The organism is Actinomycetospora aeridis (assembly GCF_037400275.1).
In the GTDB taxonomy this organism is placed as follows: domain Bacteria; phylum Actinomycetota; class Actinomycetes; order Mycobacteriales; family Pseudonocardiaceae; genus Actinomycetospora; species Actinomycetospora aeridis.
Map to the genome: position 1 here is coordinate 1 of NZ_JBBEGL010000016.1, position 56,989 is coordinate 56,989.

General features: G+C 75.1%; 56 protein-coding genes and 1 pseudogene (1 of these 57 cut by a window edge). 24 read left to right on the forward strand and 33 right to left on the reverse strand.

All coding sequences use genetic code 11. The features are described 5' to 3' along the window. Window positions 1-28: 28 nt before the first annotated feature. From msrB to WCD41_RS29620, 3 genes are all read left to right on the forward strand, one after another. Complete coding sequence (gene msrB / locus WCD41_RS29610; protein ID WP_337718848.1) at window positions 29-454, forward strand: peptide-methionine (R)-S-oxide reductase MsrB; 426 nt, start codon at window positions 29-31, stop codon at window positions 452-454. A gap of 63 nt (window positions 455-517) precedes the next feature. Then, window positions 518-1,258, forward strand: a complete 741-nt coding sequence (locus WCD41_RS29615) for a class I SAM-dependent methyltransferase (protein ID WP_337718849.1) — start codon at window positions 518-520, stop codon at window positions 1,256-1,258. Between the two features lie 183 nt (window positions 1,259-1,441). Next, window positions 1,442-1,864: a PH domain-containing protein gene (locus tag WCD41_RS29620; protein ID WP_337718850.1), complete on the forward strand. Its 423-nt coding sequence runs from the start codon at window positions 1,442-1,444 to the stop codon at window positions 1,862-1,864. A gap of 3 nt (window positions 1,865-1,867) precedes the next feature. Here WCD41_RS29620 and WCD41_RS29625 read toward each other — a convergent pair whose 3' ends face one another. The 5 genes from WCD41_RS29625 to hemE all read right to left on the reverse strand — a co-directional run bounded on the left by WCD41_RS29625 (window position 1,868) and on the right by hemE (window position 6,880). Continuing rightward, window positions 1,868-2,182, reverse strand: a complete 315-nt coding sequence (locus tag WCD41_RS29625; RefSeq protein WP_337718851.1) for a hypothetical protein — start codon at window positions 2,180-2,182, stop codon at window positions 1,868-1,870. A gap of 96 nt (window positions 2,183-2,278) precedes the next feature. Beyond that, on the reverse strand, window positions 2,279-2,971 hold the full coding sequence (gene hemQ, locus WCD41_RS29630) for a hydrogen peroxide-dependent heme synthase (RefSeq protein ID WP_337718852.1): 693 nt from the start codon (window positions 2,969-2,971) through the stop codon (window positions 2,279-2,281). A gap of 30 nt (window positions 2,972-3,001) precedes the next feature. Then, on the reverse strand, window positions 3,002-4,354 hold the full coding sequence (locus tag WCD41_RS29635; protein WP_337718853.1) for a DUF2252 domain-containing protein: 1,353 nt from the start codon (window positions 4,352-4,354) through the stop codon (window positions 3,002-3,004). Window positions 4,355-4,373: 19 nt separating this feature from the next. Beyond that, entirely contained in the window at window positions 4,374-5,810 is a 1,437-nt protein-coding gene (hemG, locus tag WCD41_RS29640) for a protoporphyrinogen oxidase (RefSeq protein ID WP_337718854.1), read from the reverse strand. Further along, complete coding sequence (gene hemE / locus WCD41_RS29645; protein ID WP_337718855.1) at window positions 5,807-6,880, reverse strand: uroporphyrinogen decarboxylase; 1,074 nt, start codon at window positions 6,878-6,880, stop codon at window positions 5,807-5,809. Before hemE ends, hemG begins: the two co-directional genes overlap by 4 nt. 97 nt (window positions 6,881-6,977) lie before the next feature. Between hemE and WCD41_RS29650 the strand changes: the two genes are divergently transcribed. The 3 genes from WCD41_RS29650 to WCD41_RS29660 all read left to right on the forward strand — a co-directional run bounded on the left by WCD41_RS29650 (window position 6,978) and on the right by WCD41_RS29660 (window position 10,211). Then, window positions 6,978-7,583 carry a DUF3000 domain-containing protein gene (locus tag WCD41_RS29650; protein ID WP_337718856.1) on the forward strand — a complete coding sequence of 202 codons (606 nt, stop codon included), beginning with the start codon at window positions 6,978-6,980 and terminating at the stop codon, window positions 7,581-7,583. A 457-nt stretch (window positions 7,584-8,040) separates the two neighbouring features. Further along, window positions 8,041-8,736, forward strand: a complete 696-nt coding sequence (locus WCD41_RS29655) for a response regulator (RefSeq protein WP_116706142.1) — start codon at window positions 8,041-8,043, stop codon at window positions 8,734-8,736. 182 nt (window positions 8,737-8,918) lie between these two features. Beyond that, a complete protein-coding gene (locus tag WCD41_RS29660; protein ID WP_337718857.1) occupies window positions 8,919-10,211 on the forward strand; it encodes an HRDC domain-containing protein in 1,293 nt (430 codons plus the stop codon). On the opposite strand, the gene WCD41_RS29665 is transcribed toward WCD41_RS29660, so the two are convergent. The 8 genes from WCD41_RS29665 to WCD41_RS29700 form a co-directional block, all read right to left on the reverse strand. Continuing rightward, window positions 10,199-11,290, reverse strand: coding sequence for a sensor histidine kinase (locus WCD41_RS29665; protein WP_337718916.1), 1,092 nt, complete (start codon window positions 11,288-11,290; stop codon window positions 10,199-10,201). The two genes, WCD41_RS29660 and WCD41_RS29665, sit on opposite strands and share 13 nt — an antisense overlap. A gap of 119 nt (window positions 11,291-11,409) precedes the next feature. Then, entirely contained in the window at window positions 11,410-12,081 is a 672-nt protein-coding gene (locus tag WCD41_RS29670) for a response regulator transcription factor (RefSeq protein WP_337718858.1), read from the reverse strand. Window positions 12,082-12,133: 52 nt separating this feature from the next. Then, window positions 12,134-14,137, reverse strand: a complete 2,004-nt coding sequence (gene dxs / locus WCD41_RS29675; protein ID WP_337718859.1) for a 1-deoxy-D-xylulose-5-phosphate synthase — start codon at window positions 14,135-14,137, stop codon at window positions 12,134-12,136. Window positions 14,138-14,236: 99 nt separating this feature from the next. Further along, entirely contained in the window at window positions 14,237-14,821 is a 585-nt protein-coding gene (locus WCD41_RS29680; protein WP_337718860.1) for a class I SAM-dependent methyltransferase, read from the reverse strand. 38 nt (window positions 14,822-14,859) lie between these two features. Continuing rightward, entirely contained in the window at window positions 14,860-16,158 is a 1,299-nt protein-coding gene (locus tag WCD41_RS29685; RefSeq protein WP_337718861.1) for a M20 metallopeptidase family protein, read from the reverse strand. After that, window positions 16,155-17,336 carry an amidohydrolase family protein gene (locus WCD41_RS29690; protein ID WP_337718862.1) on the reverse strand — a complete coding sequence of 394 codons (1,182 nt, stop codon included), beginning with the start codon at window positions 17,334-17,336 and terminating at the stop codon, window positions 16,155-16,157. Before WCD41_RS29690 ends, WCD41_RS29685 begins: the two co-directional genes overlap by 4 nt. A 44-nt stretch (window positions 17,337-17,380) precedes the next feature. Continuing rightward, window positions 17,381-18,631 (reverse strand): class I SAM-dependent RNA methyltransferase, encoded by a 1,251-nt coding sequence (locus tag WCD41_RS29695; RefSeq protein ID WP_337718863.1) that lies wholly within the window; start codon window positions 18,629-18,631, stop codon window positions 17,381-17,383. Then, on the reverse strand, window positions 18,628-20,721 hold the full coding sequence (locus WCD41_RS29700) for an APC family permease (RefSeq protein ID WP_337718864.1): 2,094 nt from the start codon (window positions 20,719-20,721) through the stop codon (window positions 18,628-18,630). Before WCD41_RS29700 ends, WCD41_RS29695 begins: the two co-directional genes overlap by 4 nt. Window positions 20,722-20,830: 109 nt before the next feature. On the opposite strand from WCD41_RS29700, the gene WCD41_RS29705 reads away from it, so the two are divergent. Further along, a complete protein-coding gene (locus WCD41_RS29705; RefSeq protein WP_337718865.1) occupies window positions 20,831-21,496 on the forward strand; it encodes a potassium channel family protein in 666 nt (221 codons plus the stop codon). 2 nt (window positions 21,497-21,498) lie between these two features. Further along, window positions 21,499-22,167 (forward strand): potassium channel family protein, encoded by a 669-nt coding sequence (locus WCD41_RS29710; protein ID WP_337718866.1) that lies wholly within the window; start codon window positions 21,499-21,501, stop codon window positions 22,165-22,167. A 43-nt stretch (window positions 22,168-22,210) separates the two neighbouring features. Here WCD41_RS29710 and WCD41_RS29715 read toward each other — a convergent pair whose 3' ends face one another. The 4 genes from WCD41_RS29715 to dut all read right to left on the reverse strand — a co-directional run bounded on the left by WCD41_RS29715 (window position 22,211) and on the right by dut (window position 24,853). After that, window positions 22,211-22,924 (reverse strand): DUF3159 domain-containing protein, encoded by a 714-nt coding sequence (locus tag WCD41_RS29715; protein WP_337718867.1) that lies wholly within the window; start codon window positions 22,922-22,924, stop codon window positions 22,211-22,213. Between the two features lie 187 nt (window positions 22,925-23,111). Continuing rightward, entirely contained in the window at window positions 23,112-23,486 is a 375-nt protein-coding gene (locus WCD41_RS29720; RefSeq protein ID WP_337718868.1) for an OB-fold nucleic acid binding domain-containing protein, read from the reverse strand. 108 nt (window positions 23,487-23,594) lie between these two features. Beyond that, window positions 23,595-24,329 (reverse strand): DUF3710 domain-containing protein, encoded by a 735-nt coding sequence (locus tag WCD41_RS29725; RefSeq protein WP_337718869.1) that lies wholly within the window; start codon window positions 24,327-24,329, stop codon window positions 23,595-23,597. After that, complete coding sequence (gene dut, locus WCD41_RS29730; protein WP_337718870.1) at window positions 24,326-24,853, reverse strand: dUTP diphosphatase; 528 nt, start codon at window positions 24,851-24,853, stop codon at window positions 24,326-24,328. The genes WCD41_RS29725 and dut overlap by 4 nt, the downstream gene beginning before the upstream one ends. Window positions 24,854-24,878: 25 nt before the next feature. Between dut and WCD41_RS29735 the strand changes: the two genes are divergently transcribed. Continuing rightward, window positions 24,879-25,376, forward strand: coding sequence for a DUF3093 domain-containing protein (locus WCD41_RS29735; RefSeq protein WP_337718871.1), 498 nt, complete (start codon window positions 24,879-24,881; stop codon window positions 25,374-25,376). 10 nt (window positions 25,377-25,386) lie between these two features. Here WCD41_RS29735 and WCD41_RS29740 read toward each other — a convergent pair whose 3' ends face one another. Further along, window positions 25,387-25,689: a DUF4193 domain-containing protein gene (locus WCD41_RS29740; protein WP_133825164.1), complete on the reverse strand. Its 303-nt coding sequence runs from the start codon at window positions 25,687-25,689 to the stop codon at window positions 25,387-25,389. Window positions 25,690-26,032: 343 nt separating this feature from the next. Between WCD41_RS29740 and cei the strand changes: the two genes are divergently transcribed. After that, window positions 26,033-26,689 carry an envelope integrity protein Cei gene (gene cei, locus WCD41_RS29745; protein ID WP_337718872.1) on the forward strand — a complete coding sequence of 219 codons (657 nt, stop codon included), beginning with the start codon at window positions 26,033-26,035 and terminating at the stop codon, window positions 26,687-26,689. Window positions 26,690-26,699: 10 nt separating this feature from the next. Here the strand turns inward: cei and WCD41_RS29750 are convergent, their stop codons facing one another. Further along, on the reverse strand, window positions 26,700-27,557 hold the full coding sequence (locus WCD41_RS29750) for an inositol monophosphatase family protein (protein WP_337718873.1): 858 nt from the start codon (window positions 27,555-27,557) through the stop codon (window positions 26,700-26,702). A gap of 277 nt (window positions 27,558-27,834) precedes the next feature. Between WCD41_RS29750 and WCD41_RS29755 the strand changes: the two are divergent. After that, window positions 27,835-29,241, forward strand: a pseudogene (locus WCD41_RS29755) (RNA polymerase sigma factor); the annotation flags it as partial. Window positions 29,242-29,360: 119 nt separating this feature from the next. Here WCD41_RS29755 and WCD41_RS29760 read toward each other — a convergent pair. After that, window positions 29,361-30,851 carry an ArnT family glycosyltransferase gene (locus tag WCD41_RS29760; protein WP_337718874.1) on the reverse strand — a complete coding sequence of 497 codons (1,491 nt, stop codon included), beginning with the start codon at window positions 30,849-30,851 and terminating at the stop codon, window positions 29,361-29,363. A gap of 103 nt (window positions 30,852-30,954) precedes the next feature. On the opposite strand from WCD41_RS29760, the gene gvpJ reads away from it, so the two are divergent. From gvpJ to WCD41_RS29785, 5 genes are all read left to right on the forward strand, one after another. Next, window positions 30,955-31,329, forward strand: a complete 375-nt coding sequence (gvpJ, locus tag WCD41_RS29765) for a gas vesicle protein GvpJ (RefSeq protein ID WP_337718875.1) — start codon at window positions 30,955-30,957, stop codon at window positions 31,327-31,329. Between the two features lie 35 nt (window positions 31,330-31,364). Beyond that, window positions 31,365-31,652: a hypothetical protein gene (locus WCD41_RS29770; protein ID WP_337718876.1), complete on the forward strand. Its 288-nt coding sequence runs from the start codon at window positions 31,365-31,367 to the stop codon at window positions 31,650-31,652. A gap of 92 nt (window positions 31,653-31,744) precedes the next feature. Then, window positions 31,745-32,539, forward strand: coding sequence for an inositol monophosphatase family protein (locus WCD41_RS29775; protein ID WP_337718877.1), 795 nt, complete (start codon window positions 31,745-31,747; stop codon window positions 32,537-32,539). A gap of 42 nt (window positions 32,540-32,581) precedes the next feature. Continuing rightward, the gene (locus WCD41_RS29780; RefSeq protein ID WP_337718878.1) at window positions 32,582-35,356 is read left to right on the forward strand and encodes a helix-turn-helix transcriptional regulator; all 2,775 of its coding nucleotides are present in this window, start codon (window positions 32,582-32,584) and stop codon (window positions 35,354-35,356) included. An 11-nt stretch (window positions 35,357-35,367) separates the two neighbouring features. Further along, window positions 35,368-35,940, forward strand: a complete 573-nt coding sequence (locus WCD41_RS29785; protein ID WP_337718879.1) for a hypothetical protein — start codon at window positions 35,368-35,370, stop codon at window positions 35,938-35,940. Here WCD41_RS29785 and WCD41_RS29790 read toward each other — a convergent pair. Continuing rightward, complete coding sequence (locus tag WCD41_RS29790; protein ID WP_337718880.1) at window positions 35,937-37,301, reverse strand: type I glutamate--ammonia ligase; 1,365 nt, start codon at window positions 37,299-37,301, stop codon at window positions 35,937-35,939. The genes WCD41_RS29785 and WCD41_RS29790 overlap by 4 nt on opposite strands. A 332-nt stretch (window positions 37,302-37,633) precedes the next feature. On the opposite strand from WCD41_RS29790, the gene WCD41_RS29795 reads away from it, so the two are divergent. Next, on the forward strand, window positions 37,634-37,828 hold the full coding sequence (locus WCD41_RS29795) for a DUF7455 domain-containing protein (protein ID WP_133825150.1): 195 nt from the start codon (window positions 37,634-37,636) through the stop codon (window positions 37,826-37,828). Window positions 37,829-38,241: 413 nt separating this feature from the next. Here the strand turns inward: WCD41_RS29795 and WCD41_RS29800 are convergent, their stop codons facing one another. Together WCD41_RS29800 and WCD41_RS29805 are read right to left on the reverse strand one after the other, a co-directional pair. Further along, the gene (locus WCD41_RS29800; protein WP_337718881.1) at window positions 38,242-40,014 is read right to left on the reverse strand and encodes a DEAD/DEAH box helicase; all 1,773 of its coding nucleotides are present in this window, start codon (window positions 40,012-40,014) and stop codon (window positions 38,242-38,244) included. Between the two features lie 83 nt (window positions 40,015-40,097). Continuing rightward, the gene (locus tag WCD41_RS29805; RefSeq protein ID WP_337718882.1) at window positions 40,098-40,352 is read right to left on the reverse strand and encodes a DUF3039 domain-containing protein; all 255 of its coding nucleotides are present in this window, start codon (window positions 40,350-40,352) and stop codon (window positions 40,098-40,100) included. Window positions 40,353-40,513: 161 nt separating this feature from the next. Between WCD41_RS29805 and WCD41_RS29810 the strand changes: the two genes are divergently transcribed. Beyond that, window positions 40,514-42,043 (forward strand): hypothetical protein, encoded by a 1,530-nt coding sequence (locus tag WCD41_RS29810; RefSeq protein WP_337718883.1) that lies wholly within the window; start codon window positions 40,514-40,516, stop codon window positions 42,041-42,043. A 39-nt stretch (window positions 42,044-42,082) separates the two neighbouring features. Then, entirely contained in the window at window positions 42,083-43,786 is a 1,704-nt protein-coding gene (locus WCD41_RS29815) for a DUF1996 domain-containing protein (RefSeq protein ID WP_337718884.1), read from the forward strand. 7 nt (window positions 43,787-43,793) lie between these two features. Here the strand turns inward: WCD41_RS29815 and WCD41_RS29820 are convergent, their stop codons facing one another. The 7 genes from WCD41_RS29820 to WCD41_RS29850 form a co-directional block, all read right to left on the reverse strand. After that, window positions 43,794-44,249 (reverse strand): hypothetical protein, encoded by a 456-nt coding sequence (locus WCD41_RS29820; protein WP_337718885.1) that lies wholly within the window; start codon window positions 44,247-44,249, stop codon window positions 43,794-43,796. 78 nt (window positions 44,250-44,327) lie between these two features. Further along, a complete protein-coding gene (locus tag WCD41_RS29825; RefSeq protein ID WP_337718886.1) occupies window positions 44,328-44,807 on the reverse strand; it encodes a DUF3099 domain-containing protein in 480 nt (159 codons plus the stop codon). Between the two features lie 93 nt (window positions 44,808-44,900). Continuing rightward, window positions 44,901-45,500, reverse strand: coding sequence for an HhH-GPD-type base excision DNA repair protein (locus tag WCD41_RS29830; RefSeq protein WP_337718887.1), 600 nt, complete (start codon window positions 45,498-45,500; stop codon window positions 44,901-44,903). Between the two features lie 4 nt (window positions 45,501-45,504). Next, window positions 45,505-46,032, reverse strand: a complete 528-nt coding sequence (locus WCD41_RS29835; RefSeq protein ID WP_337718888.1) for a GNAT family N-acetyltransferase — start codon at window positions 46,030-46,032, stop codon at window positions 45,505-45,507. Further along, entirely contained in the window at window positions 46,029-46,781 is a 753-nt protein-coding gene (locus WCD41_RS29840; RefSeq protein WP_373695218.1) for a DUF1365 domain-containing protein, read from the reverse strand. Before WCD41_RS29840 ends, WCD41_RS29835 begins: the two co-directional genes overlap by 4 nt. A 68-nt stretch (window positions 46,782-46,849) precedes the next feature. Next, window positions 46,850-48,091: an NAD(P)/FAD-dependent oxidoreductase gene (locus WCD41_RS29845; RefSeq protein WP_337718890.1), complete on the reverse strand. Its 1,242-nt coding sequence runs from the start codon at window positions 48,089-48,091 to the stop codon at window positions 46,850-46,852. 46 nt (window positions 48,092-48,137) lie between these two features. After that, window positions 48,138-48,842, reverse strand: a complete 705-nt coding sequence (locus WCD41_RS29850) for an alpha/beta fold hydrolase (protein ID WP_337718891.1) — start codon at window positions 48,840-48,842, stop codon at window positions 48,138-48,140. A gap of 101 nt (window positions 48,843-48,943) precedes the next feature. Here WCD41_RS29850 and WCD41_RS29855 point away from each other — a divergent pair, with 101 nt between their 5' ends. Continuing rightward, window positions 48,944-49,405 carry a peroxiredoxin gene (locus tag WCD41_RS29855; RefSeq protein WP_337718892.1) on the forward strand — a complete coding sequence of 154 codons (462 nt, stop codon included), beginning with the start codon at window positions 48,944-48,946 and terminating at the stop codon, window positions 49,403-49,405. A 23-nt stretch (window positions 49,406-49,428) separates the two neighbouring features. On the opposite strand, the gene WCD41_RS29860 is transcribed toward WCD41_RS29855, so the two are convergent. Both WCD41_RS29860 and WCD41_RS29865 read right to left on the reverse strand, forming a co-directional pair. After that, window positions 49,429-50,253: a DUF1295 domain-containing protein gene (locus WCD41_RS29860; RefSeq protein ID WP_337718893.1), complete on the reverse strand. Its 825-nt coding sequence runs from the start codon at window positions 50,251-50,253 to the stop codon at window positions 49,429-49,431. Then, window positions 50,250-51,581, reverse strand: coding sequence for a class I SAM-dependent methyltransferase (locus WCD41_RS29865; RefSeq protein WP_337718894.1), 1,332 nt, complete (start codon window positions 51,579-51,581; stop codon window positions 50,250-50,252). Before WCD41_RS29865 ends, WCD41_RS29860 begins: the two co-directional genes overlap by 4 nt. 128 nt (window positions 51,582-51,709) lie before the next feature. On the opposite strand from WCD41_RS29865, the gene WCD41_RS29870 reads away from it, so the two are divergent. Then, entirely contained in the window at window positions 51,710-52,540 is an 831-nt protein-coding gene (locus WCD41_RS29870) for a lysophospholipid acyltransferase family protein (protein ID WP_337718895.1), read from the forward strand. Window positions 52,541-52,641: 101 nt separating this feature from the next. Here WCD41_RS29870 and acs read toward each other — a convergent pair whose 3' ends face one another. After that, complete coding sequence (gene acs / locus WCD41_RS29875) at window positions 52,642-54,579, reverse strand: acetate--CoA ligase (protein ID WP_337718896.1); 1,938 nt, start codon at window positions 54,577-54,579, stop codon at window positions 52,642-52,644. A 242-nt stretch (window positions 54,580-54,821) separates the two neighbouring features. Here acs and WCD41_RS29880 point away from each other — a divergent pair, with 242 nt between their 5' ends. From WCD41_RS29880 to WCD41_RS29890, 3 genes are all read left to right on the forward strand, one after another. After that, window positions 54,822-56,318, forward strand: a complete 1,497-nt coding sequence (locus tag WCD41_RS29880) for a DUF7782 domain-containing protein (protein ID WP_444876310.1) — start codon at window positions 54,822-54,824, stop codon at window positions 56,316-56,318. After that, window positions 56,315-56,740, forward strand: coding sequence for a D-aminoacyl-tRNA deacylase (gene dtd, locus WCD41_RS29885; protein ID WP_337718898.1), 426 nt, complete (start codon window positions 56,315-56,317; stop codon window positions 56,738-56,740). Before WCD41_RS29880 ends, dtd begins: the two co-directional genes overlap by 4 nt. 179 nt (window positions 56,741-56,919) lie before the next feature. Further along, on the forward strand, window positions 56,920-56,989 hold the 5' portion of the coding sequence (locus WCD41_RS29890) for a sigma-70 family RNA polymerase sigma factor (protein WP_337718899.1). It continues 938 nt past the right edge of the window; 70 of the gene's 1,008 nt are visible here — the first part of the coding sequence; the start codon lies at window positions 56,920-56,922; its stop codon lies off the right edge, out of view.

Consider the following 56,989-nt stretch of genomic DNA (forward strand, 5'->3'; position numbering starts at 1 on the left):
CGGTGGCGCGCCGTATTAGCCTGGACGCATGAGCAGTGACGCCTCGATCGGCACCCCGAAGGTCAGCAGGTCCGACGCGGAGTGGCGCGAGCAGCTGACGCCCGAGGAGTACCAGGTGCTGCGCCAGGCGGGCACCGAGCGCCCCTTCACCGGTGAGTACGACGAGGTCTTCACCGAGGGCGTCTACTCCTGCCGCGCCTGCGGCGCCGAGCTCTTCCGGTCCGAGACCAAGTTCGCCTCCCACTGCGGGTGGCCGTCGTTCTACGCCCCCTCCGCCGACGACAACGTGATCCTGCGCGAGGACCGCGCGATGGGCATGACGCGCGTCGAGGTGCTGTGCGCGACCTGCCACTCCCACCTGGGGCACGTCTTCAGCGGCGAGGGCTACGGCACGCCCACCGACCAGCGCTACTGCATGAACTCGGTGAGCCTGCGCCTCGAACCGACCGGCTGACGGCGGGCCCGGACCCCACCCCCGGTGTTCGCTGGGCGTGAGGATCGCTACGGTTTTCGGCCGATGACAGCCACGCTGACCTCCCGCGACCGCCCCCGACGGGTGATGCGCGCCCTGGCTCGCCACCTCGCCCCGGTCCAGCCGCGGCGCCTGCTGGTCGCCGCGGGACGCCGTCTCTCGCCCCGCCAGCTCACCGGCCTGCGCACCGCCCTCGGCGCGCTGGAGCAGGGCAGCTGGATCGGGCGCCTGGAGGCGCACGTGCCCAACCGCGGCGACCGGTTCGCCGTGTTCGGCGAGATCGTGGAGCGCCTCCGCTCGCCGCGGCCCCTGTACCTGGAGTTCGGCGTCCACGAGGGCCGCACCCTGCGCTGGTGGAGCGAGCACCTGACCGCGCCCGGCGCTCGGATGATCGGCTTCGACAGCTTCGACGGCCTGCCCGGCGACTGGCACGCCGACGCGCCGGGGGGCAGCTTCGCCACCGGCCGCATCCCGGAGATCGACGACCCTCGGGTCGAGATCGTGCCCGGCTGGTTCTCCGACACCCTGCCGGGCCGCGACCTCCCGCCGCACGACGAGCTCGTCGTCAACGTCGACTGCGACCTCTACTCGAGCACCCGCGAGGTGCTCGACTGGCTCGAGGGCCACCTGCGGCCCGGCACGCTCGTCTACTTCGACGACCTGTTCGACCACGACGCGGAGCTGCGTGCCGTGTGGGAGTGGGTGGACACCCACCAGGAGGCGGTGCGCCCGCTGTCGATGGCCCGCTGGGGCCAGCACCTCCTCCTGGAGTACCGCCGCCCCTGACCCTCCCGCCTACACACTGGACCGAACGGAGCAGCGCAGGCCCCCGCAGCGAGGTTTTCGGCCGCGACACCCGGTGTCCGACGCCACCGGTGGGGGGCGTGGCCGGGCAGGATCGCTAGCGTCGGGAGACGGCCACCGCGCCTCGCGCCGGAACCGCCAGCGTCAGAGAGGACGATGCCGTCGATGGGTCACCCGCTGCGCCCGGGCTCCGCCCAGGACCACCACCCGCGCCGCCCGCACCCGCTCTCGGCCCGACTGCCGCGCTTCGACGAGACGGTGCAGTACGACGTCATCCGCGACACCCTCATGCCCGAGGAGCAGATCGACGGCGTCTACGCCAGCGACAGCGCCGGCATCGCGCTGTGCGGGATCACCAACCGCCGCGTGATCCTGCTCGACACCGCATTCCCCGGCGGCCGGGCGGCGCTCATCACCGCGCCGTACAGCCGCATCACCACGGTCTCGTACGTGTCCGCGGAAGACGAGCCGATCTTCTCGAACACCGTCGCCATCCAGGTGGGGCGGACGTTCTACGAGGTGACCTGCCGCGGGCCGGAACAGGCCGCGGAGATCCACGACCTCATCACCTGGCACCTCATCGACTGACCCTCACCGGCTGAGGGCGAGCACCCCGTCCCGCGGGGCGATGAGCTCCTCGACCCCGACCGCGGTGATCCCGCGCTCACGGGCCACCCGGACGACGAGGTCGGTCAGGTACGGCCAGGTGCACACCACGGCGTCGACGTCGCGGCCGACCAGCTCGCCGACGCGGGCGGCGACGCGCGTCGCGATGTCGCGGCCCGGCTCGAGCAGGGTGCGGTCCACGAGGTGGACGTCGACGACGCCCGGGGCGTGCTCGGCGAGCAGCCGGCGGGCCTCCCGGACGTGATCGGCCGCCACGTGCAGGAAGCCGACGGTCGCCACACACGGAATATGTCATGTCGCGGTGCGTGAAGCGACTACTTGATCGATGTACGGCTCGTCCGGTACGTCGGACGGTGCCCCCTGTTACGGCAGCGTCTACGGCAGCGAGGTGACGAGCTGCTCCGGCGACACGCGCGGCCCCGTGTGGAACGGGAGCTCCTCGCGGACGTGGCGCCGCGCCTCGGTGGCCCGCAGGTCGCGCATGAGGTCGACGATGCGGTCGAGCTGGTCGGACTCGAAGGCGAGGATCCACTCGTAGTCGCCCAGCGCGAAGGCCGGCACCGTGTTGGCGCGGACGTCGGCGTAGCCGCGCGCGGCCTTGCCGTGGTCGGCCAGCATCGTGCGCCGCTCCTCGTCGGGCAGCAGGTACCAGTCGAGCGAGCGGACGAACGGGTAGAGGCACAGGTAGCCCTTGGGCTCCTCCCCCGCGATGAACGCCGGGACGTGGCTCTTGTTGAACTCGGCGGGCCGGTGCAGCGCCGTCCCCGACCAGGTCGGCGTCGACGCCCGGCCGAGACCCGTGCGGCGCAGCGCCGTGTAGGTGGCCTGCAGCGACTCGATGTCGGGAGCGTGCGTCCAGACCATCCAGTCGGCGTCGGCGCGCATGCCGGCGAGGTCGTAGAGCCCGCGCGTCACGACGCCCTTGCCCTCGGCCTGGTCGATGACGCCGGCGAGCTCCTCACCGAGGGCCGCGCGGTCCTCGGGCAGGCGCGCCGGGTCGGTGCGGAACACCGACCACATGGCGTAGCGGATCGTCGAGTTCAGCTCGTCGTAGTTCAGCCGGGCCACGCGGTCCATCGTGCCACTACGGCCACCGGATCACAGGGACTCCTCGGTCGCCGAGACGCCGGGCACCCGGTCGGCGCGGAACGCCTCGACGAACCGCCGGTGGTCGTCGCGTACCACGGCGGCGTAGGCGCGCCCGAAGCCGACGAGGTCGTCGACGAACGCGTCCTCCCGGTCGCCGACCACGGCCAGGATGGCGTCCTCGACCTGGGTGGTGACCAGGCCCTGCTCGGCGTCGACGTCGGACACGCAGTGCGCCCGCGCGGTGGCCCGGCCGAGGTGGACCAGGACGTCGCGCAGGTCGCGGGGCTCGGTGAGGTCGTCCCAGTCGAGGTCGTTCTCGTACGGCGAGAGCTCGGCGACGACGTACCCGACGCCGCGCAGCTCGGTCCAGCCGAGCAACCGGTCGGCGTGGGCCTGCAGGGCCCGGCGCGACAGGGCGGTGCGGTGGCCGTGGTGCCGGAACGAGCCCGCCACCTCGGGGTCGTCGACGACCCGGCTCGGCGCGGCCCGCACGGCCTGCTTCATCGAGAGCACGATGTCGTTGTCGAGCGCCTCGTTCGGGCCCTCGATGAGCACGTTGTAGGCGGGCAGCCCCGCGCTGCCGATGCCGAAGCCGCTGCGCCCGACGACGTCGTGCACCGCGTACGCGGGGTCGGGCCAGCGCCGCGTGGCGGGGATCGTGTCGAGGTAGGCCTCGTAGGCGGCCACGACCTCGGCGCGCTCGTCGTCGTCGAGGCGGCGCACGCCGGGGCCCGCGCGGAAGACCCGGTCCTCGCCCTCGATCTCGGTGAGGGCGTCGAGCAGGCCCCGGCGGCTCCGCTCCCGGGCACGCTGGAGGGCCTCGCGGATCGGGCCCTCGGTGGTCGACCGGGTCAGCGCGAACTCCCGCTCGCCGGAGCCGCCGGAGAACGAGCGCACGGCGCCGAGGTAGGCCCGCAGGTAGGCGGTGGTGAGCGCGTCGATGTCGGCGTCGGAGAACGCCTTCGACCAGCCGAGCAGGGCGACGCTCGCGACCAGGCGTCGCAGGTCCCAGGTCCACGGCGCCACGTAGGCCTCGTCGAAGTCGTTGACGTCGAAGACGAGCACCCCGTCGCCGTCGAGGTAGGTGCCGAAGTTCTCGGCGTGCAGGTCGCCCTGGATCCACACGCGGCGCGTCCGCTCGTCCACCCACGGGTCGTCGAGCCGGGCGACGTCGGCGTAGTACAGCGCCGCGCTGCCCCGGTAGAACGCGAACGGCTCCGCGGCCATCTTGCGGAACTTGTTGCGGAACGCCGCCGGCGCCGCGGTCATGAGGTCGGCGAACGCGTCGGCGAGGGTGTCGACGATGTGGCGGGTCCGGGCCTCGTCGTCGTGCGCGCCGAGGTGCTCGGCGAGATCGGTCATGGGGCCAGTGTGCTCCCGATCACCCCGGCGGGTGGGCCACCGCCGCGAGGTGGTCGGCGACGCGCCGGGCGGCGGCGTCGGCGGTGGCGAGGCAGGCCGGTACCCCGACCCCGTGCAGCGTCGCGCCCGCGACCGCGAGCCCCGGCAGCGCGGCCACGCCCCGCTCGAGGGCGTCGATCCGGTCGAGGTGGCCGACGCCGTACTGCGGCAGGCCGCCGGGCCAGCGCGCCACCGCCGACTCGACGGGGACGTCCTCGATGCCGGTGAGCGCGGCGAGGTCGCTGCGCGCCGCGCTGACCAGGTCGTCGTCGTCGCGACGCAGGGCGGCGAGCGAGGCCGCGTCGCCGTGGCGGCCGATCGAGAGCCGCAGCACGGCGGTGTCGTCGGGGTCGGTGCTCGGCGCGAGGTGGGGCCACTTCTCCGAGCTGAACGTGGCCGCCTTGATCGTCCAGGGCAGGCCGTCCGGCCGCCGCTCCCCGGCCCCGACGAGGACACCGGAGCGCCCCGCGAGCGGCGCCGCCGCGGCCGCCGGCAGCGCGAGCACGACGAGCGCGGTGGACGCGAGCTCGATCTCCCCGACAGCGCGGGCGGCGTCCGGGGCGAGGTCGGCGAGCAGGCGCCGCAGGCCGGGCGCGGGGACGGCGAGCACGACCGCGTCGGCGTCGATCGGGTCGTCCTCGCCCAGGTCGGCGCGCCACCCCGTCGGCGTGCGGGTCAGCGACGTCACCGTGCGGCCGAGGCGCAGCTCCGCGCGGGCGGCGAGGGCGAGGGTGGCGGGCAGGTCGGCGACGCCGCCGCGCAGGGTCCCGAAGACCGGCACCGGCGGCGCCCCCTCCACCGGCGGGGCCGGCAGGCAGGAGCGGGCGGCGGCGAGCAGCGAGCGCGGGTCGGCGTCGAGCGCCGCGGCGAGGGCGGGCACGGTGGCCCGCAGGCCCAGCCCGTCGGCGTGCCCGGCATAGACGCCGCCGAGCAGCGGATCGACGAGCCGGTCGGCGACCTCGTCGCCGAGCCGGTCGCGCACGAGCGCGCCCACCGCGACGTCGCCGCCGGGTTCCCAGGTGCCGGGCCGGTCCTCGCGCAGCGCGGCGAGCCCCGCGGGCGACAGCGCGCCGGCGGCGACGTCCGGGTCGCCGGGCACGCCCATGACGGTGCGCGGGGGCAGGCCCACGGTCCGCCCGCCGACACGCAGCGACGACACGGCCGGGCCGGGGTGCACCAGCTGGTCGCCCAGCCCGAGCTCGGTGATCCGCTCGGTCGCCTCGGGCCGCCGGGCCAGGAACGCCTCGGCGCCGACGTCGACCCGGCGCCCGCCGATCTCCAGCGCGGAGAGCTTGCCGCCGAGCGCCCGGGCGGACTCGACGACGACGATGTCGGCGTCGGGCCCGAGCAGCGTGCGCAGCCGGTGGGCGGCCGCGAGCCCGGAGACCCCGCCGCCGACGACGAGGACGCGGCTCACTCGGCGCTGTGCACGAGGTCGACGACCCGCGCCAGGACGTCGGGGTCGGTCTCCGGCAGGACGCCGTGGCCGAGGTTGAACACGTGGCCCGGCGCGGCGGCACCCTCGGCGAGGATGCGGCGGACCTCGTGCTCGACGACGTCCCGGCCGGCGAAGAGCAGCGCCGGGTCGAGGTTGCCCTGCAGCGCCGTGCCCGGCGGGACCCGGCCCGCCGCGACGTCGAGGGGCAGCCGCCAGTCGACCCCGACGACGTCGGCGCCGGCCTCGCCCATCGCGCCCAGCAGCTCGCCGGTGCCGACGCCGAAGTGGATCCGGGGCACGCCGGCGTCGGCGAGGCCCGCCAGCACGCGTGCCGAGTGCGGCATCACCAGCGCGCGGTAGTCGCGCTCGGAGAGGGCGCCCGCCCACGAGTCGAAGAGCTGCACCGCGTCGACGCCCGCCGCGATCTGGGCGCGCAGGAACGTCAGCGTGGTGTCGGCCAGGGCGGAGCACAGCGCGTGCCAGGTGTCGGGCTCGGCGTGCATCAGGGCCTTGGTGCGCTCGTGGTTGCGACTGGGGCCGCCCTCGACGAGGTAGGAGGCGAGCGTGAACGGCGCGCCCGCGAAGCCGATGAGCGGGGTCTCGCCGAGCTCGCGGACCAGCAGGCGCACCGCCTCGGCCACCGGGGCGACGCCGTCGGCGTCGAGCGCCGGCAGCGCGGCGACGTCGGCGGCGGAGCGCACCGGGTGCTCGACCACGGGTCCGGTGCCCGCGACGATGTCGACCCCGACGCCCGCGGCCTTCAGCGGCACCACGATGTCGGAGAAGAGGATCGCCGCGTCGACGCCGTAGCGCCGCACGGGCTGCAGGGTGATCTCGCAGGCGAGGTCCGGGGTCAGGCAGGCCTCGAGCATCCCGGTGTCGCGACGGACCTCGCGGTACTCGGGCAGGGAGCGACCGGCCTGGCGCATGAACCACACGGGGTGGTGCGACGGGCGCTCGCCGCGCGCGGCGGCGAGGAAGGACGACCCGGGCAGGTCGCGACGGTGCTGATCGGTGCCGGCGATCCCGGCGATCTCTGCCCTGCTCATGATGGGGTCCATCCTCCCACGGGGCCGGAGCGACCGGGCCGCCCGCACTCGGCGTGGGAGGTACACGCGGGAACCCGTTCGGCCTACTGTCATCGAGGTGACGGCGCCCACCACCCACCCCGAGACGTTCCGGCGCGCGGTGGACTCCCTGAGCGAGCTGGAGACGCGCGCGGAGATCGAGCTCCGGACCATGCGCCCGCCGCAGCGGCTGGCGCCCTACTCGGCGGCGTGGAGCGCCGAGGTGGTGGCCGGCCCGATGCCGCCGGGCACCGGCGAGATCGACGACGCCGACGTCGTGGTCACGGGGCGCCTCGTGCTGCTGCACGACCCGGAGGGCCAGGACGCGTGGGACGGCACGCTGCGCGTGGTCACCTTCGTCCGCGCCGAGCTCGACCCGGAGCACGCGGGTGACCCGATGCTGCCGGAGGTGGCGTGGTCCTGGCTCACGGGCGCGCTCGAGGACTCGGGCGCGGCGTGGACCGCGCTGGGCGGCACCGTGACGCAGACCGCGTCGGTCCGCTTCGGTGACATCAGCGGCCCGACCCACGCGAACGACCTCGAGCTGCGGGCGTCCTGGACGCCGACCGAAGAGGTCCTGACCGCGCACGGCGACGCGTTCGCGGGCGTCCTCGCCATCGCCGCGGGACTTCCTCCCGAGGGCGTGACGACGCTCGGTGCCCGCCGCGCCGGACGATCCGGCTGACACATTTTTCCGGTACCACCGGTATCGATGTCGGAATTTTTTTCGCACTTCTGCAGGCCGTCGCGCGCCCTCCGAGGATGCAAAGCCTGACGTCCGATCAGCCTGCCGAGGCTGCGCCCGACACGCGTAGCCGTTGGAGCGTTGGTTGCAGCCGCCCTGGGACGGTCGGCGCCACTCGACACTCTCCGTAGCAGTAGTTACACCGAGTGTTACTGCGAGACGATTTCGTGGAGTCTGTCCACTCCAAAGGGTGACCGCGACCGCGTAACGCGGGAAACTCCACCGAGCGAAGTTGGCCCTGATGCTCTCGTTAACTCGCCCGGGGGGATATCTTCTCTCGCACGCACTTCCTCGTCCGATCGGCGGCGCGGTCGATGGTTCGGGGGCCCGGTGCGGAATGTCGGGGGGCAAGACCGACTTCTTGGAGGTACTCAACGTGGCAACCGTGGGCCCAGGCATGGCCCTTCGCGGCGTCGCGAGCGGCCTGCTGCCGCCGGCCATGGTCCCGCATCCGCGGGAAGAGATGTTCACCGTGCTGGTGGTCGACGACCACCCGCTGTTGCGCGAAGCCATCGCGCAGCGGCTCTCCTCGATGGGCGCGGGCACCGTCCACGAGGCGGCCTCGATCTCCGAGGCCCGCACGCGAGCCCTGGCCTCCGGGCCGTGCGACCTCGCGATCCTCGACCTCGGGCTGCCGGACGGCAGCGGTCTCGACCTGATCGCGGAGCTCCGCGCCCAGGGCTGGAACCGCGTCGTCGTCCTCGCGGCCTCCGACGACCCGTCGGCGGTCCGTGCGGCCTTCCAGGCGGGCGCCCAGGCGTACCTGCTGAAGTCGGCGTCGCCCGGTGTGGTCACCGACGGCGTGCGCCGTGTCCTCGAGGGCGGCCTCTACGCCGACCCGTCGGTCGCTCCCCTGCTCGCGGCGGGCACCCGCGTGCCGGCGACCGACAACACCCCGCGGGAGCTCTCGGCCCGCGAGGTCGAGGTGCTGCAGCTGGTCGCCGACGGCCGCTCCAACAAGGAGATCGGTGACGCGCTGAGCCTCTCGGCGCTGACGGTGAAGAGCCACCTCTCGCGGATCGGGCGCAAGCTCGGCACGGGCGACCGTGCGCAGATGGTCGCGCTGGCCATGCGGGCCGGCGTCATCCGCTGAGCGCGAGGGCACGCAGGTCGGCGCCCGCCGTGGCGGGGCGGTCGACCTCGGGCACGCGGTCCACGGACCCCGCCGGTGACGCCGGCGGGGCCCGTGACCGGGCGCCGGAGGGCCTCGACACGCCGGTCGCTCCCCCCGGATCTCCCGCGGACGCGGGCGACGAGGGGCAGACTGTCTCCTTCGTGACGGCAGACACGGATCCGGCGGATGACCAGGGCGCCGTCGACCTGCTCGAACCGGCCGAAGGCGTACCGCCGCTCGTCACCGACCGTGCGGCGCTGGCGGACGCTGCGGCTGCTCTGGCCTCGGGTCACGGTCCGGTCGCGGTCGACGCCGAGCGGGCGTCGGGCTACCGCTACTCCGCCCGCGCCTATCTGGTGCAGCTGCGCCGGGAGGGAGCGGGCAGCTTCCTCGTCGACCCCATCGCCTGCGACGGCGACCTCGCGGTGCTCGGCGAGGCCCTGCGCGGTGTCGAGTGGGTGCTGCACGCGGCGTCGCAGGACCTGGCCTGTCTGGCCGAGGTCGGCATGCGCCCGGACACCCTGTTCGACACCGAGCTCGCCGGGCGCCTCGTCGGCTACCCGCGCGTCGGGCTCGGCCCGCTCACCGAGCACCTGCTGGGCGTGCGGCTGCAGAAGGGCCACGGCGCCGCTGACTGGTCACGCCGCCCGCTGCCGGCCGACTGGCTCACCTACGCCGCGCTCGACGTCGAGCTCCTGATCCAGCTCCGCGACGCGGTCGCCGCCGACCTCGAGCGCCAGGGCAAGACCGCCTGGGCCGAGCAGGAGTTCGAGGCGGTCCGCCTCGCCCCTCCCCCGCCGCCACGCGCCGAGCCGTGGCGGCGCACCTCCGGGCTGCACAAGGTCCGCAGGCCGGCCGCGCTCGCCGTCGTCCGCGAGCTCTGGGAGTCCCGCGACGAGCTCGCCGCCGTCCGCGACATCGCCCCGGGCCGCCTCCTGCCGGACGCGGCGATCGTCGACGCCGCGCTGCGCGAGCCCGCCCGGCGCGACGAGCTCGTCGCCATGCCGGTCTTCCGGGGCCGCGCCCAGCGCCGCCTCGCCGACCGGTGGTGGTCGGCGATCGAGCGCGCCCGCGCGCTGCCGCGCTCCCGCTGGCCGGCCAGCGCGATGGCGCCCGACGGGCCGCCGCCCGCGCACCGCTGGGGCGACAAGGACCCGGCGGCCGCCGCCCGTCTCGCCGCCGCCCGCGCCGCGCTCGCCGGGCTCTCGGAGCGCACCGGCACGCCGGTGGAGAACCTCGTGACACCCGACCTCGTGCGCCGCCTGTGCTGGGCGCCGCCGGAGGCACCCGACGCCGCCACGACGGCCGCCACCCTGCGGGAGCTCGGTGCCCGGCCGTGGCAGGCCGAGCTGGCCGCGCCCCTCCTGGCCGAGGCGCTGCTGGCGCAGCCGCCCGAGCCCCCCGAGTCGTCCGCGTCCTCCGCGCCCTCCGGGACCGCCGCTCAGGAGTCCTGAGCCACGCGGCCCGGCAGCACCACCCGGACCGCCAGGCCCCCGCCCTCGACGGGCTCGGCGACGGCCCGCCCGCCGTGGGCCTGGGCCACGGCCCGCACGATCGACAGGCCCAGACCCGTGCCGGTGCCGGTGCGGCCCGCGCCCCGGCGGAACGGCTCGAAGAGCTCGGCGACCATGGCGGGCGCCACCACCGGCCCGGACGAGGACACCTCGAGCACCGCGTGCCCGTCCTCGACGCCGGTGCGCACCGCCAGCCAGCCGCTCTCGACGTTGTGGCGCACCGCGTTCTCGAGCAGGTTGCCCGCCACCCGCCCCAGCAGCGCGGCGTCCCCCGCGACACCGGCCGGGGCCAGGTCGGTGCGCACGTGCAGAGCGCGGTCGCGGGCCTCGGCGCGCACGGCGTCCAGGGCGCCCGGAACGGTCTCGGCGAGGTCGACCGGGTCGGCGGACACCGAGTCGGCGGCCTCGGTACGGGCGAGCAGCAGCAGGCCCGCGACGAGGTCCTCGGCGCGGCGCGTGGCCTCGCGGAGCACCTCGCCCATGCGCCGCAGCTCGGTGACGTCGGCGTCCGGGTCGGCGAGTGTCACGTCCACCTCGGTGCGCAGCACCGCCAGCGGCGTGCGCAGCTCGTGGCTCGCATTGGCCACGAACCGGCGCTGGGCGTCGAACGCCGCCTGGAGGCGATCGAGCATCGCGTCGAACGTCGCGGCCAGCTCGGCGACCTCGTCGCGGGGACCGGAGAGCCCGATGCGCGCGTCGAGCGACTCGGCCGACAGCCGCCGCGCGGTCGCCGTGACGTCGTGCAGCGGGCGCAGCACCCGGCGGACCAGCACCCAGGACACGATCGCGGCGGCGACGACCACCATCGCGAACGCCACCGACCCCAGCCGCAGCACCTCGACGCGGGCCGACTTCGTCAGCGCGTCGGCGAGCTGCCCCGCCGGCACCGGCAGGCCGTCGACCAGCACCGGGGTGTCGGGCGGGAGCTGCGGGACACCGGCGGCGACCTCGCCGACCAGGACCCAGCCGAGCCACACCAGCAGCACGGCCACCAGGGCCACCAGGCCGGTGGCGAGCATCGTCAGCCGGACGCGGAGCCCCGGGCCGCGGCGCAGCACGGGGGCTCCAGTCGGTCCGGGGGTCACCGCGGTGACGCTACGGGGCGGGGTGCAGCACCCCGTGAAGGGTGGCCGGACGGTCAGACGGTGGCCGGCGTCCCGGCGGGGACGCGGTAGCCCGAGCCCACGACGGTGTCGATGATCCCCGGCTCGCCGAGCTTCTTGCGCAGCGTCATCACGGTGACCCGCACCGTGGTGGTGAACGGGTCGGCGTTCTCGTCCCAGACCCGCTCGAGCAGCTCCTCGGAGCTGACGACCGAGCCGCCCGCGGCCATGAGCACCTCGAGCACCCCGAACTCCTTGCGGGTCAGCTCGAGCGTCGTGATGCCGCGCGTGACGGTGCGCTTGGCGGGGTCGAGCACGACGTCGGCCGAGCGCAGCACCGGCGGGACCGCGGGCGTGGCGCGGCGGCCGAGGGCGCGCACGCGGGCGACCAGCTCGGGGAAGTCGAACGGCTTGGGCAGGTAGTCGTCCGCGCCGAGCGCGAGACCCTCGACCTTGTCGCGCAGCGTGCCGCTCGCCGTGAGCATGATGACGCGGGTGACGCCACCGACGATCTCCGCGCACAGCTCGTCGCCGGAGCGTCCCGGCAGGTCCCGGTCGAGGACGACGACGTCGTAGCGCGTCACGCCGACCTTCTCGCTGCCCTCGTCGCCGTCGTACGCGACGTCGACCGCCATGCCCTCACGACGCAGACCCCTCGCCAGGGCGTCGGCCAGGGCCTGCTCGTCCTCCACGATCAGTACTCGCACGTGTTCCACGGTGCCACAGGTCACCTGAGCGAGCGCTGAGAAAAGCCGCAGGTCAGCGTGCGAGATCCGCGTCCGGGACGGTCAGCGCCTCGCGGCCGGAGACGGGGCGGCCGGAGACCCACTCGGTGATCCGGCGGGCGACGTCGGCGTCGGTGAGCCCGGCCCTCGCGAGCACCTGGCCGCGGGAGGCGTGCGCGAGGAACTCCTGGTCGAGGCCGAGACGCCGCACGGGCACGTCGACGCCGTCGGCCGAGAGCGCCTCGGCGAGCGCCGAGCCCACCCCGCCGTGCCGCCCGCCGTCCTCGACGGTGACGACGAGCCGGTGCTCGCCGGCGAGGGTCCGCAGCGCCTCGGGCACGGGCTGCACCCACCGCGGGTCGACGACGGTGACGCCGATCCCCTGCGCGGTCAGGCGCTCCGCGGCCTGCACACCGAGCTCGCCGAAGGCCCCCACGGTGACCAGCAGGACGTCGGGGACGTCGGGCAGATCGGCGTCGGGCAGCCGGTCGACGGCGGTGGGGCGCGGGGCGGCCAGCGAGGGCCGCTGCGGCTCGGCGAGGACGTCGATTCGCCCCGGGCCGCTCGCCGGCCCGAGCGAGCGGACGGCGGGCACCGACGCCGGCACCGCGCCCTTCGACCAGCGCAGCGCCGTCGGCCCGTCGTCGATGCCGACCGCCTCGCGCAGCTCGTCGCGCAGGGTGACCGCGTCGCGCGGGGCCGCGACCCGCAGGCCCGGCACGATCCCGAGGATCGAGAGGTCCCACATGCCGTTGTGGCTCGCGCCGTCGCTGCCGGTCACGCCGGCCCGGTCGAGCGCGATCGTCACCGGCGCGCGGTGCAGCGCCACGTCCATGAGCAGCTGGTCGAACGCGCGGTTGAGGAACGTCGAGTAGATCGCGACGACGGGGTGCATCCCGCCCGCGGCGAGCCCGGCGGCCGAGGTCATCGCGTGCTGCTCGGCGATGCCCACGTCGAAGAGCCGCTCCGGGTAGGCCTCGCCGAACGCCGCGAGCCCGGTGGGGCCCTGCATGGCGGCGGTGATCGCGACGATGTCGGAGCGCTCGCGGCCCAGCTCCAGCATCGACTCGGTGAACACCGAGGTCCAGTCCCGGGGCTTGGGCCCGACCGGCTGCCCGGTCTCCGGGTCCAGCGGCCCCGGCGAGTGCATGAGGTCGGCCTCGTCGGCCTCGGCGGGCGCGAACCCGCGACCCTTCGCGGTGACGGCGTGCACGACGACCGGCCCGCCGAAGTCGCGGGCGCTCTGCAGGGCGTGCTCCATGGCCTCGATGTCGTGGCCGTCGACGGGGCCGAGGTACTTCAGCCCGAGGTCGGCGAACAGCGGCTGGGGGCTCAGGGCGTCCTTCATCCCGGCCTTCGCGGCGTGCAGCGCCGAGTACAGCGTCGAGCCCAGCACCGGCATGCGCTGCACCGCGCGCTTGCCGTGCTCGAGCACCTGCTCGTAGCGGGGCAGCAGGCGCAGCGAGGTGAGCTTGCGGGACAGCCCGCCGATCGTCGGCGAGTACGAGCGGCCGTTGTCGTTGACGACGATGACCACCGGCCGGTCGGGCGCGGCGGCGATGTTGTTGAGCGCCTCCCAGCACATCCCGCCGGTGAGCGCGCCGTCGCCGACGATCGCGACGACCGAGCGGTCGCGCCCGGTCAGCGCGTCGGCCTTGGCCAGCCCGTCCGCCCAGGACAGTGCCGTCGACGCGTGGGAGTTCTCGACGAGGTCGTGCTCGCTCTCGCCGCGGCTGGGGTAGCCGGACAGCCCGCCGCCCTGGCGCAGGCTGTCGAAGTCGCCCGCGCGCCCGGTGAGGATCTTGTGGACGTAGCTCTGGTGACCCGTGTCGAAGATCAGCGCGTCCCGCGGGGAGTCGAACACCCGGTGCAGGGCGAGCGTCAGCTCGACCACACCCAGGTTCGGCCCGAGGTGCCCGCCCGTGCGGCACACCTTGTCCACCAGGAACGCACGGATCTCCGCGGCGAGGGCGACGACCTCGTCCGCGTCGAGCCCGCGCAGATCCGCGGGGGTGCGGACACGGTCCAACAACGTCACGGGGTCACCTCGACTGGCGAATCGGTCCAGACTTCTCAGCGCGCCAGTCTACGGACGCGGGCAGGACCCGCAGTCCGCGTGCGTCACCTGGTCCGTCACTCAGAGGCGGGGTCGGCGCGCGACGTAGACCACGGCCGGCGGGATGTTCGCGAGCACCGTGCGCGTCACCACGACCTCCTCGAAGTTCGCCTCGAGGTTGCGCTGCACCTTCTTCGCGTCCGGGAAGAAGCGGATCCAGGCGTGGGCGAGCTGCGTCACCGCACCGCCGGGGGCGGCGAGCCGGGCCAGCGGCTCGAAGATCGACCGGCCCCGCCGCGGCGCGGTCGCGAGCCACGGCAACCCGGAGACGGTGAGGTCGGTGCGCACCCCCTCGGCCAGGAGCCGCTCGACCACCGCGTGGGCGTCGTCGCAGATCACCTCGACCTTCGGGTGCCGCTCGGCGAGCACCGCGGCCATGCGCGGGTTGAACTCGACGGCGATGTGGCGCCCGCGACCGGCGAGCTTCTCCTGGATGACGTCGGTGACCTGCCCGGTGCCGGCGCCGAGGTCGAGGACCACCGGGTCGCCGGTCTCGGGCAGCGGCGCCGCGGCCTGGCGGCACAGCGGGGCGAAGCTGGGGAACAGGGCGGCGACGTTGAGGGGGTCGCGCAGGAACTCGCGGGCGAACGCCTGGATCTCGGTCACGGTGACTCGTCGGCTCCGGGTGGGGGGTGGGGAGGCGTCTATGCGGGCGGGGCGGCCGCCGGCACCGGCGCCGCCAGGGCGGCGCCCGCGGCGGTCACGGCGGCGAGCAGGGCCCGGGCGACCTCGCCGACCATCGCGTCGTCCGGCGAGAACTCGGGGTGGTGCAGCCCCGGGCCGTCGCCGGGGGTGGTCCCGGCGGCGGCGGCGCCGACGAACAGCATCAACGACGGCAGGACCTCACCGTAGTGGGAGAAGTCGTCGGCGCCGCAGGAGCGGAACGTGGTGTCGAGCACGAGGCCCTCGGCGGCGGGCTCGGTGGTGCCGGGGTCGTCCGACCGGCGCGAGCCCAGGGCGCGCGAGACGGTGCGGGCGAGCGCGTCGTCGTTGACCACCGCGGGCTCGTTGGGCACCACCGTCAGCGTCGCGGAGCAGTCGTAGGCCCGGGCGGTGCTCTCGACGACCTCGCGCAGCGCGGCGAGGAGCTCGTCGCGGGACGCGTCGAGCGCCCGCACCGTGCCGCGGGCGGTCGCGGTCTCGGGGACGACGTTGGGCGCCGAGCCCGCCTCCATCTGCCCGAGGGTGATGACGCCGGCGGCCATGGGGTCGACCCGGCGGGACACGATGTGGTGCACGGCGGTGACGATCTGCGCGAGCGCGAGCACGGGGTCGCGCGTGCGGTGGGGGTAGCCGCCGTGCCCGCCGCGGCCGTGCACCTCGATCTCGATCTCGTCGGCGGAGGCGTTCACCGGCCCGCCGCGCACCGAGACCGTGCCCCGGGGCAGCTCGGGCTGGACGTGCACGCCCAGCACCGCGCCGACCTCGTGCGCGGCGAACCGCGGGTCCGCCGCGACGTCGGCCGCGCCCGAGGGCGCCTTCTCCTCCCGCGGCTGGAACACCGCGAGCAGCGGGGCGGGCACGCGGTCGGCGCCGACCCGGCCCAGCGCCCGCACGACCGCGACGAGCGCGGCGACGTGCACGTCGTGGCCGCACACGTGGGCCGCCGGGCCGGTGGCGCTGAAGGGCAGGCCGGTGCGCTCGACGACCGGCAGCGCGTCGAGCTCGGCGCGCACGGCGACCGCGGGCAGACCCGCGTCGGGGGGCGTGCCGAGACGCAGCATGGCGCCGGTGTCGGCGACGAGCTCCGGGACCGCGAGGTCGCCCAGGGCCGCGAGCACGAGGTCGCGGCTGTCCGCCTCGTCGCCCGAGAGCCGTGGGTCGCGGTGCAGGGCGTGGCGCAGCGCGACGGCGTCGTCGAGCTCGGCCTCGAGCGCCGCCCGGAGCGCGGGGTCGGGACGCGGCGGCTCGGCGGGGACGGGCGTGCCGGGACGGACCGTCACACCGGCATCCGCCCGTAGACCCGGCGTGCGTTGTCGGTCCCGATCATCATGGCCACCCGTTCGGCGTCGGCGGGCGCGAGCTCGTCGGTCGCGCAGAGGTGCTCCAGCAGACCACCCAGCGCCGACCGGAAGCGCAGCGCCCCCAGCAGGTGCAGCTCGGGCAGGCCGAACGCGTCGGAGGAGTAGAGCACCTTGCCGTAGGGGGCGAGCTCGAGCAGCTCGGCGATGATCGTGGCCGCCCGCGGGCCCACGTAGGGCACCGCGAGGCCCACGTCGACGTGGACGACCGCGAACACCTGCGCGAGCCAGGCGGCCTCCCGGTGGTACGGGTAGCAGTGCAGCAGCATGAGCGGCACGCCCAGCGGCTCGACGAGGCGCGCGAGGCCCACGAGCAGGGCCGGGTTGGAGCGGTGGAGGTCCTCGTCGGCGTCACCGAAGCCGGTGTGCAGCTGCAGCGGCAGCCCGGTGTCGATGCCGGCCCAGAGCGCCTGGCGCAGCAGCACCGGGTCGCGCAGCGGCTCGCCGGTGCCGGCGCGGCGGCGCAGCCACCCGTCGGCGGCCTTCCGCACCGCGTCCGGCTCGGGGCGCGTCGGGTCGACGTCGAACCCGGCCCGGTAGGCGAGCACGCTCTTGCAGGCCACGGGGACGGGGTGGCGCCCGTCGGCGGTGCGCACGGCGACGGCCTCGACCACGGCGTCGCCGTAGTCCGCGGCGGTGACGCCCGCGTCGGCCACGGCCTCGGCGACGGCCTCCAGCCGCACCACCTCGCCCACCGCGGCGCCCGCCGCCGCGCCGAGCATCGCCGGGGGCAGCAGGCCGTCGGCGGAGAAGCCGTGGTCGACGAGCACGGTGCCGACCCCGGCACCGCCCAGGAACCGCCGCGTGACCTCGTCGGGGCCGAGCTCGGCGCGGCGGGCCAGGTAGTCGTCGGGCGCGGTGTGGGCGGGCAGGTCGAGCGCGGGCGCGCACCAGCGGCGCACCGAGAACCCCAGCGCCGAGTCGAAGCTGCTCGTGCCCGGGGCGGGCGCGGCCCCCTCCGTGAGCAGGGCCTCGAAGCCCGGCCGGTCGAGCGGGCCGGCGACGACGCTGTGGCAGTGGTGGTCGACCAGGCGCACACCGTCGAGGAAGCTCACCGGCCCCGCCGGCACCAGTCCTGCGCTGACGAGGCTGCCGCTCACCGGTGATCCCCTCGACGGTCCCGGGTCCTTCGTACCGGAGTGGCTCATGACGCGAGGAGCGTTGCGACACATTCGACGTGGTGGGTCATGGGGAAGGCGTCGAAGGCACGCAGGACGTCCAGGCGGTACCCGTGCTCGGCCAGGGCCGCGACGTCGCGGGCGAGCGCGGCGGGGTCGCAGGCGACGAGCACGATCCGCGCGGCGCCCACCTGCGCGAGCTCGGAGGCCAGGCGGCGGCCGAGGCCCTTGCGCGGCGGGTCGGCGACGATCACGTCGGGCGGGCCGGGCAGCGAGCCCAGCACCTTCTCCACCCGGCTGCGGACCACCTGCACGGCGGGCAGGTCGGTCAGGCACTCCCCCGCCGCGGCGGTCGCCGCCGGGTCGCTCTCGACGAGCACCACCCGGCCCTCGGCGCCGACGCGCTCGGCCAGCGGGGCCGCGATCAGGCCCGCGCCGCCGTAGAGATCCCAGGCGCACGCCCCCGGGGTGAGCTCGCCGACGCCCTCGAGCACGGCGGCGACCACGGCGTCGGCGGCATGGGGGTGGACCTGCCAGAACGCCTCCGCGGGCAGCGCCCAGTCGCGCCCCGCCGCCTGCTCGTGGGCGGTGCCGCCGCCCAGCTCCGGGTGCCGGGCGCCCTCGAACAGCTCGGCCGCGTGCACCTCGCCCTGCGCGTCACGGACGATCTCGACCTCGGCGGTCGGGGTCCACTCCCGCTCGAGCACCGGGGCCAGCGCGCCCGGCGCGGCGATCGGGCAGTCGCCGACCGGGAGCACCTCGTGGCTGCGGTGGGCCCGCAGGCCCGGCCGGCCGTCGTCGGTGACCGCCATCCGCATCCGCGTGCGCCAGTCCAGCGGCCCGCCGGGCAGCTCCTCGACCACCACGTCCCGCTCGATCCCGGCCAGCCGCGCGAGCTGCTCGGCCACCACCGCGGCCTTGAGCTCCCGCTGGGCCGCCGGCGTCGCGTGCTGCCAGTCGCAGCCGCCGCACCCGCCCGGGCCGGCCCAGGCGCACGCCGGCGTGACGCGGTCGGGCGACTCGTGCAGCACGGCCACCGCGTCGGCACGGCAGAACGCGCCGCCGCCGTCCTCGGTGACCACGACACGCACCCGCTCGCCGGGCAGCGCGTGGCGCACGAACACGACCCGGCCCTCGTGGCGCGCCACGCAGTGCCCGCCGTGCGCGACGGCGCCCACGTCCACCTCGAGCAGGCGGTCGGTCCAGTCGATCGGCGTCGACGGGTCGAGCTCCCCTATCGGCGTGCTCCCCTGTCTGCTGCGTCTCCCGGCGGTCATCGCGGTCCTGCCGGCTCGGGCTTCGTCTTCCGTGGCGGGGGCGCCGGGGCGGCGTCGGGGGGCGCGGCACCGGTGGCACCGGCGCCCGGTGGGGGTTCGTAGCCGCGGCGCGCCGAGCCGGGCGCGCCCGGGGGACGCCGGGCGGCGGCACGCTTCGACGACTCCAGCTGCCACGGGACGCTGACCACCATGACGCCCTGCTGGAACAGCAGCCTGCCCTTGAGGCGCAGGGCGCTCTGGTTGTGCAGCAGCTGCTCCCACCAGCGCCCGAGGACGTACTCCGGGATGAAGACGGTCACCACGTCCCGCGGGTTGTCGGTCCGGATGCGCTTGACGTACTGCAGGATCGGCTTCGTGATCTCCCGGTAGGGCGACTCGACGACCTTGAGCGGCACCGGGATGTCGCGGGCCTCCCACTCCGCCACCAGCGTGCGGGTGTCGGCGTCGTCGACGTTCACCGTCAGCGCCTCGAGCACGTCCGGCCGGGTCGCCCGGGCGTAGGCGACGGCCCGCAGCGTCGGCATGTGCAGGCGCGAGACCAGCACGATCGCGTGGTTGCGGCTGGGCAGCGTGCTCGTCATGACCTCGGGGGCGGCGATCTCCTCGCTGACCCGGTCGTAGTGCCGGCGGATCGAGAGCATCATGAGGAACGCGACGACCCCGGCGACGATGGCGATCCACGCGCCGACCACGAACTTCGTGACGAGCACGACCACCAGCACCGTGCCCGTCATGGCCGTGCCGAAGCCGCTGATCCACCGCGAACGCCGCAGCCGCGCCACCTCGCCCGCGTCCCGCTCCGTGCGCAGCAGCCGCGTCCAGTGCCGCACCATCCCGGTCTGGGACAGCGTGAACGACACGAACACGCCGACGGTGTAGAGCGGGATCAGCGCGGTGACCTCGGCGCCGAAGCCGACGACCAGCACCACCGCGAAGAACGCCAGGAACAGGATCCCGTTGGAGAACGCGAGCCGGTCGCCGCGGGTGTGGAGCTGTCGGGGCAGGTAGCGGTCCTGGGCGAGGATCGACCCGAGCACCGGGAAGCCGTTGAACGCGGTGTTCGCCGCCAGCACGAGGATGAGGGCGGTGAAGATCGTCACAGCCCAGAAGCCCGGCGGGAACCCGCTGAACACCGTCTCGGCGAGCTGCGCGACCAGCGTCTCCTGGCGGTAGCCCGCCGGGGCGCCCACCAGCTGCTCGGCGGGGCGCTCGGCCATGACCACGCCCGAGGAACGGGCCAGCGCGATCATCCCGGAGAACAGGAACACCGAGATGAGCCCGAGCAGCGCCAGCGTGGTGGCCGCGTTGCGCGACTTGGGCTTGCGGAACGCCGGCACGCCGTTGCTGATCGCCTCGACGCCGGTGAGCGCCGCGCAGCCCTGGGTGAACGAGCGCAGCACCAGGAAGACCAGGGCGAGCTGGGTGAGGTCGTCGGTGGAGTCGCCCCCGCCCTCGGGCAGCACGCCGAACCCGGCGCTGGGGGCGACCAGGTCCTGGCCGAGGGCCAGCCGCACGGCCCCGACGACGATCATGCCGACCATGCAGACGATGAAGCAGTAGGTCGGGATCGCGAAGGTGACGCCCGACTCGCGGACCCCGCGCAGGTTGACGGCGGTGAGGACGACGATCGCGGCGACCGCGAAGAGCACCTTGTGGTCGCCGACGAACGGCACGAGCGCGCCGAGGTTGTCCGCCGCCGACGACACCGACACCGCGACCGTCAGCGTGTAGTCGACGAGCAGCGCGCTCGCCACCGTGAGGCCGGCGTAGCGGCCCAGGTTGACGGTCGCGATCTCGTAGTCGCCGCCGCCCGAGGGGTAGGCGTGCACGTTCTGGCGGTAGCTGACGACCACCGTGATGAGGACGACGATCACCGCGACGCCGACCCAGGGCGAGAGCGCGTAGGCGCCCAGTCCCGCGAGGGACAGGGTGATCAGCACCTCCTGCGGGGCGTACGCGACCGACGACAGGGCGTCGGAGGCGAACACCGGCAGGGCGATGCGCTTGCGCAGCAGGGTGCCCTGCAGTGCGTCGCTGCGGAACGGCAGGCCGAGCACGAGACGCTTGGCCGCCGTGGCGAGCTTGGACACGCACGAAGCGTAGGCGCGTCCCCGCGCGCGGGCGCGTCCCGGTGAGGCGATCCGGGCGATACGGTGCGCACCGCCAATCGGGGAGTCGTGGGAGTCGGGGAGGCCGGGCGTGCACATCGTCGTGATGGGCTGCGGGCGCGTGGGGTCGTCCCTCGCGCTCGCTCTCGAGCGGCTGGGCCACGACGTGACCGTGGTCGACCGGGACCCGCAGGCGTTCCGGCGCCTCGGCAGCGACTTCCACGGGCAGGAGGTCGTCGGCGTCGGATTCGACCGCGAGACGCTCACCGCGGCGGGCATCCACCGCGCGGAGGCGTTCGCGGCGGTGTCCTCCGGCGACAACTCCAACATCATCGCCGCGCGCGTGGCCCGCGAGACCTTCGGCGTCGGCCAGGTCGTCGCCCGCATCTACGACGCCAAGCGCGCCGCGGTCTACGAGCGCCTCGGCATCCCCACCGTCGCCACCGTCCCGTGGACCACCGACCGCCTGCTGCGCATGCTGCTGCCCGACGGCGTCGCCACGGCGTGGCGCGACCCCTCGGGCACCGTCGCGATCATGCAGGTGCACTTCCACGAGGACTGGTCGGGCCGCCCGGTCACCGAGCTCGAGGAGGCGACGGGCAGCCGCGTGGCGTTCATCGTCCGCTTCGGCAGCGGCATCCTCACCACCGACGAGACCGTGCTCCAGGCCGAGGACGTCGTCTACGCCGCGGCCGTGAGCGGCACCGTCGCCGCGGTCACCGCCGCCGCGGCGGCCTCGCCGGAGAGGGCGGAGTAGGCATGCGCATCACCGTGGCCGGGGCCGGTGCGGTCGGCCGCTCCATCGCCGCCGAGCTCGTCGAGGCCGAGCACGAGGTCATGCTCATCGAGCGCGACCTCGCCCACGTCGAGCCCGAGGCCGTGCCGCAGGCCGAGTGGGTGCACGCCGACGCCTGCGAGCTCGCCTCGCTCGAGGAGGCCCGCCTGCAGGGCTGCGACGTCGTCATCGCCGCGACCGGCGACGACAAGGTCAACCTCGTCGTCTCGCTGCTCGCGAAGACCGAGTTCGCCGTGCGCCGCGTCGTCGCCCGCGTCAACGACCCCCGCAACGAGTGGCTGTTCAACGACGCCTGGGGTGTCGACGTCGCCGTGTCCACCCCGCGCATGCTCGCCGCCATGGTCGAGGAGGCCGTCACGGTCGGCGACCTCGTGCGCCTGCTGACCCTGCGCCAGGGCACCGCCAACCTCGTCGAGGTCACCCTGCCCGCCAACACCCCGCTCGCCGGGCGGGCCGTGCGCGACGTCCCCCTGCCCCGCGAGGCGGCGCTCGTCGCGATCCTGCGCGGCGGGCGCGTGATCGTGCCCCAGCCCGACGACCCGATCGAACCGGGCGACGAGCTGATGTTCGTGGCGGGCGAGGACGTCGAGGAGGAGATCCAGCGCGTCCTGCGCGGCGAGCCGGAGGAGTAGGCCGGCAGGTCGGGTTCCGCAGCGAACGTGCTGTTCGCTGCTTCTAGGCGCGCGAAGTCCCCGTTGATCTCTTGCCGCGGGAGCGGGGCGCCGGCTCGGGTTCACCCGCTGCGGCCTGGCGGCTGCGCCGGATGGCCCACACCGTGACGGCAGCCGCCAGCGCGGCGAGCGGGACACCCATGGCGATGCGCACCCAGCCGAGCCAGGTGTCGGCGTACACCGAGTCGTACAGCCACCGCTGCACCACGAACCGGGCGCCGAACACGACCACCCAGGCCAGCGAGGCGAGGTCGTAGGCACGCAGCACCCGGGGGTCGCGGCGCCACTCCTGGCCCTCGCCGTTGACGAGGTGCCAGATGACGCCGACGAGCGGGCGCCGCACGAGCACCGACAGCAGGAAGACGCCGCCGTAGACGAGGCTCGTCCAGATCCCGAGCAGGAAGAAGCCCTTGGCCTCGCCGGTGCGCCAGGCCACGAACGCGCAGACCGCGACGCCCAGCAGGCCGGACAGGGCGGGCTGGATCGCGTCGCCGCGCACGAACCGCCAGATCGCCACGGCGATCGCCGACCCCACGGCCGCCGCGATCGAGGCCACGAGGTTGCCGGACAGCGCCTGCGCGACCACGAACACGACCACCGGCACGCCCGAGGCGATGATCCCGGAGACGCCGCCCATCTGGTCGAGCAGCGTCGGGGTCCGGGGCTCGGGGGCGTCCTCCTCGGGGGCCTCCTCGATGGGCTCCTCGACCCCGTCCACCCGCCGGTCGGCGGCGAACGACTCCGTCGGCGGGTCGGCGCGGCGCAGGTCGACCGGCCCGGTCGGGGGGTCGACGGGGTCGCCGGTGGAGCGCGTCTCGGGTCGGATGGCGGACTCCCGGGGGACGGCGGGCGGGTCACCTGCACGGTACGACCCCCGACGGGCGGGAGGTCCGCCGCCCGAGGCGTCAGTGCGCGCGCTGCAGCTCGTAGTAGGGGTTGTAGATCACCTTGCGGCCGTCGCGCACGGCCACGCGCCCGCTGGCCCGGACCTTGCGGCCGGGCTCGATGCCCGGGATCCGCCGGCGTCCCATCCAGACGAGCGTGACGCCGTCGGTGCCGTCGAACAGCTCGGCCTCGAGGGTCGCGACCGAGCCGCGCGGACAGATCTCGACCGAGCGCAGGCGTCCCTTGACGGTGACGGCCTCGCCGGTGGCCGAGTCGCAGGCGCGGTTGCACCCGGACCGCACGGCCTCGGCCGACAGGTCGTCCGCGTCGAGCTCGCCGACGTCGGAGGTGAGACGGCGGACCATGCGACGCAGGAATCCGGTCTCGGCGCTCATGTGTGCTCCCGTGCACGTCGCCGCGGTGCTGTGCTCGGACGCCCCCATCGGGCGCCGTCCACCGCGGACACCCTCGAGGATAGTCCGATCGCACCCCACCGGGGTGTCTCAGGAACGACCAGGCGACGTCCCCGCCCCCGCGCGCTGCGGCAGCATCATCGGGATCACCGGGCCCTCGGGCCGCGTGATCTGGCGCGGCTTGGTGGGCATCGACTCGACGAGCGAGTCGGCGAACTCGTCCGGCACGTCCTCGGGCACCTCGAGCGGGAGCAGCGAGCGCACCGGCAGCGGGTCCGACGACCGCGACACGACGGTGCCGCGCAGCATCTCGCGCAGCATCCCGTGCAGCTTGAGGGCGTGCTGGACCGGACCGGTCCCGACGCCGCGCAGCATCCAGCGGGGCCCCTCGACGCCGACGACCCGGGCCACCGTGTTGCCGTTGCGGGCCACCAGCTCGCGGCCCCACTCCCCCCGGTCACGACGGATGGTCGCGCCCTCCTTCTGCAGCTGCGCGGCGAGCTCCTCGACCAGCTCCGGCCACAGCCCGCCGGTGCGCGGCGCGGCGAAGGCACTGACCGTCAGGCGCCCCTCGGGCACCATCGCGTGGACGGCGCGCAGCGGGCCGGACGGGTCGGGCTCGGCCTTCAGACGGGCGCCGCGCGGGACCGGGAGCTGCACCGACCCCAGGTCGAGGCGCAGACGGCCGTCCCGCGGCGCGTCCTCGGCGTCCCACGGCCCCTGACGCTGGTGGTGACGCCGGCCCGCGGGCTCCGCGGCCGCCGACACCTGCGCGACGCGCCCGGCGCGGTGCCGGTGCCGGCCCCCGCCCCCGTCCTGGCTCACGACTGCTCCCCCTGTCCCTCCGGCTGCCTGTCCGGTGTCCCGTCCGGCGCGGCGACCCCGGTCGAACCGAAGCCGCCCGCCCCCCGTGCCGACGGTGCGACGGTGGCGAGCGTCTCGAGGTCGTCGACACCCTCGAGCACCCGGAACTCGGTCTCCTCGACGCGCTGCACCACCAGCTGGGCCACGCGATCGCCGCGACGGATCGTCGCGGTCCGCGCCGGGTCGTGGTTGATCAGACACACCTGGATCTCGCCGCGGTAGCCGGCGTCCACGGTGCCCGGCGAGTTCAGCAGCCCGATCCCCTCGCGCACGGCGAGCCCCGAGCGCGGCATGACGAACGCCGCGTAGCCCTCGGGCAGCACCACGGCGACGCCGGTGCCCACCAGGGCACGCTCGCCGGGGGCGAGGGTCACGTCGCCGGACGCCGCGAGGTCCGCGCCGGCGTCACCGGGACGGGCCCGGGCCGGCACGGGGAGACCGGCGTCGAGGCGGACGAGGTCGACCTGCACCACAGCCTCGGACACGGGGGGCGAGACTACTCTGGGTGTCGTGAGCACCCCGCGCCCCTCACCGGGACCCGACACGGCACCGGGCGGCCCTGCGGCCTACGCCGAGCGCCTGCTCGTGCCCTGGTGGTCCTGGCCGCCGGTCCTGCTGATGGCGGGGCTGCTCGCCGCGGAGCTCCACATGGGCTACCCGGGCGTGCGCTCGTGGCTGCCCTACGTGCTGCTGCTGCCCCTCGCCGTCGTGCTGCTGGTCTGGCTGGGGCGCGTGCGCGTCGAGGTGGACGCCGGAGCGTCGGCCACGCGCGAGCTGCGGGCCGGCCCGGCGCACCTGCCGGTCGCGCAGGTCGGCCGGGTGGACGTCGTCACCGGCGAGGCCAAGCGTGAGGCCCTCGGCCCCCAGCTCGACCCCGAGGCGTTCGTCCTGCACCGGCCCTGGGTGGGCCCGGCCGTCCGGATCGAGGTGCTCGACCCGGACGACCCCACCCCCTACTGGGTCGTCTCCACCCGCCGCCCCGAGGAGCTCCTCGCGGCGCTGCGGTGACCAGTGCTGATCAGGCTGCGCAATCGCGGCAGATGAACAGCCCGCCGCGCTGGTCGGCGAGCCTGCTGCGGTGGTGGACGAGGAAGCAGCTCCCACAGGTGAACTCGTCCGCCTGCTTCGGCAGCACGCGGACCGTCAGCTCCTCGCCCGACAGGTCGGCGCCGGGGAGCTCGAAGCTCTCGGCGGTGTCGGTCTCGTCGACGTCCACGGCGGCGGACTGCGCTTCGTTGCGACGGGCCTTGAGCTCCTCGAGGGAGTCCTCGCCCATCTCGTCGGTCTCGTTGCGGCGCGGGGCGTCGTAGTCGGTCGCCATAGCGGTTTCCCACCCTCGGTCGTGCCCGGTCTTCTGCCCGGTTCCGTCTTTGTCGTGCGGCAGCACAACGCGGGACGGCGACCGTTTGTGCCGGACCCGGAAAGTGACCCGGGTCTCACCGTTGGGGGTCCCCACGGCACGGACGAGACGACGTCCGCGCGGCTGCGGAGCGGCGGGAGGGTAACCCACGTGACCGGCCGCGGTCAGCCGGCCCCGGCAGACCGGGCCCGGAGTGTCGCGATCGTGATGTCCGCGCCGCGCGGACCGAGCGGCAGGGTCCGCGCCGCCCCGGGGCACCACTACCCTCGGCGACGGCGGGAACCACCTCGGGGAGGGGCGTCGGTTGGTCGGCACGGTCAAGGCGGGGACATCGCGGGTGCGCGACGTCTACCGGCGGCGCAACCTCGTCCCGGCGACGGTGCTCGTGGCGGTGCTCGCCGTGGCGAGCATCGTGACGTGGACCGTGGTGTTCACCAACTCGACCGCCGGGTCGGTCACCTCGTGCAACGCCTCGCCGGTGGCGGGAGCGGGCTCGCCGCAGGCGACGGACGCGCTGGACGACCAGCAGGCCGCGGCGCCGGGCGACGTGCGGGTGAAGGTCCTCAACGGGGCCGGCCAGCGCGGCCAGGCCCAGCTGGCGGCCGCGGAGCTGGGCGAGCTCGGGATCGCCGAGGCCGCCCCACCGGACAACGACCCGTTCTACCCCGCGCAGGACCTCTCGTGCGTCGGCCAGATCCGCTACGGCACCGACGGCGCGGCCGCCGCCCGCACGCTCAGCCTCGTCGTGCCCTGCGCCGAGCTCGTGTCCGACGGCCGCGCGGGCAGCGAGGTCGACATCGCGCTCGGCGACGACTTCCGCGACATCGCCCCGCCCCAGCCCGTCACCGAGGCGCTGCGGGCCCTGTCCCGCCAGACGGCCACCGACGGCTCCGGCGCCCCGGCGCAGGTCCCGGACAACGCCACCCTCACCGCCCTGCGTGCGGTGGACTGCAGCAGCTAGGCAGGCCCGCTCAGGCGACCCCGCCGGCGCCCTCCGCCACGAGCAGCTCCGTGAGGGTCGCCGCGAGCGCGGGGGCCGCGACCAGCGTGGCCTCGACCCCCAGGCCGTCGGGGTCGGCGCCCGGGAGGCGCACGACCGCGCCCGCCTCCTCGGCGATCAGCCCGCCCGCGGCGTGGTCCCAGGGGTGCAGGCCGTGCTCGTAGAACCCGTCGAGCCAGCCCGCGGCCACCGCGCACAGGTCGAGCGACGCGCACCCGGTCCGCCGGACGTCACCGATCCGCCCGGCGATCCGGGCGAGGAGCGCGGCCTGCCGTGCGCGGCGGGCCGGGTCGTAGCCCATCCCGGTCCCGATCACGGCCAGGGCGAGGTCGTCGAGCGTCGACACCCGCAGGGGCTCGCCGTCACACGTGGCGCCGTGGCCCCGGGCCGCCCGCCAGACCCGCCCGGAGACGGGCTCGACGACGGCGCCGGCCACCATCCGCCCGTCGCGCTCGGCGCCGATCGACACCGAGAACCAGGGCAGCCCGTGGGTGTAGTTGACGGTGCCGTCGATGGGGTCGACCACCCAGCGGACCTGGCCCTGGGCCGGGGTCCCGCTGCCGCCGCCCTCCTCGCCGAGCACGAGGTCGTCGGGCCGGGCCGCGGCGAGGCGCTCGCGGACCAGCGCCTCGCAGGCCCGGTCGCCCTCGGTCACGACGTCGGTCGCCGAGCTCTTGGTGTCGAGGCGCTCGCGGGTCACGACACGCTCGCGCACCGCCCGCGCCAGCGCCGCGGTCTCCCCCGCGACGGCCGCCGCCAGGTCGGCGAGGTCCGCGGGTCCCGTCTGCCCCGTCGGTCCCGTCGGGACGGGTGCCACCGTGCGGTCCATCGCGGCATCGGACCACATCCGGGTGTCCACGCAACGACGTGCGGACCACCGCCGGGTGATCGCGCTGCGCAGCCCCTCCGAATCGATCCCGCGACCCCGTGCGGGGGGCGCGTCCACAGCCCGCGACTGTGAGGTGCGACGTCCGGCGCTCCCGCTCGTTACAATGGACGGGAGCCGAGGCGGTTCACCGGGAGGGACCGGGGCCCTCGCTGTTCGTCCCGCGTCCGGGTGGCCGTCCGGCGACCCGGGCCCGTCGTCCCGTCGCCGTTCAGCCGTTCGTCACGAAAGGTCGTCTGTGGCAGCCGCAAAGTCCGCAACCCGCCGCCGCGTCGCCGACGCCGCCGACCCCGAAGCCGCCGCCGCGGGCGGTCCGGTCGGTGTGGTCGCTGCTCCCGACGACGCGGAGGCGCCGGCGAAGAAGGCCGCCACGCGCTCCGCGAAGGGCGCCAAGAAGGCCCCCGCCAAGGGCGCCGCCAAGACCGCCGGCGGGGCCAAGACCGACGCCGACGCGCCCGAGGGCGAGGAGATCGAGGGCGCCGACGGGCCCGAGGGCGCCGACCTCGAGGGGCTCGAGGGCTCGGAGCTGGAGGCCGCGGCCTCCGAGCTCACCGAGGACGTCGTCGTCCTGGGCGCCGAGGTGGTCGAGGCCGCCGAGGTCGAGACCGAGGAGCCCACCGAGGAGGACAAGAAGTCCGGCGACTTCGTCTGGGACGAGGAGGAGTCCGAGGCGCTGCGCCAGGCGCGCAAGGACGCCGAGCTCACCGCCTCGGCCGACTCGGTCCGCGCCTACCTCAAGCAGATCGGCAAGGTGGCGCTGCTCAACGCCGAGGAGGAGGTCGAGCTCGCCAAGCGCATCGAGGCCGGCCTCTACGCCTCGGAGCGGCTGCGCAAGGTCGCCGAGGCCCAGCAGGAGCTCGCGACGCAGATGCGGCGCGACCTCCGGTGGATCGTCCGCGACGGCGAGCGCGCCAAGTCCCACCTGCTCGAGGCCAACCTGCGTCTCGTCGTCTCGCTGGCCAAGCGCTACACCGGCCGCGGCATGGCGTTCCTGGACCTGATCCAGGAGGGCAACCTCGGTCTGATCCGTGCGGTCGAGAAGTTCGACTACACCAAGGGCTACAAGTTCTCGACCTACGCGACGTGGTGGATCCGCCAGGCCATCACCCGCGCGATGGCCGACCAGGCCCGCACCATCCGCATCCCGGTGCACATGGTCGAGGTCATCAACAAGCTCGGTCGCATCCAGCGCGAGCTGCTCCAGGACCTGGGCCGCGAGCCCACCCCGGAGGAGCTCGCCAAGGAGATGGACATCACCCCGGACAAGGTGCTGGAGATCCAGCAGTACGCCCGGGAGCCCATCAGCCTCGACCAGACCATCGGCGACGAGGGCGACTCGCAGCTCGGTGACTTCATCGAGGACTCGGAAGCCGTGGTCGCGGTCGACGCGGTCAGCTTCACGCTGCTGCAGGACCAGCTGCAGTCGGTCCTCGCCACGCTCTCCGAGCGCGAGGCCGGCGTGGTGCGCCTGCGCTTCGGCCTCACCGACGGCCAGCCGCGCACGCTCGACGAGATCGGCCAGGTCTACGGCGTGACGCGCGAGCGCATCCGCCAGATCGAGTCGAAGACGATGTCGAAGCTGCGCCACCCGTCGCGCTCGCAGGTCCTGCGCGACTACCTGGACTGAGGTCCTCGCCGCGAGCCTCCGCCCGCCCGCGAGGTGACGAACGAACGGCGCTTTCGCTGCTTCCGAAGCAGCGAAAGCGCCGTTCGTTCTTCCGCGCCCGGGGCGAACGGGTTAGCGCGTCACGCCAGGCGGCGGATGCCCGGCCAGAGCGCCGCCCAGGTGTCCCGGCGCCCCGTGGCGATCGCGACCGGCGCCCCGCGCTCCTCGTTGTCGACCCCGACCTCGTTCTCGATCCGCGCCACCACCCGCACGTCGGCGAACCACCGCCGCAGCGTCGCCTCGTCGTAGCCCACCGCGACGACCGTGGTCGCCGACTCGGGCGGCGGGCCCCAGTCGGCGTAGCTGTTCTGGCCGCTGTAGGCGGGCGGCAGGTCGGCGCGGGCGGGCTCGGCGCGGGACACCTCGACGGCGCCCGCCTCGCCGTAGTTGCTCGCCAGGACGATCGTCGAGGCGGGCGGGAGAGTCCGCGCCACGCCGGCCACGGTGTCGAGGTACTCCGGCCAGCCGACCGTCTCGGCGGGGATCGGCGAGACCGCGACCTGCGGGCTACCGGGCAGCGAGCGTTCGGGGACCAGGGGCAGCATCAGCCACGCCACCACGACGACGTTCACGACGAGCACCGCGCCCACCACCCGCCCCCGCAGGCGTCCCCGCCGCATCCACGCCACGACGGGCACGGCGCCCGCGGCGAGCAGCACCGGGTACAGCCCGGCCAGGTAGTAGTGCTTGCCGCCCGCGACGAGCAGCAGCACGAACAGCAGGCCGTAGGCGACCGCGAACGCCCGCGCCCACGCGACCACCGGGTCGCGCACCAGCCGCCACAGGCCCGCGACCCACACCGGCACGAGGAACGGGCTGACCTCGATGAGCTGGAAGAGCGGGAACGTCCACCGGGGCTCGCTCCCGCCGTTGCCGACCGTCGCGATCTGCTGCCCGAACGCCACCTGCGGCCAGCCGTGGGTGGCCTGCCAGACGAGGTGCGGCGTCCAGATCGCGAGCGCGAGCAGCGCCGCGCCCCCCAGCCACGGGTCGCGGAACACCCGCCGCGGCCCCACCGCGAGCACGCCGGCGGCCATCACGCCGAGCAGCGCCGCGACCAGCGACTTGTTCAGCAGCCCGATCCCCGCCACCAGCCCGACGGCGAGCCAGATCCGCCCACCGTCGCGCAGCGCCCGCACGAGCAGCCACGACAGCGTCGTCCAGACGAGGACGTCGATCGTGCTGGTGGAGAGCATGTGACCGGTGGCCAGCGGGAACGCCGCGCCGGCGACGCAGGCCGCGGCCACTGCGGCCGCCACCCGGTCGCCCCCGAGCTCGCGCGCTATCCGCCCGGCGATCACGGCGCAGAGACCGATCGCGAGCGCGGGGACGACGCGCAGGGCCGTCGGGGAGACGCCGAACAGCGCGGCCTGCCACCGGGCGAGCGCCGGCGTCAGCGGCGGGTTGTCGACGTAGCCCCACGCGGGGTGCCGCCCCGAGACGAGGTAGTAGAACTCGTCGCGGTGAAAGCCGTAGCGCGCCGACACCGCGAGCAGCAGGACGGTCACCCCGAGCCCGATCAGCCACGGTGCCGCGTCCACGAGCCGTGCCCGCCCGGTCTCCCCCGTCACGCCCGGGATGGTCCCTCATCACCGTCGCGTCGGCGGTCGGCCGCGTGCACGGGGCCGTCCGGACGATGGTCATGTTCGGTGCGTCGTTCCTACACTCCACGCCGTGACCTCCCCCGGCGTCCGGCGGTCGCCCCAGGGCGGGCTGGCCGAGGTGCTCGACCTGATCCTCGACAAGGGGCTGGTCATCGACGCCTTCGTCAAGATCTCGGTGGTCGGCATCGAGCTGGTCACGATCGACGCGCGCATCGTCGTCGCCAGCGTCGACACCTACCTGCGGTTCGCCGAGGCCACCAACCGCCTCGACCTGCACGAGAAGGGCGGCAAGGGGCTGGCCGAGCTGGGGGGCCACATGACCGAGAACGTGACCCAGGGCGCCGCCAAGGGCATCACCAAGGGCGTCCTCGACGCCGGGCAGGAGACATGGCGGGAGCTCCGCGAGGAGCGTCGTGAGAAGAAGCGCCGCCGGCGCGGTGGGTAGGCCCGCGTGCCCGACGCCCTGACATGCTGGGGCGCGTGCAGCCCGACCCACGCAGCGATCTGCCCGACACCGACCCCGCCGAGGTCCACCGCCGCTCGGTGGCCCTGATCCAGGGGATGGACTCCGGCGATCTCGACGCGGTGGGTGCGCTGCTCGGCGAGCTGGGCGGGCCGGAGGAGTTCGCCGCGCAGGTGATCAGCCTCGCGAGCCTCGCGCGGCTGCTGCTCGACCAGCGGGAGGACACCGCCCCCGGTGCCGACGAGGCCCGCGCCGCGGTGCTGCACGAGCTCGCCGGCGTCCTCGCCGCCGCCGAGACGCCCTGACCCCGCCCTGACCCCGCCCTGACCCCACCCTCACGTCCGGGATCACGTCGACCCGCGCGGTGCCGCGGCGACCCGTCGGGCAGGATCGGGGGGTGAGTGCCGCGAGGGACGAGCCGACCAGCTCCGCAGCCACCGCCGAGCCCACCGTCGCCGAGGACGCCGCGCTCGCCCGCGAGCTCGCCGACGCCACCGGGGCGATCCTGCTGGAGCTCCGCGACGACACCGGGCCGGGACGCGACCGCGAGTACCGCGGCGACGCCGAGGCGCACGAGTTCCTCGTCGGCGCGCTGCAGCGCCACCGCCCCGACGACGCCGTCCTGTCCGAGGAGGGCACGCAGGACCCGGCGCCGCGTCGCGGGGCGCACCGGCTCTGGATCGTCGACCCGCTCGACGGCTCGAGCGGCTACGGCCGCGGTGGCGACGAGTGGGGCGTGCACGTCGCGCTGGTGGTCGACGGGGCCCTGGTCGCCGGGGCGGTGGCGCTGCCGGCCCGCGGCGAGCTGGCCGACTCGGCCACCGTCGCCGCCGTGCCCGACACCCCCGCCGACGTGGAGCGCGGCATCAGCGTCACCGTGAGCCGGTCCCGGCCGCCGGTGGAGCTGCGCCGCCTCGCCGCCGCCTTCCCGGTGCGCACCGTCGCCCGCTCCGCGGCCGGGGTCAAGACGCTCGCCGTGGTCGACGGCGAGGTCGACGCCTACCTGCACTCCGGCGGCCAGTACGAGTGGGACAACGCCGCCCCCGCGGCCGTGGCCCTCGGGGCGGGCCTGCGCGTGACCCGGCTCGACGGCCGGCCGCTGCCGTTCGGCGCCGACGACCCGTACTCCCCCGACCTGCTCATCGCCCGGCCCGCGGTCCACGACGCGATCCTCGACGTCCTGCTGGCCTGACCAGCGCTTCCGCTGGGGCGGACGACGCAGCACGATGCCCCGGTGGAGGGCGTACACGGTCGGGACGCGGAGCTCGCGCGGCTCGACACGTTCCTCGACGTGCTCGCGGCGGGCCCGGCGGGCCCGGCGGGTCCGGCGGACCCCGCGACGCTGGCGGTGTCCGGTCCCCCGGGCGGCGGGGTCTCGACGGTCTGGGCCGCCGGGGTCCGACGGGCCCGCGCGCGGGGCCTGCTCGTCCTCACCGCCCGGCCGACGGCGGCCGAGGCCCTGCTCCCCCACGGCGTCCTCGCCGACCTCCTGCCGCCGCTGCGCGACGGCGGCCCCGACCTCCCGGCCCCCCAGGCCCGGGCGGTCGACGCCGTGCTCCTGCGCGCGGTACCGGGGCAGGAGGGCCACGCGGAGGTCGATGCCCGCACCGTCGGCAGCGCGCTGCTCGGCCTGCTGACGCGCGCGACCGGTCCCGTGCTCCTCGCCGTCGACGACGCGGATCTCGTCGACCCGTCCAGCGCGGCCGCGCTCGCCTTCGCGCTGCGCCGCGTCGCCGGGCCGGTGGGGGTGCTCGCCGGACTGACCGCCGACGCGGGCGACGCCCCGCTCCCGGCGTGGGTCGGCGCCCGCGGGGAGGCCGACCGGATGGTGCTGGGCGCGCTCCCCGCCTCGGCGCTGCACCACCTGGTGCGCGAGCACACCGGCGCGGCCCTGCCCCGCCCGACGCTGGACCGGCTCGCGCGCCGCTCGGGCGGGCGGCCGCTGTACGCGCTCGAGCTGGCGCGCGCGGTGCGGGACCGGCCGGACGAGCGGCTCCCACCCGGCCTCGGCACCCTCGTCGCCGATCGCGTGGCGCGGCTCGCGCCCGCGGGCCTCGACGCGCTCCTGCTCGTGGCCCTGACCCCGGCGCCGACGGTCACCCTGCTGCGACGCGCCGGCACCGACCCGGCGGCGCTGCTGCCGGCCGAGGCCGACGGGATCGTCGCGATCGACGGCGACCGGATCGGGTTCGGGCACCCGCTGCTGGCCGCCGCGGTCGCCGATCACGCCGGACCGGGACCGCGGCGCGCCGCCCACCGGCGTCTCGCCGACGTGACCGACCACCCGGAGGACCGGGCCCGGCACCGGGCGCTCGGGAGCCTCGGCGGGGACGCCCGGGTGCAGGCCGAGCTGGACGCGGCCGCCGCGAGCGCCCGGGCGCGGGGAGCGCCCGACGCCGCCGCCGAGCTGCTCGAGCTGGCGCTCGGCCTCGGCGGCGACACGCCGGGCCGTCGCGTGACCCTCGCCGACCATCTCCTGGCCGCCGGTGACGCCGCCCGGGCGCGGGAGCTCCTCACCGCGCTCGGCGAGCGTGACGCCGCCGCCGAGCGCCTCCTCGCCCACGTCCACCTGCACACCGACAGCTACGCCGAGGCCGCCGCGCACCTCGAGGCGGCCCTGGCCGCGGCCGGCGACGACGTCCTCCGCGCCCCGATCCGGGCCGACCTCGTCTACGTCACCGTCAACCTCGGACGGATCGCCGAGGCGGCCGGGCTCGCCGACGACCTGGCCGCCGACGCCGCGGCCGCGGGCGACGTGGGCCTGCTCGCCGTCGCCGAGGCCACCCGCACCATGACCGCCTTCCTCGCCGGCCGCGGGCTGGACCGCGCCGGCCTCGACCGGGCGCTCGCCGGCGAGGCCGCCGGCGGCGGCCCGTCCGGGCCGGTGATGACCCGCCCGAGCCTCGTCCACGGACTGCTGCTGTCGTGGACCGGCGAGCTCGACCACGCCCGCGACGTCCTCCTGGCCCTGCGCCGGGAGGCCCTCGACACCGGCGCCGAGGCGGACCTGCTCTTCCCGGCCTTCCACCACGTGATCCTCGAGTGCTGGCGCGGCGACCTCGCCGCCGCCGAGGACCTCGCGCGCGACACGACGGAGCGGGCCGAGCAGCTCGGCGGGGCCGTCGCGCACGCGATCGCGGCGTCGGTGACGGCCACCGCCGCGGCGTACGCCGGACGCCTCGACGAGGCCCGGCAGGAGGCCCGGCGGGCGATCGCGCTGCTCGCCGAGGGCAGCGCGGTCGCCGCGACGGTCTGGCCGATGATCACCCTCGGGTTCACCGAGCTCTCGGGCGGCGACCCGGACGCCGCGGTGGCGGTGCTCGGTCCGATGGCCGCCGCGACCCGCGACATGGGCTACGGCGAGCCCCTGGCCGCACCGTTCGTCCCGGACGCCGTCGAGGCGCTGGTCGGGGTCGGGCGCACCGAGGAGGCCCGTCCGCTCGTCGACGACCTCCTGCGGGCCGGGCACGCCCTCGACCGTCCGTGGGCGCTGGCGCTCGGAGGTCGGTGCCGCGGGCTACTGCTGGCCGCCGACGGCGACCTCGACGGTGCGGGCGCGGCGCTCGCCGACGCCCTGCGCGAGCACGAGCGCCTGCCGGTGCCGGTCGAGCGGGCCCGCACGCAGCTCGCCCTGGCCGGGGTCGAGCGGCGCCGCCGCCGTCGCCGGGCCGCGACCGAGCACGCGGAGGCCGCCGCGGCGCTCTTCGCGCGGGTCGGCGCCGCGACCTGGGCGGCGCGGGCGCGCACCGAGGCCGGACGTCTGCACCCCGTGCCGGAGCCCGACGACGACGGGCTCACCCCGGCCGAGCACCGCATGGCCCTGCTCGCCGCCGCGGGGCGGACGAACCGGTCGGTGGCGGCCGAGCTGGCCGTGAGTCCCAAGACCGTCGAGGCGACCCTCGCGCGGGCCTACCGCAAGCTCGGGATCCGGTCCCGCGCGGAGCTCGGTGCGGTCATGAGCAGGCGGGATAGGGAAACACCCGATGTCGGTGGTGCGCGGGGCTCCTAGCGTCCGCGGGCATGATCCCTCGCGCGGCCGCCCGCCCCCTCGCCCTCGCCGCCGTCGTCCTGACGGCCGTCGCCGTCCTCATCGCCCTCGCCGCCGCCCTGATGGGCGACGAGGCACCGTTCCTCGGCGCCGTCCTCGCCGCGTGCCACCTCGGCGAGCTCGCCGCCGCCGCCGCGGTCGTCGCGTGCGGTGCCGCAGGCCGGGGCGCCCTCGCGCTCACCGGGCTCGTGATCACCGCGATCGGGCAGCTGGGCCTGGCCGCCGCCGAACTGACCAACATCGGCGCGCCGGACGCGGCGCTGCCGCTCTACCAGGTCGCGCCGATCGTGAGCGGCGTCGGCATGGTGGTGCTCGGCATCGCCGTGCTCCGGGCGCGGGTGTGGGCCGGCGGGACGCGGGTGCTGCCCCTCCTCGTCGGGCTCTGGATGCTCGTGATCGTGATCCCGGCGGTCATCGTCACCGGCGGGCCGCCCGCCTTCGCGGCCGCGCTGGCCCTGGCGATCTGGGACCTGCTGTGGCTCGGCACCGCCGTCGCGGTCCTGACCCACGCGCGGTCGGCGGCGCCCGCGCCCACGAGGGTCTAGTACCGCCAGCGCCAGGCCGCGAGGACGTCCTCGGTCTCGCGGTCGGCGGCGAAGGCGGCGTCGGCACGCCGCACGGCGAGGAACGCCCCGAGGCGTTCCTCGCCGAGCACGGACGTGATCCGCTCGTTGGCGAGCAGGGCCGCCTCCTGGTCGGCCTGGGTCGTCGGGAGCTTCTCGACGCCCGCGGCGGCGCGCTCCTTCTTCTTCCAGGTCCCGGGGTCGGACGCGATCGGTGCGGGCGGCACGAGGTTCTCCTCGACGCCCGCGACCCCCGAGGTCAGGATCGCCGACAGCGCGAGGTACGGGTTGGCCGAGGCGTCGGACACCTTGAGCTCGACGTTGGCGTGGTCGGTGCCGAGCAGCTCGGAGCCCGCCACGTAGCGCAGGGGCGCCTCGCGGTTCTCGATGCCCCAGAAGGCGAAGGCGCCGGCGAAGAAGCCCGGCCGCAGACGCGCGAGGGACCCGACGGACGGTGCGGTGACCGCCGCGAGGGCGGGCAGGTCGCGCAGCAGGCCGGCGACGAAGCCGGCGCCGGCCGTCCCCGCCGGGCCCTCCAGCCCGCCGGCGAGCACGTTCTCCCCGTCGCGCCACAGCGAGGTGTGCACGTGCCAGCCGTTGCCCGCGAGCTGCAGCGACGGCAGGGGCGCGAGGCTGACCCGCAGGCCGTGCCGCGCCGCGGCCGCCAGCACCGTCTGGCGGGCGAGCAGCTGGTCGTCGGCGGCCCTGACGGGGTCGGCGGCCCCGAGCGAGAGCTCGACCTGGCCCGGCCCGTACTCGGCGTGGAGCTGACCGATCCGCAGCCCGTTGGCCTCCGCGTCGCGCAGGAGGTCGGCGACGAAGGCGTCGATCTCCAGCAGCGCGTGCGGGCTGTACGCCGGGCTCCGGTAGGCGGGGACGACCGCCCCGTCCTCGCTGGGCAGCGAGACCACGAACTCCAGCTCGTAGCCCACGAGCGCCGACCAGCCGCGGTCGGCGAGGGCGTCGACGGTCGAGACCAGCAGCGAGCGCTGGTCCCACGGCCACGGCGTCCCGTCGACGGTGACCTGGGTGCCCGGCGCCCACGCGAGTCCCGGCTGACCGGCCAGCGGCGTCAGGCGGTCCAGGTCGGGGACCAGGCGCACGTCGCCCGAGGGCGTCTCCCGGCCGGGCGCGCCGTACTGGATGCCGTCGTTGGTGTCGAAGATCGAGAAGACGGTGCTGACGCCGATCCCGGTCTCGGCCACGTCGGGCAGCGACGCCACGGGCACCGTGCGCGAGCGCGGGATGCCGTTGTTGTCCGCCCAGACGACGGTGACGCCGGCGACGCCCCGGCCGCGCAGCTCCTCGGCGAGCCCCGCGGCGCGCCCCCTGTCCTCGCCCACCGCTGCCTCCGCTCCACCCGCCCGCATGGTGGCGCACAGGCTAGTGGGCGACGTCGGCCGGACGGCGGCGTCCCGCCGTGACGACGCCGGCGCCGGGACCTCCCGATGATCACCGACCACTCGTCGCTCGAGATCGACTCCCGATCGGGTGGTCCGTGGCCCTACCCCGGAACAAGCGGTCCCTCACCACCGATGAGCGGTTCGTGACGGACGACAAAGCGCCGCGTGAACACGAGCGGTCGCGGGCAGCGTCTGACACAGTGGAGAAGCGACGGTCGCTCGACCGGAGCTCGCGGGCTCGGACTCCGTTTCCGAAGCCTCGACGGAGGGAGATGACGATGCCCGGCACCCTGACCCGGCCAGAACTCACCGCCTCGGACCGCTGCGATCGCTGCGGTGCAGCGGCAAAGGTGCGCGCCGTACTGCCCTCCGGTGGAGAACTCCTCTTCTGCGGGCACCACGCCCGGGCCCACGAGGCCAAGCTGAAGGAGCTGTCGGTGGACATGCAGGCCGGAGAGAGCGCATGACAGCCGCCTGACCAGCAGTTCCTTCGACAGCAGCACGACGCGGACCAACACCACGACGGGCGGGGACCAGAGGGTCCCCGCCCGTCGTCGTGTGCGCTCCCGATCATGACGGGCGGCGGCCCACGATCACGGCCGGCGGGCCGGCCGCCGCGCGCGTGTCCGTCGTGTCCGGTTCTCCCGTGGCGCTCGACGATCAGGCGCCCGGAGCGCCGGCGGCACGCGCGCTGCGCATCCGGTCCATCGACTTCGTCCGACGCGCCCGGCCGTCCCGCGGCGTGATCACCACCCGATCGTGACGCGGCGGTGAACTCTGTGTCGCCGCGATGTCGGTGCGCGACGACGGCGACAGCTGGCGATCGCCACCGTGTGTGATATGCACCACACGTCACCACGCGAGCACGCTGCGTAGACGATCAGCGCCACGACCGCAGCGTCGCGATCCGCTCCTCGATCTGCTCGAGCGACGCCATCGGGGTCGCCGGGCCGCCGCAGTACTTGCGGAGGTCGCCGTGGATCTGACCGTGGGGCTTGCCGGTGCGGTGGTGCTGCGCGGCGACGAGGGCGTTGAGCTCGCGCCGCAGATCCTTGAGCTTCTCGGCCACCCCGACGTCGCGGCGGAACTCGCGGGTGGGCTGTGCTGGCTGTGCCGGCTGCTCGACCGTCGTCACCGGCGCCGGCTCCCGGGCCGCCTGCTCGTCGAGCTGCTCGCTCTGGCGACGCCGCAGCAGGGCACGCACCTGGTCGGGCTCGAGGAGCCCGGGCAGCCCCAGGTAGTCCTGCTCCTCGGCGCTGCCCGCGCCCGCCGCCGTGCCGAACGAGGACCCGTCGTAGATGAGCTGGTCGAGCTCGGCCTCCGCCGAGAGCGCCTCGAAGGCCTTCTCCTGCTCGCCGGGCTCGTCCTCGGTGCGGTTGGCCTGCTCCAGGAGGTCGTCGTCCCAGCCCTCCTTCGGGCGGTGGGGCTCACCGAGCACGTGGTCGCGCTGCACCTCGAGCTCGCTGGCGAGCGCCAGCAGCGACGGCACGCTCGGCAGGAACACGCTCGCGGTCTCGCCCGGACGCCGCGAGCGCACGAAGCGCCCGACCGCCTGGGCGAAGAACAGCGGCGTGGAGGCGCTGGTGGCGTAGACGCCGACGGCGAGACGCGGCACGTCGACGCCCTCCGAGACCATGCGCACGGCGACCAGCCAGCGATCGTTGGTCCGGGAGAACTCGGCGATGCGCCCCGAGGCCTTCGGGTCGTCGGAGAGGACGACCACCGGCTCCTCGCCGGCGATCCGGCGCAGCAGCGCCGCGTAGGCCTTGGCGGTGGTGTGGTCGGTGGCGATGACGAGCCCGCCCGCGTCGGGCACCCCGCCCTGGCGCAGCTGGGTCAGCCGGGTGTCCGCGGCCTGCAGCACGGCCGGCATCCACTCGCCCTTGGGGTCGAGCGCGGTCTTCCAGGCCCGGGCGTTCTGCTCGGCCGTGAGCGGCTCGCCCAGGCGGGCGGTCATCTCCTCGCCGGCACTGGTGCGCCAGCTCGCCTGCCCCGAGTAGGCCAGGAACACCACCGGGCGGACGACCCCGTCGGCCAGCGCGTCGGCGTAGCCGTAGGAGTGGTCGGCGCGCGAGCGCAGCGCTCCGGCGGAGTCGGGCTCGTAGGTGATGAACGGGATCGGGCTGTCGTCGGACCGGAACGGCGTCCCCGTGAGCGCGAGCCGCCGGGTGGCGCCGGCGAAGGCCTCGCGCGTGGCCTCGCCCCACGACTTGGCGTCACCGGCGTGGTGGATCTCATCGAAGATCACCAGCGTGCGCCGGCCCTCGGTGCGGTTCATGTGCAGCACCGGGTGGGCCGCCACCTGCGCGTACGTCACCGCCACGCCGCGGAAGTCGGTCGACGTGCGGCCGACGCTGTTGGAGAACTCCGGGTCGATCGCGAGACCCGCGCCGCGGGCGGCCTCGGCCCACTGGTGCTTGAGGTGCTCGGTGGGGCAGACGATCGTCACCGTGTCGACGGTGCGGTCGCCCAGCAGCTCGCCCGCGGCGCGCAGCGCGAACGTCGTCTTGCCGGCGCCGGGCGTCGCGACCGCGAGGAAGTCGCGCGGGCGCTCGCTGAGGTATCGGGTCAGGGCTCGCCGCTGCCACTGCCGCAGCGGTCGTGCTCCCGAGGGATCGGTGCTGGTCGGGCTACCGGTCGCGCGGGTGGTCAAAGGCCCTCCGGGGCGGGGTCGGACGAGTACCTGCCGCTGGCGGCCGCGCCGCGAGGGAGGGCGCCGACCGGGCTCGGGTGGGTCTACTCCCCGCCGCCGCCCCCGCCGCTGGGCATCTTGTTGAAGATTTCCTTGCACTTCGGGCACACCGGCGAACCGGGCTTGGGCGAGCGGGTGACCGGGAAGGTCTCGCCGCAGAGCGCCACCACCATCGACCCGGTGACCGCCGACTCGGCCACCTTGTTCTTGCGCACGTAGTGGAACATCTTCGGGTCGTCGTCGCCCGTGCGGTCGGTCCCCTGCGGGCGGGTGTCGGGAAGCACCGCGGTCTGGCTCATGGCTCCATGATGCCCCACCGACCTGACACGGGACCCACGCCGGGCGGACCCGCTCCGTTCTCCCTGCGTGTCCGGGCAATCACGCGAAACGGCACCCACGGCGTCGCGCCGGCTGTCACGGTGACTCCCGTCCGAGGTCCGGCGGCGGTGAGGAGTCCTTCGTGACCTACCCGGCCCGTACCCGTGCCCGCGTGGCCGGGTCCCCCGCGGTGGCCGTGCCGCCCGAGGAGCTGCCCGGCGACCCGGGCTCCCTCGTGCGTGACGCGCTCGCGTTCGTCGACGCGCACCGGGGGCGCCTGGCGCGGCTCGGGCTGCACCTCGTCGTCGCCGCCCTGCCCCTGCTCGCCATCTCCGCGCACGTCTTCGGGCTGGCGCCGATGAACGTCACGGCGGGGCTGGTCGTGGTCCCGCTGACGCTCGCCCTGCTGCTGCTCGGCGTGTTCTCCCCCCTCGGCGAGGACCGCATCGTGCTGATGGGCGCGGTGTGGGGCGTCGTCGCGACGCTCGTCTACGACGCCGTGCGGCTCGACACGGTCTACCTGCTCGGCTGGTGGGGCGACTTCATCCCCACCGTGGGCACGTGGATCCTGGGCGTCGACGGCGGGTCCACCGCGGTGGGCGCGATCGTCGGGTACCTGTGGCGCTACGTCGGCGACGGCGGCGGCATCGGCGTCGTCTTCTTCCTGCTCGTCGCGGCCACCGGCCTGCGCCGCTGGGGCGAGCGCGCCACGGTGGCCGCGGCCGTGGTGTTCGCGGTCTTCCCGGTGTGGACCGGGTTGATCGCCACCGTCGCCGTCGCGCCGCGGGGCGAACGCCTGATGTTCCCGCTGACGGTGACGACCGTGACGCTCTCGCTGCTCGGGCACCTCGTGTTCGGCCTCGTGCTCGGGCTCGGCTGCGCGCGCTGCCGGGGGCTCGAGGAGCACTGGCCGTGGCCCCCGCTGCTCGACCGGCCGTGGGCGGGGCCGGCGGGCCGGGGGGTCGGCATCACGGCGCCCCCGGTGCGGCGCGGCCGTGCGGAGCGGGCCCTCGCCGCGGGCGACGGCTGGGGGCCGCCGGCGCTCGTCGCGGCGGCCGCCGCCGGCCGGGCGCCGGCCGTGTCCGGCCCGGCCTCCGCCGGCGCGGCCTCCGCCGGCACGGCGCGCGCGGCGGTCCCCGAGAGCCCCGGCGAGATCACCGAGATCCGGGTGGAGCGTCCGGTCCCCCGGCGGCCCGGCCGGGTCGCCGGTGGCCGCTCCCGCGTGCGGGACGACCCGTCCTCGGGGTCCCTGTCCTCCGGGTCACTGTCCTCGGGGCCGCTGTCCTCGGGGTCACTGCCGCTGGGGCCCGACGCCGGGTCGGGAGGCACCGCGCGCCGCGAGCCGGAGTCCGGGCCGGTCCGTGTGGTGGGCACGCCGTCCCACCCCCTGCCGGCGGCGCCGTCCCTCCCGCCGCCCCTACGGCCGCCGCGTCCGCCGCGGCGCCCGGGCCACCCGCCGTCCGGGCCGCTCCCGCGCCCGTCCGGGCCCGCGTCCGGGCCCGCGTCCGGGCCCGCGTCCGGGCCGGTGCGCGTGCCGGGCGGTGCCTGGTCGCCGGCCGTCCCGACCTCGGGGCCCGATCCGTGGCTCGGCGGCCGGGACGCCGTACCGGCGCCCCGGCCCGGCGCCGCGACTTCTCCGAAAGCGCACCCGGCGCGCGCGGGCCGCGGCTAGCGTCCGCGACACGGGGCACCGGCGGATGAGCGGAGGACGATGAGCAGGTCGGCGTGGGGTGGGGGCCGGACGTCGGGCACGCGCCCGACGTCCTGCCCGCCGGTCCGGCCCGACGAGAGCGCGTGGGCGGCGCTCGACCGGCGCCGCACCGGACCGCGCCGGGTCCCCGTGCTCGTCCTGGGCCTGCTGGCGGTCGCCGTGCTGATCATCGGCGTGGCCGTCGGGGCCGGCGCCGGCCCGGTGGTGTCGCACGGCGGCGTGGTGGCGGTCGCCGACGACGACGGGGACGACGACGGCGGCGACAACGGCGGCGGCGACAACGGCGGCGGCGACAACGGCGGCGACAACGGCGGCGGCGACAACGGCGGCGACGGCCGGGAAGACGGCGGCGGCGGCAACGAGGACGACGACCAGGGCGGTCAAGGCGGTCAAGGCGGCCAGGGCGACCAGGGCGGTCAGGACGGGGGTCAGGGGGACGACGAGGAGTTCCCCGGCCGCGACGAGATCGGGCGTGCCGCGGCGAACGAGTACGTCGAGATCCAGCGGGTGCGGCAGGGCTTCCGCGGCGAGGGCGGGGCGTTCTCCGGCGGCAGCTACTCGATCCGGTGCGCCGTCAGCGACCACAAGAACTCGGACAACTACCTGATCACCCCCGGCAAGCGGAACGGCGCGCAGCACGTGCACGACTACGCGGGCAACGAGGGCACCAACTTCGCCTCGGAGCGGGAGGTCCTCGAGGAGACGGCGACGACCTGCACCAACGGCGACCGCTCCCCCATCTTCTGGCCCGTGCTGCGCGACCTGCGCAGCCCCGGCCCCGACGTCGGCGTCGACGGCGGCAGCCTCGACGGCAACGTCGGTGCGCTCGTCGAGCCGACGGCGGTCGACTTCACCTTCCACGGCCACGGCTCGCGGCGCGCCGAGGCCCTGCCGCTGAACATCGCGCTGGTCACCGGCTCGGCCAAGGCGGGCACCAACGACGGCGAGGGCGCCAACGCCAAGTACACGTGCAGCGGCACGGGCGGGCGGATGACCGACCTCTACCCGATGTGCCCGCAGGGGTCCGCGCTGCAGCGGGTGTACGACTTCCCGAGCTGCTGGAACGGCCAGGACCTCGACTCCGAGGACCACACCACCCACATCGTCTACCCGGACGCGGACGGGGAGTGCGACGACGACCTCATCCCGGTGCCGGCGCTGCGCATCACGGTGAGCTACGAGAACGCTCCGCCAGGGCGCCAGTTCGCGATCGACAGCTTCCCCGAGCAGCAGCACAACCCGATCACCGACCACGCGCTGCTCGAGTACCTGTCGTCGGAGCGCCGTGCCGAGGAGGGCGTCGCGTGCATCAACGCGGCCCGCCGCTGCGTCCAGGGACCGGAACAGGACGCGGCGTCGACGGGATCGACCGACGCGGCGGACCGGGTGCCGCGGTCGCAGACCTTCGCCCATGCGTTCGCGACGCACGCCACCGCGCACCAGCAGCGTCCCGCGGTCGCCCCGCCCGGGCACGGCGGGCACGGCGGGCACGGCGGGGGGCGCGAGGTCGGCGCCGCCCGGTTCCCAGGGGCCGACCGACCCGCGATGCAGGCACCACCCGCGACGCTGCCCGATCCCGAGCCGTCGGGCGGGCCGGGCCGTCTCGCGGTGGCGGACCCCTCGTGGACGCTCGGACCGCTTCCCGGCCTCACGCGCCTGCCGGTGCTGGCGGCACCGCTCGGCCCGGCGTCGTCCGGGACCTGAGCCCGTCTCAGCGCACCGCGTCCCACTCGACGACGATCACCGGCGAGCCCTCCGGGTCGAGGCGGACCGGGAGCATCCGCCCGATGCGGACGTCGGCGGCGTGGTGGAAGGGCACGCGCACCCGCCGGCGGACCAGGCGCCCGTTGACATCGAGGTCGAGCACCGGGATCGCCTCGTTGCCGATCGAGCTGGTGGTGCTGGTGACCCCGGCGATCCGGGCGAGCGCGGGGGTGCCGCGGCGGGCGGTGCGCCGCAGCACGGCGGGGCGACCGAACCAGCGGCGCTGCAGCGTCGTCCAGACCACGCCCTGGATCAGCAGGTTCGCGCCCAGGACACCCACCGCAATCGCCGTCGCCGTCCGCGCGGTGCCCTCGAGCACCGGCAGGAGCACCACCAGGACCACCGCGCACACCGCCGCGCCGGCGAAGAACCAGCGCGCGAGACGCGCGAACGCGACCGTCATCGACACCCCCGCATCGCCTGGTCCGCGGCGAGTATCGCGGGCGCCGGTGAACGCGGGGAGGCCGGTGGCCGTCCCTCGCTACCCCTCGCTGCCGGTGCGGGGCGTGCCGGCGTCGGAGCCGTCGGGGTCGGTCACGCGCGGCGGCTCGTGCGCGGCGGTGTCCTGACGGGGCTGGCGCGGACGTTCGCTGTGCCCGACGAAGGGGCTGCGTCCCTCGAGCACCTCGGCGGCCTCGATGATCCGCGCGTCGGGCACCGCGCCGAGCTCGGTGCGGCCGGGCTTGTAGCGGTTGGCCTTCTCGGCCTTCTTCGGCGGCCGGTCGTTGGCGATGAGCACCGCGACCCAGGGCAGCGGCACCGACAGCACGATGAAGGCGACCGCGACCCACGGCAGGTTGAAGCCGATGCCGGCGACCCCGGCCAGCACGAGGCACGGGATACGGCACGCCATGATCAGCGAGTAGCGCTTCTTGCGGGCCGCGAACTCCTCGTCGTACGAGACCGCGGCCTGGGTGATCAGGATCGGCTGTCCGTCGTCATCCTGACGTCGGTTCACCACGTGCGTCGCCTCCTCGGGCACCGGCCATCCCCCACGGGTGCCCTCACGCGCCACTCTGAACCCCGCGGCGCCGCGGCGCCACCCGGGCACGGGTCAGGAGCTCGCCTCGGCCTTCTGCGCCTTCTCCGCCTTGGCCGCCTTCTTCTGCGCCTGCTTGAAGTCGCGGACCTCGCCGAGGGTCACCGGGTCGACGACGTCCGCGATCGAGCGGCGCGAACCCTCGTCCCCGTAGGAGCCGGCCGCCTCGCGCCAGCCCTCGGGACGCACGCCGCACTGCTTGCCGAGCAGCGCCGTGAAGATCTGCGCCTTCTGCTTGCCGAAGCCGGGCAGCGACTGCAGGTTGGCGAGCACCTCGCGACCGGAGCCCGCGTCGGCCCAGAGCCGCTCGGCCTCGCCACCCCAGTCCTCGACGAGCAGGCGGCAGAGCGCCTGGACCCGCTCGGCCATCGAGCGCGGGTACCGGTGCAGGGCGGGCGGGCCGGTGAAGGCCGCGACGAGCGCCTCGGTGTCGTACTCCGCGATGCCGGCGGCCGTGAGCGGGCCACCGAGACGCGCGGTGAGCAGCGCCGGCGAGGCGAACGCCCGCTCCATCGGGAACTGCTGGTCGAGCAGCATCCCGATCAGCAGGGCCAGCGGGTTGGCGCTCAGGACCGCGTCGGCGTCGGCGTCCTGGGCGAGGGTCAGCTCGGGCACGGTGTCAGCCTCGCAGATCCTTCGCGAGCACCGCGAACACGAAGTCGTCGCCCCGCGGCTCGCCGACCCCTTCCGCTCCGTACGGGAAGGGCCGCGTCTCACCGGTGCGCGCGTAGCCGCGGCGTTCGTACCAGGCGATGAGCTCGGTGCGCCGGTCGATCACGCACATCTCCATCGTCGTGGCGCCGCGGGCGCGGGCGGTGTCCTCCGCGGCCCCCAGCAGCGTCGTCCCGGCGCCGCTCGACTGCACGTCGGGGCGGACCGCGAACATCCCGAAGGACGCGGTCGTGGCTCCGTCCGCGACGGTGACCGCGGCACAGCCGACGAGGTCCCCCGCCACGAGCACCGTGATCGCCGGATCGGCGAGGTCGGCGGCGAGCAGGTCGCGGGTGGTGCGCGGCCCGTCGATGAGGTCGGCCTCGGAGGTCCAGCCCTGACGCCCCGACGGTCCGCGGTACGCGCTGTGGACGAGGGCCAGCAGGGAGTCCACGTCGGCGGCCTCGGCGACGCGGACGGTGAGTGAGGCGGTCACGGAGCGCCAGTGTGCCGGGTGAGCGGCTCGGCTTCGAGCTGGCCGAGGCCGCGGTCGGTGTCGGCCGGGGTGCGCGCGACGACCGGCACGCCGCGGGCCCAGAGCGCGATGCCACGACGGCGGATGGCGGCCGCCACGTGCAGCGTCACCGCGGGATGGCGCAGGGCCGCCGCGAGCACCGCGCGGGGAGTCGCGGCGCGGCGGCGTCCACGCAGGGTCGCCACGAAGGCCGTGGCGCCCTCGCGGCGCAGGACGACGGTCGCGGCGAGCGTCTCGCCCGGCTCGGGGACGCGCATCCGGTACTCGCCGTCGACGGTGAAGAACGGCGAGACATAGAAGTCCTTGTCGACGCTGGCCCGGCCCTGCGCGTCCACCTCGAGGAGGTAGTGGTGGCGCCCGCCGTAGGTGTTGTGGACCTCGGCGACGACCGCGACCAGCGCGCCGGCGTCGTCGCGGCACCAGTAGAGCGTGATCGGGTTGAAGACGTACCCGAGCACCCGCGCGTGGGCGAGCATCAGCACCCGCGCCGGACGCGCGATCCCCCGGGCGGCGAGGAACGCGTCGAGGTTCGCGCGGATCGAACGGCGCGGGTCGCCGATGTGGTCGGCGGCGCGGAAGCCCGCCAGCGGGCGCAGGAGAACGGGCAGGCGCGGCAGGTCGTCGAGGTCGACGAGCCAGAGGTAGAGCCGGTGGGTGAAGCCGGCGTCGAGGCGCTCGTGGCGACGGTGCGTCACCTCCGCCTCGTAGATCGACGCGAGCGTGTGGCGATACGGACGCCCAGTGTCTGCGGAGCCACTCCGCTGACACGGGCGCGCGCTCACCACGTCACGCCCAGTGAGGCGGCGGCGCGCACGCCCGAGGCGCAGCCGTCCTCGTGGAAGCCCCAGCCGTGGTAGGCGCCGGCGAAGGCGAGGCGGTCGTCGTTCAGCGACGGCAGCCGGTCCTGCGCCGCCACGGACCCCGGCGTGTAGGCCGGGTGCTCGTAGACCATCTTCGCGATCACCGTCGACGGGTCGACGCGGTCGGTGGCGTTGAGGGTGACGACGTGGGTGTCGGGGCCCTCCAGGCGCATCAGGCGGGTCATGTCGTAGCTGACCAGCACGCGGTCCTCGCCCGGCACGCGCAGCAGGTTCCACGCGGCGCGGGCGCCCTCGGCCCGCGGGAGCACCGAGGTGTCGGTGTGCAGCCAGGTCTCGTTGCGCGAGTAGGAGAACGCCCCGAGCACGGCGGTCTGCTCGGCGGTCGGCGCCGTGAGCAGGCGCAGCGCGTCCGGCGCGTGGGCCGCGACCACGGCGCGGTCGAAGCGGCGCTCGACGTCGGCGTCGTCGCGCACCAGCACCTCGTCGCCGGACCGCGTCAGCGCCCGCACCGGCGTCGACACCTCGACCGCCGAGAGCCCCTTCACGGCGCGCTCGACGTAGCTGCGCGACCCGCCGACGACCGTGCGCCACTGGTGGGAGCCGCCCACCGAGAGCATCCCGTGGTTGGCCAGGAAGGCGAACAGGTAGCGCGCCGGGTACTGCCGCGAGAGCTCCGGGCCCGAGGACCACACCGCGGAGACGACCGGCACGGCGAAGGTCTCGACGAAGAACCGCGAGTACCGCCCGGCGTCGAGGAACTCGCCGAAGGTGACGTCCTCGGCGAGCGGGGACGTCCCGTCCACGACGGCGCGCGCGGCCCGGTGGAAGCGCAGCACCTCCCCGAGCATGCGCAGGTAGCGGGGGTTCGCGAGGTTGCGCGGCTGCGCGAACAGGCCCCGCGCGCCGCGCGCCCCGGCGTACTCGAGGCCGGTGGCCTCGTCGCGGACGCTCATGGACATCTCGGAGTCCTGGGTGGCGACCCCGAGCTCGGCGAACAGCCGCAGCAGGTGCGGGTAGGTGACGTCGTTGTGGACGATGAAGCCGGAGTCCACCGCCAGCGGCCCGAGCTCGTGGGTGTGCGCGTGGCCGCCGAGCCGGTCGTCGGCCTCGAACAGGGTCACGTCGTAGCGGCGCTGCAACAGGTACGCCGCCGTGAGCCCCGAGACCCCCGCACCGACGACCGCGACCCGTTCCCGCACGCCACCACTCCTTCGACGGTCCAGCTCCGCTGCGCTTCGTGTCCGGCTAGGGATCCGCCAACGGCACCGTGAGCCCCTCGGGGTCCCCGGCCGCCATGGCTTTCGCGACGGCCTCGGTGAACGGTTCGAGCCCGAGGGCCCCGAGCGCGAAGTGTGTGACGAGGTCGTGCCAGGCCCCGGCCCGCCGCAGCATCGCGTGGCCGTCGCCGTGCACATCGAACCGTGCCACGCGGTCGGACACCGTCGCGACGCGCTGGGCGAACCGCAGCGACGACCGCGGGTCGGTCATCCGCTCGCGGTCCCCGTGGGCGATCAGCACCGTCTGGCCGGCGAGCTGCGCGTACGGCTCGCCCCGCTCGAGCCACGGCGCCAGCCCGGCCACGCCGACGACACCGTCGTCACCCCCGACCCGCAGCGCGGCCCGGCCGCCCATCGAGTGCCCGACCAGCACCACGGGAACGTCACCGTGGCGCGCCCGCACGTCGCGCAGCGCCCAGCGCGCGTCCTGCACCGGGTCGAGATCGGGGGCGTTCCACCCCCGGTAGCGGTAGCGCAGCAGCCCCACGTCGACGCCGCGCCGGGCACCGGCGGCGGCCACCGCGCGGGCGAAGGGCACCATCCGCAGGAACGGCAGCCGCAGCCCGTCGGCGGCGTCGTGGCCCTCGGGCCGACCGCCGTGCAGGACGACGACCACCCCGGTCACGGGGCGGCGGGTCGCGGGACGGACGCGGTCGAGGCGCGGGAGGGTCACGTCCTCGTGTACCCGTGATCGAACCCCGGTCGCCGGCGGCACGAAGACACCGCCGACGACGTCCGTGATCCCGGCCCGCGGCCGGGAGGAAGGAAGCACCCATGAAGGCCGGAGACACCGCCCCCGACTTCGAGCTCGCCGACGACACCGGGACCCGCCGGTCGCTGTCGGGGCTCCTCGCCGACGGCCCGGTGGTGCTGTTCTTCTACCCCCTCGCCTCCTCGGGCGGCTGCACCCAGGAGAGCTGCCACTTCCGCGACCTCGCGAAGGAGTTCGCCGAGGTCGGGGGCCAGCGCGTCGGCATCAGCGCCGACTCGGTCGAGAAGCAGCACACGTTCTCGACGGAGAACTCGTTCGACTACCCGCTGCTCTCCGACCCCGACGGCGCCGTCGCCAAGCAGTTCGGCGCCAAGCGCTCCTGGCTGCCGGCGCTGCCCGTCAAGCGCAAGACCTTCGTCATCGACACCGACCGGACCGTGCTCGAGGTCATCGGCAGCGAGATGAAGTTCGACCTGCACGCCGACGACGCACTCAAGGTGCTGCGCGAGCGCCGCGGCGCCTGACACCGACCGCCCCGGTCCGCGCCTCACGTGGCGCGGGCCGGGCGCGACCCCGGCGGCAGCGGCAGGAAGCCCGAGGTGCGCCGGACGTACTCGTCGTACCCGGGACGCCCGGACATCGACTTCTCGGTCAGCTCCTTGCCGGTCACGGACACCAGCAGGTAGGTCATCAGCAGCGGCCCGACGACGGTGACGAGCGCCAGCGGGTGGCCCGCCGCGACGGCGAAGACGCCCCACCACACGCAGGCGTCGCCGAAGTAGTTCGGGTGCCGCGTGTAGCGCCACAGCCCCGTGTCGAGGACCTTCCCCTTGTTCCCGGGGTCGGCCTTGAACGCCGCGAGCTGCGCGTCGCCGACGCTCTCGAAGACGAACCCGACGAGCCACAGCACCACACCGACGACCACCACCGCGGTCACCGTCGACGCCCGCACCATCGCGGCGAGCACCGGCAGCGACACGACGAGCATGACGCCCGCCTGCGGCAGGTAGACCCGGCGCAGCACGGTCGTCGTCACCGCGCCCGGCGCGTGGTCGTCGCCGAGCATCGCGGCGTAGCGCGGGTCCTCACCCTTGCCGCGGTTGCGCAGGCCGATGTAGATCCCGAGCCGGAGCCCCCAGACGGCGACGAGGGCCAGGGTCACCGTGCGGACCACCGTGTCGCCGACACCCAGCACGCCGGAGACCAGGTAGGCGACGACCGCGACGGCCACGAAGCCGAGACCCCACGTCACGTCGACGACGCTGTGGCGCCCGGTCGCGCGGGCCACGACGAGCGTCAGGGCGAACGCCACCACGACCGTCGCCACCGCACCCACGAGCAGTAGACCGAACGCGGCCAGGTCGAAGCTCACGTGCCCGGCTTACCCGCCTCCGAGCGCGAGCGCACGGCCCAGTCGTCGCGGGTGGGCGGCATCCCGCTGCGCCCGCGGTCGGTCGGGCGGGCGAGGAGGATCTGGTCGACCCCCATGCGGTTCTCCTCGAACGCGAGCGCGCCGCCGGCGAGGTAGAGCCGCCACATCCGCGCGCCGCGCTCCCCGAGCAGCGCGACCGCCTCGTCGAAGTGCTCCTCGAGCGTCGCGAGCCAGGCACGGATGGTCGGGACGTAGTGCTCGCGCATGACGTGGACGTCGCGAACCTCGAGGTCCGCCTGCTGCAGGAAGGTCAGGGTGTCGCCGACGGGGCGCATGACCATGTCGGGGGTCACGTAGGTCTCGATGAAGGCCCCGCCGCCGGGGGCGTTCGCCCCGCGCGACATCTGCTGCACGAGCGCCCGCCCGCCGGGGCGCAGCGCGCCGTGGATCGTCGCCGCGAACGTCGGGTAGTGCTCGTCGCCGACGTGCTCGCCCATCTCGATCGCGCTGACGGCGTCGAACGGGCCGTCGGTCGCGGTGATCCTCCCGGCGACGTCGCGGTAGTCGAGCAGGTCGACCTGGACCTTCCCGGCGAGGCCCTCCGCGCGGATGCGGGCGTTGACGTGGTCGCGCTGCTCCTTCGAGATCGTCACGGCGCGGACGTTCGCGCCGTGCTCGCGGGCGGCGTGCACCGCGAGCGAGCCCCAGCCGCAGCCGATGTCGAGCAGGCGCCGGCCCGGGGCGAGGTCGAGCTTGCGGCAGATCAGCTCGAGCTTGTCGTGCTGGGCCTGCGCGAGCGTGCTGTCCTCCGAGCACCAGTAGCCCGACGAGTAGGCCATCGAGTCGTCGAGCAGCAGCGAGTAGAACGCGTTGCCGGCGTCGTAGTGGTGGGCGATGACGTCGCGGTCGCGCCGGCGGCTGTGCAGGCGGCCCTCGATGCGGATCGCCTCCGGCGGCGGGGCCGGCTTCGGGCCGAGCAGGCCGAGACGCGCGGCCGCCACGCCCAGGCCCGGCAGCTCACGCAGCCCCGGGCGGCGGGCCGAGATCGTGCCCGAGCGCACCAGCGCCCACATCGCCGAGAGGCCCTCGGCGAGGTCGCCGTCGACGTCCAGGTCGCCCGAGACGTAGGCGTGCGCGAGCCCCATCTCCCCTGGCTCCCACAGCAGCCGGCGCAACGCCAGGCGCGAGCGCAGCACGACCGTCGGCACCCCCGGCGCCGGCGCCGCCCCGGCCTCGCTGCCGTCCCACGCCCGGATGCGCACCGGCACCGGTCCGTCGAGGAACGCCCCGATCGCCCCGGCCACCCGCGTCGCCGCTCCTGCACCCACCGTGGTCTCCTTCCGTCGACTCCCGCGATTGATCGGACCAGAGGCCACGACGGTTCGCCGGCCGTCGCGCGCGCCACTGCGTAGGTCCACCCATGCACGACGCGGCCCGGCGAGACATGATCCGGGGCATGGCGCGGCAGGATCGACTCCGGCGGATCTCCCAGGCCCACGACCGCCGACGGTCGGGGCGGGGGATCCGGCTCTGGCGCAAGCTCGCGATCTGGATCCTGTACCCGCGCACCGACCGGGGCTTCTGGTACGGGTTCGCGATCGACGTCCTCTGGCCGGTCCTCATGGCCGTGGCGCGCTGGGACTTCCGCGGCGGGCCCCAGGTGCCGACCCGCGGGGGCGCGCTCCTCGCCGTCAACCACCTCTCGCACGTCGACCCGATCGTCCTCGTCGCCTACACGCTCGCCCAGGGCCGCGTGCCGCGCTTCCTCGCGATGAAGGAGCTGTGGGGCAAGACGGTCGTCGGTGCGCCGCTGCGCGGGGGCCGGCACATCCCGGTCGACCGCAAGGCGTCGGGCATCGAGGCCTACCGCGCCGCGGTCGAGGCCGTGCGGCAGGGCGAGGTCGTGGTCGTCTACCCGGAGGGCGGGTTCGCCGACCACTCCGACGGCTGGCCCCGCGCCGCGCGCACCGGGATCGCGCGGATGGCCCTCGAGACCGGCGCACCCGTCATCCCCGTTGCGCAGTGGGGCTCGAACCACCTGCTTCCGCCGACGGCCTCCCGCCCGACGCTGCTCCCCCGCGCGACGCTGCGGGTGCTCGCCGGCCCTCCGGTCGCGCTCGACGACCTGCGCGAGGGCCGGATCGGGCGCAAGGCGCTACAGGAGGCCACCGACCGCATCATGGGCCGGATCACCGAGCAGCTCGCGGTGCTGCGCGGGGAGGAACCTCCCGCGCGCCCGGAGCCGGAGGAGCCCGCCGCCGACCTCCAGCCGCCCGCCGTGAGCTGAGCACCCCGCACGGCTGATCCAGGCCCGGAGCGGACGAACGAACGGCGCCCTCGCTGCTTCGGAAGCAGCGAAGGCGCCGTTCGTTCCCCCACGGGGCGTGCTCAGCCGTTCATCTGCTTCTGCATCTGCTCGACGACGCTCGGGTCGACGAGCGTGGACGTGTCGCCCAGCTCCTCGCCCTCGGCGAGGTTCTTGAGGAGACGCCGCATGATCTTCCCCGACCGCGTCTTGGGGAGGTCGCTGGAGAAGATCACCGTGGCCGGACGGGCCAGCTTCCCGATCGACTGGGCGACCTGCTCGCGCAGCGCCTGCTCCAGCTCCTCGGTGCCCTGCTTGTCGCCCTTGAGCGACACGAAGGCGACGATCGCCTGGCCGGTGTCGTCGTCCTTGCGGGCCGCGACCGCGGCCTCGGCCACGTCGGCGTGCTCGACCAGCGCGCTCTCCACCTCGAAGGTCGAGAGGCGGTGGCCGGACACGTTGACGACGTCGTCGATGCGACCCATGAGCTGGATGTCGCCGTCGGCGTCGTACTTGGCGCCGTCACCGGCGAAGTACGCGTCGGAGTACTTCGACCAGTAGGTGTCCTTGAAGCGCTCGTCGTCCTTGTAGAGCGTGCGCATCATCCCGGGCCACGGCTGGGTGAGCACGAGGTTGCCGGTCTGCTCGACGCCGAGCTGGTTGCCCTCGTCGTCGCGGATCTCGGGCCGCACGCCCGGGAACGGCTGCTGCGCCATGCCCGGCTTGAGCGTGGTGATGCCCGGCAGCGGCGTGATCAGGATGTGCCCGGTCTCGGTCTGCCACCAGGTGTCCATGATCGGCGCCTTGCCGCCGCCGATGTGCTCGCGGTACCACTCCCAGACGTCGGGGTTGATCGGCTCGCCGACGCTGCCCAGCATCTTGATCGAGGACAGGTCGTGGCCCTCGATGTGCTGCTCGCCCGCCTTCATGTGCGACTTGATCGCCGTGGGCGACGTGTACAGGATCGTGACCCCGTACTTGTCGATGATCTTCCACCACACGTCCTTGCCCGGGTAGCCGGGGACGCCCTCGAAGAGCACCGAGGTGCACGCGTTGGCCAGCGGGCCGTACGTGATGTAGCTGTGCCCGGTGATCCAGCCGATGTCGGCCGCACACCAGTAGACCGAGTCGTCCTTGACGTCGAAGACGAGGTTGTGGGTCGTCGTGACGCCGAGCAGGTAGCCGGCCGTGGTGTGCACGACGCCCTTGGGCTTGCCGGTCGAGCCCGAGGTGTAGAGCAGGAAGAGCAGGTCCTCCGAGTCCATCGGCTCGCAGGGGCAGCTCTGCGGGTCGTCCGAGACGTTCGCCGTGAGGTCGTGCAGGTAGACGTCGCGGTCGTTCATCGGGATGTCCGCGCCCGTGCGCCGCACCACGACGATCTTCTCGACGGTGGTGGGACCGGCGTCGAGGCCCTCGTCGGCGTTGGTCTTCTGCGCGCCGGCCTTGCCGCCGCGCATCGCCTCGTCCTGGGTGATGAGGACCTTGCACTCGAGGTCGTTGCAGCGCTCGGCCACGGCCTTGCCGCTGAAGCCGCCGAACACCACGGTGTGGGGCGCGCCGAGCCGGGCGCACGCGAGCATCGCGACGACCGCCTCGGGGATCATCTGCATGTAGATCCCGACCGGCACGCCCTTGCCGACGCCGAGCTCCTTGAGGCCGTTGGCCATCTTCACGACCTCGCGCTGGAGGTCGGAGAACGTGATGTCGCGGGCCTCCGACGAGTCGGGGCCGTCGTCGGGCACCACGTGCAGGGCGACCTTGTCACCCTTGCCCCCCTCGACGTGGCGGTCGACGCAGTTGTAGCAGGCGTTCAGCTTCCCGCCGACGAACCACTTCGCGTACGGGAGCTGCCAGTCGAGGACCTCGTCGTAGTCCTCGAACCAGTCCAGGCGCGCCTTGGCCTGCTCGTCCCAGAACTCCCGGAGGTCCTGCTCCTTCATCTCCGGCCGCACGTTGGCCGTCTTCGACAGCTCCGGGTCCGGCGGGTACGTCTTCCCCTCGGTGGCCGTCTGTTCCGACATCCGCGTGTGCCTCCCCGTCGATCTGCGGCACCGGCCGGCGCCGGGAGGACGCCGGGTGCCCTTGCTGTGTGCGCAGCGTCTTGCACTTCCCCGCCCGTGACAACGGTGCGTTCGGAGGGGCCGCGGACAGGGTGGCGGCGCCGACCTGCGGTGCAGGTGTGACGATCTCCCCCGTGCCCCGACCCGACCACCCGGACGCGGAACGTCGCACTACGGACGGTGTCGACGTCTCACATGCCCGATTGTGGCGTGGCTTACGCACCGCGCTGGCCCGCGGCGGGTTCACCGTCGACGGCGTGGCCGCGCTCCTCGGTCCGGGCGCCCGCGCCGCCCTCGACCGGGGCGAGACGACCCCGGCCCGCCGGGCCGTCCGGGACGCCGGGGCCCTCAGCACGCTGGTGCGCCTGTTCCTGCTCGGCGACGCCGTCCCGCGCGCCGAGGCCGCGGCCGCCCTCGACCCCGCCGACCTGGACGAGGCCGTCGCCGCCGGACTGGTGGGCGTCGCCGGGGACGTCGTGACCGCCGCCCTCGACCTGCGCCCCCACGGCGACGCGGCCATCCCCGACGCTGCGCCGTGGTGGGTGCTCTCGGACCTCGAGGTCTCGCCCGCCCACCGCACCGCCGGGCGTGAGCACGTCCTCGGCACCGGTGCGGCGTCGCTGTCCCTGGCGCGGGCGACGGTCCGCCGCCCGGTCGCGACGTTGCTCGACGTCGGGACGGGGTGCGGGGTCCAGGTGCTGCACTCCTCGGGGCACGCGGCACACCTGACGGCCACCGATGTCTCGCGGCGTGCGCTGGAGATGGCGGGCGTGACGCTCGGGCTCTCCGGGGTGGACACCGAGCTGCTGGCCGGGCCGTGGCTGGAGCCGGTCGCCGGGCGGCGCTTCGACCAGATCGTCAGCAACCCGCCGTTCGTGCCGGGGCCGCCGCAGGTCGACCACGTCTACCGCGACTCCGGGCTCGGCGGCGACGGGGCGAGCGCGCTGCTGGTGGGCGCGCTGCCCGCGCACCTCACCGAGGGCGGGGTCGCGCAGCTGCTCGCGTCGTGGCTCATCACCTCCGACGACTGGACCGCGCGGCCCCGCACCTGGCTCGCCGAGGCCGCACGGTCCGCCGCGCCCGGCGGGCTGGACGCCTGGGTCGTGCAGCGCGACGTCGCCGACCCGGCCCTGCACGTCGGCACCTGGCTGCGCGACGCGGGCGTCGACCCAGCCTCACCCGAGGGGACCGCGCTGTCCGAGCGGTGGCTCGACTTCCTCGCCGCCGAGGGCGTGCACGCGGTCGGCTTCGGGTTCGTGACGCTGCGGCGCACCGCCCCCGACGTCGCCGGGACCGTGGTGTGCGAGGACCTGCGCCAGTCGCACGACGACCCGCTCGGCCCGGAGATCGAGGCGTGGCTCGACCGCACCGCGTGGCTCGCGGCGCACCCCGGCGCGGCGCTGCTCGACGCCCGCCTCCGCGTCCCGGACACCGTCGCGCTCGAGCGCGGGCTCGTCGGCACCGACGAGGGCTGGGAGCCGGTGGCCGCCACGCTCGTCCGCCTCGACGGGCCGCAGTGGCGTCACGACGTCGACGAGCTCGGCGTCGCGCTGCTCGCCGGGTGCCGCGGGTACCTGCCGCTGCGCGACCTGGTCGACCTCCTGGCCGTCGCCCACGACCGCGACCCCGCCGAGCTCGCCGAGGCCGCGCTGCCCGTCGTCCGCGACCTGGTCCACCACGGGATGCTGGTGCCCGCGTGAGAGCGGTCGTCAGCCGGGTCACGACGGCCCGGGTCGTCGTCGACGACGAGGTGGTCGGCGCGCTCGACGGACCCGGCCTGCTCGTGCTGCTCGGCGTCCACCGCGACGACGGCCCCGAGGCCCCGGCGACCATGGCCCGCAAGCTGCACGAGCTGCGCATCCTGCGCGACGAGCGCTCCTGCGCCGACACCGGCGCGGGCCTGCTCGTCGTCAGCCAGTTCACCCTCTACGGGGACACCCGCAAGGGCCGGCGCCCCTCCTGGTCGGCCGCCGCTGCTCCGGACGCCGCCCGCGCCGCCGTCGACGCCGTCGTCGCCGCCCTGCGGGAGCGTGGCGCACCCGTCGCGACCGGGAAGTTTCAGGCGGACATGCGCGTTGAATCCACCAACGACGGCCCGTTCACGGTGATCGTCGAGAGCTGAACGCCGGAGATCTCCGCTCCCCGCCGTCCGTTGTCCGCGAGTGGCGCCCGCCATGCGTCACGCACGACACAGCGGGCACCCGTCACCGGACGCCCACGGCGGGAACGAACGCCGATCCCGACGCGTTCGACCTAGTGACGCGGCGCCACAGCACCTTCGCGCCGCGCAGGGAGGAAGCAATGACGGCGACACTCGCACCGCAGACCGGGTCCGAGACGGTGTTCCCCTCGGTGCCTGCTGAGAGCGACC

Coding starts and splice junctions, on each gene's coding strand:
- WCD41_RS29665 (WP_337718916.1), bottom strand. CDS start 11,290: ATGCTCGCCACCGGCCTGGTGGCCCTGGTGGCCGTGCTGCTGGTGTGG.
- hemE (WP_337718855.1), bottom strand. CDS start 6,880: ATGAGCAGGGCAGAGATCGCCGGGATCGCCGGCACCGATCAGCACCGT.
- WCD41_RS29740 (WP_133825164.1), bottom strand. CDS start 25,689: ATGGCGACCGACTACGACGCCCCGCGCCGCAACGAGACCGACGAGATG.
- WCD41_RS29655 (WP_116706142.1), top strand. CDS start 8,041: ATGGCCCTTCGCGGCGTCGCGAGCGGCCTGCTGCCGCCGGCCATGGTC.
- WCD41_RS29720 (WP_337718868.1), bottom strand. CDS start 23,486: ATGAGCGCCGAGACCGGATTCCTGCGTCGCATGGTCCGCCGTCTCACC.
- WCD41_RS29635 (WP_337718853.1), bottom strand. CDS start 4,354: ATGACCGATCTCGCCGAGCACCTCGGCGCGCACGACGACGAGGCCCGG.
- WCD41_RS29710 (WP_337718866.1), top strand. CDS start 21,499: ATGCGCATCACCGTGGCCGGGGCCGGTGCGGTCGGCCGCTCCATCGCC.
- msrB (WP_337718848.1), top strand. CDS start 29: ATGAGCAGTGACGCCTCGATCGGCACCCCGAAGGTCAGCAGGTCCGAC.
- WCD41_RS29795 (WP_133825150.1), top strand. CDS start 37,634: ATGACGATGCCCGGCACCCTGACCCGGCCAGAACTCACCGCCTCGGAC.
- WCD41_RS29855 (WP_337718892.1), top strand. CDS start 48,944: ATGAAGGCCGGAGACACCGCCCCCGACTTCGAGCTCGCCGACGACACC.
- WCD41_RS29815 (WP_337718884.1), top strand. CDS start 42,083: ATGAGCAGGTCGGCGTGGGGTGGGGGCCGGACGTCGGGCACGCGCCCG.
- acs (WP_337718896.1), bottom strand. CDS start 54,579: ATGTCGGAACAGACGGCCACCGAGGGGAAGACGTACCCGCCGGACCCG.
- WCD41_RS29750 (WP_337718873.1), bottom strand. CDS start 27,557: ATGGACCGCACGGTGGCACCCGTCCCGACGGGACCGACGGGGCAGACG.
- WCD41_RS29820 (WP_337718885.1), bottom strand. CDS start 44,249: ATGACGGTCGCGTTCGCGCGTCTCGCGCGCTGGTTCTTCGCCGGCGCG.
- WCD41_RS29620 (WP_337718850.1), top strand. CDS start 1,442: ATGGGTCACCCGCTGCGCCCGGGCTCCGCCCAGGACCACCACCCGCGC.
- WCD41_RS29805 (WP_337718882.1), bottom strand. CDS start 40,352: ATGAGCCAGACCGCGGTGCTTCCCGACACCCGCCCGCAGGGGACCGAC.
- WCD41_RS29870 (WP_337718895.1), top strand. CDS start 51,710: ATGGCGCGGCAGGATCGACTCCGGCGGATCTCCCAGGCCCACGACCGC.
- WCD41_RS29695 (WP_337718863.1), bottom strand. CDS start 18,631: ATGACCGCCGGGAGACGCAGCAGACAGGGGAGCACGCCGATAGGGGAG.
- WCD41_RS29615 (WP_337718849.1), top strand. CDS start 518: ATGACAGCCACGCTGACCTCCCGCGACCGCCCCCGACGGGTGATGCGC.
- WCD41_RS29785 (WP_337718879.1), top strand. CDS start 35,368: ATGATCCCTCGCGCGGCCGCCCGCCCCCTCGCCCTCGCCGCCGTCGTC.